Raw genomic sequence first — 57,671 nt, 5'->3', positions numbered from 1 at the left:
AATAAAAGTCCGTCCCTGCGCCGCATCTATCGCTTGCACGCACACATCCACCAGCTGCTTTAACGCTTGCTGTTGATTGGTCACGCTCCCAAGTTGTCTAGGCACACAAAATACCGCTTGGCGGGGATAATCGAAGGGACTGTCGAGAATGCTTTGCTGCGCATCAACGATACCCATTTCTCGGGCAAAATGAACAAGACTGCGGTTAACCTGCAAAGTTGCCGAGGTAAATATCCAGCTGGTTTCGGGCACAAATAACTGTTGGCACTCACGGGCAATATTGATTGGTGAAATTCGCAGCACCACAAAGCGACTACCAAATTCGATGCTGTAGGCCGCCAAATTATTATCACAGTTAAAAAACACACTGAGCTTATTATTCAGCTCAGCCAACTTAATGGCGATATCATCTAACAATTCACTGCGGCCAATATGGGCCATTAATAAATTCTGCAGCGCAATTAATTCCGCTAACAAATCCCATGACGCCGCCGCGAGCGCTTTATTGCCCAGCACTAAACGCCAATCGGATTCGCCGCAGGAATATAACTGATTATGCCAATCACTTAATTTAGCGAGGCAACGCTGGCAAAATTGGGCGAGTTGCCCCGTATCACTGAGTTCGGTCTGATAAATAGCGAGTAGCTTTTGAATGAAATCATCGATAGTACGACTCGAACATTGCTGGCCAAAATAGTTAACGCAAATATCGGGTAATAAATGCGCTTCATCGAAAATCACCACATCAGGATCGGGTAATAACTCGGCAAAGCCCGTGTCTTTCAGTACGCTATCGGCGAAAAATAAATGGTGGTTAACCACAATAATTTTGGCATCCATGGCACGGCTGCGCGCCTTGCGGGTAAAGCAGGCATCGTAAAAATCGCAGCGCTTACCAATACAGCTTTCCTTAGTGCTGACCACAAGTGGCAGCGCCGAAGAATTCTCAGGCACTGAGGTTAAACCGCCAATATCACCATCTTTACAGGTGCTCGCCCACTGATTGATTTTCAACAAATCATCCAACAAACGCGCATCGATATGCGTCGCCTCGCTCATTTGCTTATCGAGTCGCCACTGGCACAGATAATTATTGCGGCCCTTTAGTAGAGCCAGTTTAGGCTCAATCCCCAACATGGCGACCAGCGCGGGTAAGTCTTTAAAAAACAACTGCTCTTGCAAGTTTTTACTGCCCGTACTGACGATGACTTGCTTACCGCTCAATATCGCGGGGATCAAATACGCAAAGGTTTTACCTACACCCGTGCCTGCCTCAATCACCACATTACCCTTCACCGCTATCGCCTCACTCACTTCCTGTGCCATTTGCATTTGGCTTGTTCGCGCACTAAATCCTTGAATATATTTAGACAATACTCCATCGGGCAAAAATGCGCGTTGCACTTCGGACGCGAGTCGACTCACCGTAGCGGTGCCTTTTAAAGCAGAAGGCTTAGCGACGGTTTCTTTAGAGGAAACATGCTTTGATGTCGGTTGGCGGGAGCGAGTCAAAGGGAGAATCAATCCTTTATCAAGGTGTTAGGAACGTCAGTGAAAACAGTACTGCAAGTCCACACAATAAATTACTGAGCGAATGCATAGTGAAACTTTTAAGCACAAACAATGGTTAGTACCGCATGCCACTGCCGTAAACAATAGCGTTAAGCTTAACAGCTCGAAGCATTATGCTGATTTGAGATAAGACTACAAGTTAGCCGCGTAATTAACACCAATTTAAACGTCGGTATTTGCTAGCATCCGCCAAAGCATGTGCGCTAGCTATAACGGTTCGCAAACTTCTGTCGATTTCAGCCTGCCACTAACCATTTGAAATAAATAAGCTACCTCAGCAAAGCAAAACTCTATACCATTATATACGCTCGATAACAGGATGTTTCAGTGCCCAAGCATCAATACTAAAACGCAGGTAATCAGGATGAATGATGTCAAACGTTAGTCTTATCAATTTAAAAACAAGTGACACCACAACGCTACAACGTCTGCTCCAACTTTATTATTTTGATTCAACATCTTGGAGTAAAGAAGATATAGGCATTGATGGGTTATATGATGGCTCTACAGCCTCAGATCTTGAATCCTATGTTAACTCACAAGAGGCAAAAGCCTACCTCATTTGGGTAAATGAAGTATTGGTAGGCTTTGTTCTACTAGAATCGGTTGAAGATGAAAAAAGGCTTATCTGGGAACTGGCTGACCTCTTTATTCTTCCTAAATATCGCGGTGGTTGGATTGCGCTCGAAGTAGTCCGTCAAATATTTGAGCAGATTAGCACACCGATACTGGTCGCTACATTCAAAGAAAATGAACTGGCTTTGCGCTTTTTTAAAGCGGTATCAAAACGATTACAGCTTAATTCAGTACGTGAGTTAATCGAGGATGAAACTACTCCGTTTTATACTTTCATCATAAATGAACACATCTAACAATCCATGTTATTCAAGTTTTTCTAAGCCACCCATTGTTTGTAGTAGTACGGTTAATTTGGCCATCTAGTTAGAATTGACCTCAGCAATTTCTACGTTTTTTGACCTTCGCCATACTTATCGTAATGTGAACTAGACGATTGTGAGTAATAGATCTTCCGCGCTTTTGTCCAAAAGCGTGCTGCGTGTCTCCTTAAAACCTACAGTTTATGCTAATGCTAAAAAGGTAGGCCATGGTGATTCGCGAGACGACCGTCCGCCCCATGGACGGGGCGGTCGAGCATCCAAGGACGGACTAGCTGCGAGTCGGTGAGTGAACACCATGGCAAGCCTGTATTAATGAATATCAGCAAATGCTCACAACTCAAGTTACAGTTCCCCTGCACGACTTCCAACACATTTCCATCTACTTTCAACATCCACCCAACAAAAATGCTCAATAACTTTATTTAACGATAACCTTCTGCCTTTCACAAAAACGCATAAATATTCTCATTTAATTCAAATTAGCTGTTGCAAAGGCTCATAAAAGCGGTTAGTTTAAATCCACTTATACGGATAGACGTCCGTAACAACGAATTCAACGCTTCACTGTATTTCGAGCAGTTAAGCCAATAAAGTTAAATACCGAGAGAGTAAAATGAGCCCACTACTGAACGCTATCCAACACCATCACCACCATATGCGGTAGCCTTCGGACGCTCACTGCCGGAGGACTATATCCTTCTGGCGGACTGATTCAAGATGATCATAAACCCCTGGAAGGAATTCCGGGGGTTTTTGCATTTAGGCGTTAATTTCGGTTTTAATTTAAATAAAAAACTTTTAGATATTTAATAAATTATCAATACGTTAGCTAGATTTCTTAGCTAGGGCCCATTGAATGGCAGGGCGTATTAAACCGATTAAACAACACTTTTTGAATCTTTTAATTTTGATACTTTTGAGCGAGATAACACTATGACTGAATCGAACCGTTTACGCATCGCCATCCAAAAATCTGGCCGTCTTTCTACTGACTCTCAGCAACTGCTAAAAAGCTGTGGTGTTAAATTTTCCATTAATGAACAACGTCTTATCGCTCACGCTGACAATATGCCTATCGATTTACTGCGCGTTCGTGATGACGATATTCCAGGATTGGTGATGGACGGCGTGGTTGATATGGGGATCATCGGTGAAAACGTGCTCGAAGAGGAACAAATCGAGCGTCAAACCCTGAACAAACCCGCAGAGTGCCTAAAACTGCGTCAGTTAGATTTCGGATCATGTCGCCTCTCGTTAGCCGTACCAACAGAATTCAGTTACGCCGATGCCTCCTCGTTAGAAGGGTTACGCATCGCCACGTCTTACCCGAACCTGCTACGTCGTTTTATGCAACAAAAAGGCATAACTTATCGCGACTGTATGTTAAAAGGCTCGGTTGAAGTCGCCCCGCGTGCCGGCCTTGCCGATGGGATTTGTGATCTCGTGTCGACGGGCGCCACCTTAGAGGCCAACGGCTTATACGAAACCGAAGTGATTTACCGCTCTATGGCCTGCATCATTCAATCGACCCAAACCCAATCGCCGACTAAACAAGCACTCATCGACAAAATTCTGTCCCGCGTCAACGGCGTTATCCGCGCCCGTGAGAGCAAGTACATCCTGCTACACGCGCCAACCGAAACCTTAGATCAAATCGTCGCCCTGCTGCCCGGCGCTGAAAACCCAACCGTATTGCCATTAAATGATGATACTAACCGCGTTGCTATCCACGCCGTCAGTACCGAAGATTTGTTCTGGGATACCATGGAACAGCTGACCGCACTCGGTGCCAGCTCTATTCTGGTAATGCCAATCGAAAAAATGATGGGGTAATGTATGGAAATCCTAACTTGGTCAACCTTATCAACCACCGAGCAGAAAACGGCGCTGAAACGCTCGCCTTTAATTGGTGACAGCGGCTTAGAGCAAAGCGTTCGCGCCATTATCGATGCGGTGGCAACGCGGGGTGATGCCGCCATTGCCGAATTTAATCAAAAGTTTGATGGCTTCAATAGCGCGACCAGAGATTTAAATGGACAAGGAAGTGGCGAGCTGCGCATGGGTGAAGCCGAGATTGCTGCAGCAAGCGCACGGGTATCACCAGAGCTGAAAGCAGCGATCGCCAAAGCCATGGCGAATATAGATGTGTTTCACAGCGCCCAGCAATTTCGTCCGATTGATATGGAAACCGAGGCGGGAGTACGCTGCGAGCTACGTAGCGAACCGATTGAAAAAGTGGGTTTATATATCCCCGGTGGCAGCGCGCCATTAATTTCTACCGTGATGATGCTCGCCCTGCCCGCCAAGATCGCCGGCTGCGAACAAAGAGTATTGGTCAGCCCACCGCCGATCAACGATGCCATTATCTATGCCGCCAATGCCTGCGGGATCACTGAAATTTATCAAGTGGGTGGCGCGCAGGCCATTGCGGCACTGGCCTTTGGCACAGAAACGATTCCCACGGTCGATAAGATTTTTGGCCCAGGTAATCGCTACGTGACTGAAGCTAAACGCTTAGTGTCACAGGATGGCCGCTGCACTGTGTGTATCGATATGCCGGCTGGTCCTTCTGAGGTGTTGGTGATTGCCGATAGCGACGCCAATTGCGAATTTATCGCCGCCGATTTGCTTTCACAAGCTGAGCACGGCCCTGATTCACAAGTGATTTTAGTAACGGATTCGCAAGCTATCGCCGATGGCGTGAATGATGCACTAACAAGACAACTCGCTGCCCTGCCGCGTTGTGATATAGCTACAACGGCACTACTGAGCAGTCGCACTTTTGTTGTGGACGATATGCTGCAAGCCGCGCAGGTTTCTAATCAATATGGGCCTGAGCACTTGATCATTCAAACGCGCTTTCCCCGTGAGGTGCTGAAAAACATTCGCGCCGCGGGCTCGGTATTTTTAGGCGCTTATACACCTGAATCTGTTGGCGATTATGCCAGTGGCACCAACCACGTGCTGCCGACTTACGGTTACAGCCGCGCCGTGTCGAGCCTGTCATTAGCCGACTTTAGCCGCCGCTTTACCGTGCAGGAACTCAGTGCTAAGGGCTTAATCGGATTGGGGCAAGCGGTCATGACGTTAGCCAGTAACGAATTGCTCGATGCGCACAAAAATGCCGTCGCCATTCGCCTAGCTAGCCTAGAGAAATGACCCGCTTAACCTTAAGTAATTGAAAATAGAGCTGAGTGAAGAAAATGAGCCAAGTGAGCAGCATGGAAAAGACAACAGAACCCGTAGCATTAGCATCGACGTTAGCACCGGCGCCGCTAACGTTAGCTGAGCGCCTAGCGCGCCCTGAATTACTGGATTTAACGCCCTACCAGAGTGCCCGCAGACTGGGCGGTCGTGGTGATATTTGGATCAATGCCAACGAATCGCCCTTCAATAATGTCGATACGGCAGCGCTCGATTTATCAAAATTGAATCGTTACCCAGAATGCCAACCGCCGCAGCTTATCAGTGCCTACAGCAACTACAGCGGCGTGAGCACCAGCAAGATAGTTGCCAGCCGCGGCGCCGATGAAGCGATTGAACTGTTAATTCGCGCCTTTTGTATACCTGGCATCGACAGCATCGCCTGCTTTGGCCCGACGTACGGCATGTATGCCATCAGCGCGAACACCTTTAATGTGGACGTTAAAGCATTAAATCTCAGCGCGGAATATGGCTTGCCGTCAAGCTATGCCGAGGACGTTCGCGGCGCAAAACTGGTGTTTATCTGCAATCCCAATAATCCGACGGGCACAGTGATCGACAAAGCCATTATCGAGCAAGCAATCAAAGTCCTGCCCGACGCGCTTGTAGTCATCGACGAAGCCTATATTGAGTTTTGCCCCGAATACAGTGTGGCGGATTTACTGGAAAGCTATCCGAATCTAGTGGTACTGCGCACCCTATCAAAAGCCTTTGCACTCGCCGGCGCACGTTGTGGTTTTATGCTAGCAAACGAGGCCGTAGTCGAAATCATTATGCGCGTGATTGCGCCCTATCCTGTGCCGCTACCCGTGAGTGAAGTCGCCACACAGGCGCTATCAAGCGCTGGCGTTGCAAGAATGAAAGTGCAAGTTGCTGAATTAAATGAGCAAGGCGCCAGACTCACAGCGGCGATCAGCGCTTATTGTTCAAAATCGAATAGTTCAGAGTCCCGCGCCCGCGTGCTCAAACCTAACGGCAATTATGTGCTGGCTGAATTTGATGATGTCGCCAAGGTAGCTGCGTTACTGCAAGGCAGCGGTGTTGTCGCCCGCGCCTACAAAGACCCAAGGCTTGCTAAGGCCATCCGTTTTAGCTTTAGTTCAAAGGCGGATACCGATGTGTTAGTGAATTTATTTGAATCGCAACGCACTGAGCAGCCATCAGAAAATGAATGATAAGTCACTGATAATAAATCTCTGATCATAAAAAACTAATAAAAAGCGAATGCAACGCTGAAAGTTAAATCAGCTTAAGCATTAGCTAAACGAATTGAATTTGAAGGTAGAGCCATGAACCCACAATTTGTCCCGAATGTTGCACAAAAAATTCTGTTTATCGACCGCGATGGCACCTTAATTGAAGAACCCGTCACCGACAAACAGGTCGATAGTCTGGCTAAATTAGTGTTTGAGCCACAGGTGATCCCCGCTTTGCTACGTCTGCAAAAGGCAGGGTTTCGCTTAGTCATGGTCAGCAATCAAGACGGCCTTGGCACACCGTCTTTCCCGCAGGAAGATTTCGACGCGCCCCACAATATGATGATGCAAATCCTCAAAAGCCAAGGGGTGAACTTCGAAGATGTGGTGATTTGCCCGCACTTTAACGATGAAAATTGCAGCTGCCGTAAGCCTAAGCTTGGGCTAGTGAAAGACTATCTCACCCAAGGCTGTATCGATTTCACCCAATCAGCGGTGATTGGCGATCGCGAAACCGATGTGGAGCTGGGCAATGCCATGGGCATTAAAAGCCTGAAATATCAACGCGACACTTTAGGTTGGAACGCCATCGCCGATGCGCTGCTCAATAAAGGCCGCACAGCCACGGTCGTACGTACCACCAAAGAAACCGACATTCGTGTGACTGTTGATCTCGACAGCCCCGTTAAAGGCAAAATCGACACTGGCATTGGCTTTTTCGACCACATGCTCGATCAAATTGCCACCCACGGTAATTTTAGAATGGATGTGAAAGTCGATGGCGATCTGGAAATCGACGATCACCACAGCATCGAAGACACGGCACTGGCCATAGGTGATGCCCTGCGCCAAGCGCTTGGAGACAAACGCGGCATTGCCCGTTTTGGCTTTAGTCTGCCAATGGATGAAGCTAAGGGTGAGTGTCTGCTGGATATCTCTGGCCGCCCTTTTATCAAATTCTCGGCCGATTTTGAACGCGAGCATGTGGGCGAAATGGCCACTGAAATGGTGCCGCACTTCTTCCGATCCTTTGCCGATGGCCTGCGCTGTACGCTGCATGTGTCGACGCAGGGCGATAACGATCACCACAAGGTTGAAGCCATGTTTAAAGTGCTCGGCCGCGCGCTGCGCCAAGCGGTTAAAGTCGAAGGCGATATTCTGCCATCGAGCAAAGGCGTGCTTTAAGGCATCAGCATAAATCGTTTAAGAGGTTAGGATGCAACAAGACACTCTATTAACAGCTGGTCAGCAATTAACAGCTAGCCGACAATTAACAGCAAATGCATCACCAGATGCTGAAACCGTCATCATAGACACGGGCTGCGCCAATTTAAACTCAGTACGTTTCGCCTTCGAGCGTTTAGGCGCTAAGGTGTTGGTCACAGACGATAAAGCCAAAATCAAAGCGGCAAAACGTGTGGTGCTGCCGGGTGTGGGTACGGCGGGAGCCGCCATGGCGTCCTTACATGAAAAAGGCTTGGTCGAACTCATTCAAGGCCTGACTCAACCTGTGCTAGGTGTGTGCCTTGGCATGCAAATGTTGGCGGCAATTTCTAAGGAGCGCGGCGGAAAAGGTCAAGATTGCGAGTGCTTAGGCATAATCCCAATCGACATTTGCGAGCTGGATACGCAGTTACTCAAAGCTGAAAGCCTACCTTTGCCGCACATGGGCTGGAACCAACTTAAGCTTACGACAAACTCACAAGGAGCCAAAATCCCTAACGTTCACCCGCTGTTTACGGACATTGAAGATGGCAGTTATGTGTATTTCGTCCACAGTTACCGCGCGCCGTTGAGTGAATTTACCTTAGCCCAATGTTCCTATGGTGAAGGCTTTAGCGCCGCCATCGGCAAAGGCAACTTTATGGGCGTGCAGTTCCACCCCGAGAAAAGTGCCGCCGTGGGCGCGCAAATTCTGCGTAACTTTTTGCTGATGGACGAGTTACAGATGAACGAAGCTCTGATGAACGAAGCGCTGCAAAGCAACTCTGCTGATGGCCAATCTGGTGTAAAGAAGGCTGACCAATGAATAAATTACTCATTAAAAAAGTATTTATTAATAAATTACTTATAAACAAATCAATCAAGGATATGAGCTTATGATTATTCCTGCGATTGATTTAATTGATGGCAATGTCGTCCGCCTTTATCAAGGCGATTACGGCCAGCAGACCACCTTTGATTTAAGTCCTTTGGCGCAGCTGCAATCCTACGAGGCACAAGGCGCTAAGTGGTTGCATATCGTTGATTTAACAGGCGCGAAAGATCCCGCGAAACGCCAAACTCGCCTTATCAGTGAATTAGTGGCGGGACTAAACGCTAACATTCAAGTGGGCGGCGGTATTCGTACTGAAGAACAAGTCACTGAATTATTAGCTATCGGTGTAAAACGCGTGGTGATTGGCTCACTGGCGGTGAAAGAACCTGAGTTAGTTAAAGAGTGGTTTATCAAATACGGCAGCGAAGCGATTTGCCTCGCGCTCGATGTCAATATCAACCAGAGCGGTGAGAAAATGGTCGCCGTATCCGGTTGGCAAAGTGGCGGCGGTAAGAGTTTAGAATCCCTCGTAGAAACCTTTAGCGCGGTTGGCTTAAAGCATGCGCTAGTGACTGACATTAGCCGTGATGGCACCTTAACGGGCGCCAATACCGCGCTTTATCAAGAAATTGCAGCAAGCTTCCCCAACATCGCTTGGCAAGCCTCTGGCGGTATTGCGACTCTTGATGATGTGAGCGCCGTGCGTGACAGCGGCGCTGCGGGCATCATCATAGGTAAAGCCTTGCTTATCAATCAGTTTAACGTGGCGGAGGCAATCCAATGCTGGCCAAACGACTAGTCCCCTGTTTAGATGTAAAAGACGCTAAAGTAGTGAAAGGCGTGCAGTTCCGTAACCACGAAATTGTCGGCGATATCGTCCCGTTAGCCGCGCGTTATGCCGAAGAAGGCGCCGATGAGCTAGTATTTTATGACATTACCGCCAGCGCCCACGAACGTGTGGTCGATAAATCGTGGGTGAGCCGCGTGGCAGAGCAGATTGATATTCCCTTCTGCGTGGCAGGTGGCATTAAAACCATTAGCCAAGCCCGTGAATTATTAGCCTTTGGGGCGGATAAGATTTCGATTAACTCGCCCGCCTTAACTGATCCGAGTCTGATCTCGCGCCTGCAGGACGAGTTCGGCCGCCAGTGTATCGTGATTGGTATCGACTCCTTTTTCGATGCCACCAGCAACAGCTATAAGGTAAAGCAATTTACCGGCGATGAAGCGGCAACTAAGGATACGCAGTGGTTCACCCAAGACTGGGTTGAAGAAGTACAGAAACGAGGTTGTGGTGAAATCGTGCTCAATGTGATGAACCAAGATGGCGTGCGCGGCGGCTATGATATCAAGCAGTTAAGTCTTGTTCGTGCCATCTGTGACGTACCTTTAATTGCCTCTGGCGGTGCAGGGACTATGGTGCATTTTCGCGATGTATTTATTGAAGCTAAGGTCGATGCGGCGCTGGCGGCGAGCGTATTCCACAAGGCGATTATCAACATCGGTGAATTAAAAGCCTATTTAGCGGCCGAAGGGATCGCGATTAGACGCTAGAGCGGTTCTAGGTTCTAGGTTCTAGGTTCTAGGTTCTAGGTTCTAGGTTCTAGGTTCTAGGTTCTAGGTTCTAGGTTCTACAAACAGATTCAGAGTGAATACTATGTCAACGCAAACAAACACTAAGTCGGATTTTAGCCCTGTTCAAGTTAATGAGCTGGATTGGAACAAACAGGATGGGCTCATTCCTGCCGTTATCCAAAATCACTTATCGGGCAAGGTATTAATGCTCGGTTATATGGATAAGGCCGCGCTGGAAAAAACCTTAAGCACAGGTGATGTGACCTTTTTCAGCCGCTCAAAACAGCGTTTGTGGACTAAGGGTGAAACCTCAGGCAATACGCTAAAATTGGTGGCTATCGATAAAGACTGCGATAACGACAGCCTGTTAGTTCAAGTGATCCCCAACGGCCCAACCTGCCACAAAGGCACCGAAAGTTGCTGGTTAGATGACAATGCTCACCCATTTTTGAACAACCTCGCCAGCTTAATCACCTCGCGTAAAGGGCAAAGTGCCGATTCCAGCTACACGGCGTCTTTGTTTGCGCGCGGCACGAAACGTATCGCCCAAAAGGTCGGGGAAGAAGGTCTTGAAACCGCCCTTGCCGCTGCGACCCACGATAAAGAAGAGCTAGTTAACGAAGCCTCAGATCTTATCTATCACTTGCTGGTATTGCTTGAAGATCAAAACTTAAGCCTCAGTGACATCACAGCAAATTTGCTGGCAAGACATGAAAAGGCGCTAGAGAGCAAAGCATAATCTGCTTACTGTTCCTGATGTCTTACTATCGATTTTACCGCTAAAAATGCCGCCCGCTTAAATCAAGTCGGCGGCATTTTTTATCGCGCGATTCCCTCAAGTGCCATTGCCGCAATGTGATCAATGAATATCTTGCGCCTTAATCCTGTGACAAAAAATAATCAAAATACTGTTGTAATGGTTGACAAGTACAGTTCAGTTCCCTATGGTAACCTCCGTTGCCGTTAGGTTATTAAGGCAAAGCATCAAAACACTTATCCGTTTTTACTCAACACACGCTAAGGCAAGTTTTATGTGTTTCACACCCTTTTATACTCCCTATCTGTAGCCGCAATGGCATAGATAGGCACCTCGCCTGACCTTCCATTGTGGCCATATCCTTTCGGATCCGCTGAGCGCCACTGTCTCATTTGCTTAAATCATTTTGTGCTTGAATCATTTCATCATTGAATCGCATCAAAATCCTTTAAGACAGTTGCTTTAGGATCAAGTCTTTATCTCTTTTTCTTGCGACACGCTTTTGAGATTATGTTATGACACAGAATAAAATTTTCGGCAGTTTACTGCTTATCGCCGGCACCACAATCGGCGCGGGTATGCTGGCTTTGCCTATCGCATCGGCGGGACTTGGTTTTGGCACGTCCTCCGCCATTATGCTCATCCTGTGGGCGCTAATGGCCTACACGGCGTTGCTAATGGTAGAAATCCATCAATTCGCCCCCAGCGATGCCAGCCTTAATCACTTGGCGCAACGCTTATTAGGTCGTAAGGGCCAGTTGATCGCCAATAGCGCCTTGATGTTTTTACTTTACGCCCTTTGCGCCGCCTACATTGCTGGTGGCGGTGAGCAAGTGAACCAAAAGCTGAGCACTTGGCTAGGGCTAAGTTTGCCACCACAGGCTGGCGCCATCCTGTTTACCCTGCTGATTGGGGCGATTGTGGGCATGGGAACTCACTGTGTGGACCTTATCAATCGCGGTTTGTTTGCCCTTAAGCTATTGGCATTACTGCTTATGTTGGCCTTGTTACTGCCGCAGGTAGAAAGCCCACATTTGCTCGAACTCCCACTTAACCAAGGTTTGATTATCACGGCTATTCCGGTGATTTTTACCTCCTTTGGTTTTCACGGTTCGATTCCCTCAGTGGTGCGCTACTTGGGCGTTGAAGTCAAAGCCCTGCGAAGGATCATGTTGTTTGGCTCGGCTTTGCCATTAGTGATTTACCTTTTGTGGCAACTGGGCAGTCAAGGCGTATTGAACCAAAGTCAATTGCTCGAAAACCAGAGTTTATCGAGCTTTATCAATCAACTGGCAAGTGTACTGCACAGTGAATACTTAAGTAGCGCTATAAGTCTATTTGCCGATCTCGCCCTTGCGACCTCGTTTTTAGGGGTGAGTTTAGGTTTGTTCGATTTTATGGCCTCAAGCTTAAGGCAAGAAGATAATGCAACAGGTCGAAGTTTAACCGCGGCTATCACCTTTTTACCGCCCTTAGGTTTTGCCCTCTTCTACCCTCAAGGTTTTATCACAGCGCTGGGTTACGCGGCGATTGCGCTGGTGATCCTCGCCATCTTTTTACCTGTGGCCATGGTGTGGACACAACGCCAGACAAGGGACGCTGCCAATATGCAGACAGGTTACCGCGTTGCGGGCGGCAAGTTAGCCTTAATGCTCGCCACACTTTGCGGAATTGTGGTGATCGCCGCCCAGATATTTAGCTAGCCGCAATTCACTCACCAAGAGTGAGTTAACCAAAAGTTAGCTAGCTCGAATAAAAGATTAAGTACAAGAGCCTGTAAAACCTCAACTATTGACAGCAGGCGCTTGTCTATTCAATGATCCTTTCACATTAGTCAGCTAAGCCCTTGAGTGTTAAACTGCCTCAAGTGCTCGTGCGCGATATAAAAGTTCCGAAGTAACGAACAAAATAAAAGTGCCAATGAAATATACACATTCGTGTATTTTTGCACTGCTAAGGCACGAGTTTGATCAGGGCTCAGTCAATAAGGATAAATATCAAACCCAATGCCAATCCACAACAAGCCAAGCCGTGGCAATGCCTCTGATAGCAAGGCACCTCAACACGAGGCAACGCAGATATCCGCTGGCCCTCGCAGTGGTGCTTTAGGTTCTGGAACGGATACTCATGTTGCTGCACAAAATCGCCGTAAATTCCCCCTGAAAAAGACCTTATTGGCGACCAGCTTAACGGGCATCTTGGCGGGCGTGGCGTTAACTGTTTGGATTGTGAATACCCAGGCTGAACAACTCATCATACGGGCGGCAAATTTTGCCCTCACAGGTATGGACAGCGAACTGATTGACATTGAATTAGGGAAAAGTCAGTTAGAACATTGGCGAATTACTTCTGCCAATCTGAGGGTGCATGATAGCCATATCAAGCTTAATGATCTGAATATTCAGCTAAAACTTGACTGGCCACAGAGTTTTGCCGAACTTAAACAGTTCAGCCAAGCTTCTTACCTCACTCAAAAAATCACCCAAATATCCACAGGTGATATTGAGGTCGAGTTAGGGCAATCACTGTTTTTACCCAATCGAAATGCCATCGATGAACAAGGCCCCGCATTGGCCTTAGATATCAAATCATTACCACTCATCGATATCGGAAAAACCAGTCTTATTCTCAAAGCCCAGCATCTCAACACCCAAAATGATTTACCCGTCTATCGTTTGATGATGGACAAGTTGAGCCTCAGCGGCGCGGGGGAAATCAACAGCGAGTTTAGTCACGCAGGCGAAAGCATCGCCACACTTAAAGCCACACTCGAAACCAACAAATGGCAACTCATGAGTCAAATCCAACTCGCGCCGCTGCTTGCGAGCTTGCATCAAATCAGCCTGAGGCAAGCGCAGGACAGTGTACTGAGTCCGTTAACTGAGCTTGATAAAGAGTGGCAAGCGTTAGCAATTGATTTACAAGGCCAATTGGTATCCAACAGCAGTATTACATTAACCTCAGGCGAACTTATCAGTGAGCATCAATTAATCGATCCAAAGCTGACCTTTAATCAACTGGCTGCACTAGAGCTTGCGCCTAAACCCGAGCTTGCACCTAAGTCTGAGTTAGCATTTAAAATTGCCGGACATGTAGCTGAACTTGACCTAAAACTAGAGCCCTTTAGCTTAGCGCTGAGTCCAAATACAGAGCAGCAACAGCGATTGATGCAACTGCTCGATAAGTCGCTGGCTAAGCCTTCATCTCAGTCAGTATCTGAACCAGTATCTCAACCGATAGCTGAGCAAGTGCCTGATCCGCTAGCAAGTCAAATCGCTAAGCTACTATCGGGGCTCAAAAGTACAGATACACCAGTGGGAATCGCACTGACATTACCTGAAGCCCTGCACTATCCGCTGACTCAAATTCCGCAAGATGTGCACTTGGCTAATCCCCTTTCGATTAAACTTCCTCAAGTGAAGCTTAAAACCTTAGGCAGTAAGCTAGATACCCAAGTCGATTTGGCCAATGTTGAAATCACAAAATCAACCGAAGCACTGTCCTTCAAAACAGATTGGCGCCTTAGTACGAGGCAAACAGGCTCAATGCAATTATCTGAATTGTGGGCAAATCCGCCGCAGGACTATAGCTGGAATAATAGTCAGTTAACGACAGCAGGCACATTTAACTTAGTTCAGACGCCAAGTTCAACCGATTGGCAATTTATCACTGCCGCTACCAAATCGACTGAACTGACTCAATCAACAAAACAAAATACTGGCAACACGCTACAGTTCGCCGTGGGTGAGCTTAAGCGTATTAGCATGCAAAATAAAAATGCGGCTAAACATGCAGAGTTTAGCCTTGGTAGTATCGCGATAAATGCCCTCGCGCCGCTGAACATAAGCTCGCAAAAAAGCACTCATACTCAGAGTTCTGGTATTCAAAACGCTAGCATTCAGAAAGCCAGTCCAGCGCAAAGCTCAGTGCCCACATCTGATACCGCAAACAGGTTAACCCTTGCCATACCGCCTTTAACCTTAGCACTGGAGCAATTGTATTTTTCGCAGACCAAACAGACTTTAGTGACAGATGATGTCGTCACTGAGGCTAATGCGGATAAAAATGCTAGCACTAGCATCATAACGAAAACCGATATGAATGCGGGCCATTTCTCGATTGCATTACAAAAAGCCATGTCATTTGAGCTTAAACCCGATATCGAAGCGCTGTTCGACTCAATACTCGCTACCACTTGGCGTAATCAACTCGCATGGCAAGCAAGTCAGCTTAATATCGAAAAACAGCTCAGCAGCAAAGGCCGCAGCCGCAAAGAAACCGTACTTAAGCTGGACAAGTTAACGCTGGCACAAAGCTTAGATTGGAAAAATAATACGCTCTTTGGTGATGAGCATTGGCAAGTGGGCACTGTTGAGCTGCAAAGCCAACACAAGTTGAATCTTGCCACCGCGAACAATCCCTTAGTGTTAACGGGCCAATGGGTAGTCAACACTAGCATGACCGAGGCGCTAGCCTTGCTCAATCAAACCCAACCCTTACCATCTGAGCTTAATGTCACAGGTAATAACCAATTACAGGCGCAGTTTAATTTAACCCAACAGCGCGATCAGACCCAATTTGCCATGCAAATAACTCAATCGATGACAGAACTTGAAGGCTTTTATAAAGACATCATTTTTGAGGGGGGAAAACTGCAAGCGCAATGTGAGTTTACTTGGGGGCAATCTTATAAAAAAGAGTCTCATAACAAGTCACAGGATAAAGGCTATTTTAGCAGCCTCAGTAAGCTCAATTGCCCGCAGACGCTGATGACCTTTAACTTATTTGATCCAGGCTTCCCACTGACCGATATCGAAGTGGAAGCCGATATCGCCCTTGGCAAAGATGCCGAGAAATTGCCCGACAATTGGATACAACAACTCACAGGCTTAAGTGACACCGATGTTTCCATGACCGCCAAAGGCAAAGTGCTCAGCGGCCAGTTTCTGCTGCCAGAATTTAATCTTAAATTGCAGGATAAATCCCATGCCTATCTGTTACTGCAGGCCATGAGTCTAGAAGAGGTCCTGCGTATTCAACCGCAAATTGGCATCTATGCCGACGGCATATTCGATGGCGTGTTGCCCGTCGATTTAATCAACGGCAAAGTGTCGATCACTGGCGGGCAATTAGCCGCGCGCGCACCCGGCGGCCTCATCGCTATCTCGGGCAACCCCGCCGTTGAGCAGATGCGCCAATCCCAACCGTATCTAGACTTTGTCTTTTCGACGTTAGAACACTTACAATACAGCCAATTATCAAGCAGCTTTGATATGGACCAAGCCGGTGATGCTAAACTACTCGTCGAAGTAAAAGGCCGCGGTGAAGGGATTGAACGCCCTATCCACTTGAATTACTCCCACGAAGAGAACATGCTGCAATTATTTAGAAGTCTGCAAATTGGTAATGACTTGCAGGACAGAATCGAAAAATCAGTGAAGTAACAAGGAAACCTCAGTGAAGATAATTCAATTACAGCAAATTAGCATAGGTACCCGAAGCGCGCTTATCGCATTGGTAGCCCTAGCCTCATTGCAGGGCTGTACGCCCACAGTCAAAATAGAACCGCCAGATAAACCTATCGTTATCAATCTCAATGTGAAAATTGAACATGAGATACGGATCAAAGTAGATAAGGAATTAGACCAACTCCTGTCAGACGATAAGCTGTTCTAATTAAATAAGAATTGAGGAATCACCATGAAATCAATCCGACTAAAAACAAAGTTATTATTGCTATTAACCCTCAGCTTCTTAAGCCTAAGCGCCTTTGCTATGTCACTTCAAGAAGCTAAATCACAGGGCTATTTAGGCGAACAAGCCAACGGCTACTTAGGATTAGTGCAAGCCAATCCCGAAGCCAAAGCCGTGATGGACGACGTAAATAACAAACGTCGCGCCCACTACGAAACCATCGCCAAGAAGAACAAACTATCCCCAGCCGATGTTGCTAAACTCGCAGGCGAAAAAGCCATAGCCGCCACAGATAAAGGCAACTATGTGCAAGATGCCAAAGGCAAATGGATTAAAAAGTAGTCCGCTTTCTAAGGCTCTAGCGCGTAAAAGCAAAGCGAATAGAAATAAACAAAAACGCCTGCAATCGCAGGCGTTTTCATTGGTGGTCGATAAAGGGAATGATTTGCTGGCCAATACCTTTGAACGAGGATCTAGATTTTAGATTGTTTGATGGAGTTTGGTTAAGCACTGTCATTCCAGTGACTCGCAGCAAGTACATCCGTGTATGCTCGTCCGTGACATCCCTGTCACGGACGGTCACTTCCATGACTGTGCCTAATCTCATCGACCTATACTGGGTAACCAAATTTAACAATGGGTGCCTTATTAAATTCTCAACATCCAATTTGAACTGAAAACGCCACACGTTGACAGTCCCTCTTGAAGCGCATGTAATCTAAGTAACTAAATCAGTACGTAAAGCCTTAACATGTCTTTATGCTGGATGCTATTTTCAAAAATAGGTTCAGGATAGTTGAGTAGAAAATAGTCCTTTACCACTGACTCTACGCGAAAGCCGAAACGTTGATAATATGTCAGTTGATAGCCAAATGTACCTGTACCAAGCTCAACTCTTTTTATACCTTTCATCGGTAAATTTGCTAGAGTAAATTTCAATAATTCAGAGCCTATACCACAGCCTTGATGCTCTGGGTACACAGAAACATTGTAGATTTCAGCAAGAGTCGAATTCTGAGATTTAACGGCACAAACACCAAGTATTTGGCCTTTATCTGATGCAGTAAAACACCAAGAATCAGATAAATACGTTGCAATGTTAACTTCTGAAGGGTCTGCTTCGAGCAATAAGTCTATCGGAATTTCGCTACTTTTGACTTCGTTATATTCCATCTTTCCACCAAACAGATAACAGTTTATTACCCAGACTCCTCGTAAAAACCTAGCAAGAAATAGTTAGGTTTCGAACATTCCGAATAAATAATTTGAATAGGCCAGAAACTTAGCATCCATTCTGATGATTTTTCAATCACTTTATTATGTAAAAAAAGAGACTTTATATACGAGAAACTGGTTGGCACGGTATGTAAATTAACGGATACCCCAAAAATAGTATTATTAATACATTAACTTTGCCATGAACAACAAAGCGATATTCTTGCTCGATATTTTCCATTGAAAAAACTAAAATTTAAAACCATCATCAAATGCAAGCTCTCGCCATTTGAACCCCCAGACTACGCAAATGCTAAAAGGTGCGCCATGGTGATTGGCGAGACGACCGTCCGCCCCATGGACGGGGCGGTCGAGCATCCACGGATGGACTCGCTGCGAGTCGCCGAGTAAATGCCATGGCAAACCGATCTATGTGGATCAAGTGAGCTTATTATCAGTAAGGAATCAGTTCACTTTATGATGCTGGCAACCCATGGCGGAATATTGCGATCTGTGTTCTTTTTAGCCTTTGCCTAGTCACTCTCCTTCTGTTTGATAGAAAAAGCAGAGCTGAGTTTAGAGTAATAAGACTCACGAATTATCATTGGGTAGCATTAGATAGGAAGGTGTTGAAGATCCACGCGACTAACTTTTAGAAAAAAACTTTCTTAGCAGAAAAGAGTACGGATAGCGCACTAATGCTATGGAGATTTAAGCGAATTATCGGCTAATAATAGATATCAAAAACCAATAATGGCTATTGATCTACAACTACGCTATGCCGCAACCACGTGGCGCTGCGCACGTAGGGGGTGTAAGCGATTATGCATCACTTTGATGGTTTCAAACTGCACCATAGTTTTCGCACCCGACAAAACACATTCAGGTGACAATAACATCACTAGCGCCGACTGTAGGGTATTTTCAACCACGAGGGCGAGTACTCTTTGCTTTTGGCATTTTAGCTCAAAGACTTTACCTACATCGCTATAAACACAGACATCACTGGTATCAAAAAACCATGATTTAGGCATTTGCGGTGTCAGCATAAAATGGGCTGCGGTGGCATTGAGCGCAATTTGAACAATAGCGGCATCGGACAAAGACAGGGTTTTAGGCAATCTATCGAGTAAGTTCATATAGAATTTGGCGTGCGCAATATTAAATTCCATGCTTGATAAGGCATCTGGAATGAGTAATTTTGCTTTATAAGACGTCAGAAATTCTATCTCGGAACCTAACGATACGCCTAATACACCATACGAATCGTTATATTTCCATTGCCAATCTTTTTGCGGCATTAATAACATAACGGTGACCCAATATTTGAACACTGGGACATAATAGTAGATATTTTATCCAATATCAAAATAAAAATAATAAAATACAAATTATTTAACAGTTACTTAGTCGATCTATTGTAAGATCTTAACAGCGATCTAAGGATCGTTTTAGATCGCTGTTAAAGAATAAGATCTTATTTTAGATCGTTATATTAATCCTAAGATCATTATTTCAAGCGGTATGCATTCACTATTTCTTTAATTAACTTCGGACCTTGATAAATAAAACCTGAATAAATCTGAACCATAGTCGCGCCCGCATCAAATTTGGCTAAGGCATCTTCAGCGCTATTAATACCGCCCACACCTATGATCGGGATCTGCCCTTTCAAACAAATCGCCAATTGCTTAATCACTTTAGTAGACAGCTCAGTTAAGGGTTTGCCGCTTAAGCCGCCGCTTTCATTGGCGTTGGCAAGACCGCTAACACCATCACGCGTTAAAGTGGTATTGGTCGCAATTGCGCCATCAAATTTGTTTTTAATCAAAGCTTGCGCGATATTTTCAATTTCTTCTATGGTTAAATCTGGAGCAATTTTAAGCGCGATGGGCACGTATTTTTTATGCTTTTCGGCCAGCTCAAGTTGCTTGGTTTTAATTGCGCTCAATAATTCATCTAATAGATCGCCATATTGTAGCGATCGTAATCCTGGGGTATTGGGTGATGAAATATTCACCGCAATATAAGCCGCATGGAGATAAACTTTATCCATGCAGATCAAATAATCGTCTTTACCTTGTTCTACTGGCGTGTCTTTATTTTTGCCAATATTGACGCCAACCATAATATCGGTCTTTTTAGCGATCAAATTTTTGACCAGATTATCGACACCCTTATTATTAAACCCCATGCGATTAATGATGCCTTTGGCAGGCTTTAATCTAAATAGACGGGGTAAATCGTTACCAGGCTGTGGTCTTGGGGTAACTGTACCCACTTCAATATGACCAAATCCCATCGCATGAAAGGCATCAATCGATTCGCCGTCCTTGTCCATACCGGCAGCGAGTCCCACTGGGTTAGGAAAGGTCAACCCCATAAAGCTGACAGGAGCGGGGGCAATCGTTTGTCCATATAGACACGTTAACGGGCTATTGGCGGTCATTTTTAAACTGCCTATAGCAAGATGGTGAGCTCGCTCAGGATCCATCTGAAACATGACTTTCTGTGCGATTTTATAAAACATGTACTTTCCTCGACCTAAAAAAAGCCCCGGCGATCGCCAGGGCTTCTGATTGTTATAATAAGTTTACTTTTGGCCTTCGCAATGAAGGATCAGAAGGTTAAGTTCACGTAGGGCGACAGAGAACTTAGCAAACTCATGGATTTGCGACGTTTTAAAGTCAGCTAGCATATGGAACCATCTTTCCAATAAGCCTTGATTTATCTCAATCCACTGAGAAATCACACTTTCGGCATCACAGGTTGCACTGCAGGTTCTTAAGACCACTGAACTCAATGCACGTTGTTGCCAATCTAACTCTTCCCTAAAGGCGGCACGAGCCAGTGCTTGCCAATGGTTCGCTACAGGTTGAGCGCTGATCTGTTCTAAGAACCAGTGCAGCTCAACGCGGGCGCCGAGTTTGAAGTAAGTTTCAGCCACTAATGCCACTGTCTTATCTTCTGTTTGCGCAATTTGGGCAATGTCTAAGGCAGAGAACAAGGTGCTCATGTTAGCCACAATCGTTGCAACAGCTTGTGGTACGTTTTCTTTGACCAAAGCATTGATCTCAGATTGGATACCCTTCGCTTCTTCTTCGACCAGATATAAATGAACATTATCTTTAATTTGTTCAAATACCGGTTTGAAGAAGGCAACGGTTTGTTCGATGCTCCAAGAGCGGTTACGGTGACGTAGGAACCAGCGGCTAGCACGACGCATATTGCGGCGTAACTGATGCAGCATTTCACCTTGAACCACAGCCGGAACTATGCCGTTTAAGTCAGTGATCGATTTAGTTAATTCAGCTAAACCAAATACTTCGCGAGCCATAGTGTAACAAATTGCCGCGTCGGCAACTGAGGCACCAGTCTCATCTTGCATACGTTGAACAAAATTCAAGCCCATGTCGTTGACGAGTTCATTGGCGAGTGAGGTCGCAATGATTTCGCCACGCAGTGGATGGGTTGCCATTTTGTCGCTGTATTTTTCCTGAAGTTTTTTCGGGAAATACGCGATAAGCAGTTGGCTTAACAGCGTATCTTCAGTGATTTCTGGCGTCACTAATTGCTCTTTCAGCACCATTTTCGCATAAGCAACCAATACTGATAGCTCTGGGCGCGTTAATGCACGACCACTGGCTAAACGTTCAGCTAGCTCATCGTCAGACGGTAAGAACTCTAACGCTCTGTCTAACTTGCCTTCTTTTTCCAGGTACTGGATAAAGCGGATCTGCTCTTTTAACTGCTCAGCACCGCGCACTTGAGTCACAGAGATAGTACGAGTTTGATCTTTACAGTCTTGTAGTACGATTTGGCCGACTTCTTCAGTCATTTCTTCCAGTAAACGGTTACGCTGCTTAAGCGTCAGTTCACCTTCAGTCACCATAGCGTTCAGCAAAATCTTGATGTTCACTTCGTTGTCGGAACAGTCCACACCACCAACGTTATCCACGAAGTCAGTGTTGATGCGACCGCCATTAGACGCATATTCAATACGACCTAACTGAGTACAACCTAAGTTACCACCCTCGCCGACTATCTTAGCGCGCAGTTCGCCACCGTTGACACGTAGAGCATCGTTGGCACGATCGCCGACTTCAGCGTGGGTTTCACGTGAAGATTTCACATACGTACCGATACCGCCGTTCCAGATCAAATCCACTGGCATTTTCAGCAGTTCTTTCATCAGCTCAGTTGGGGTCATAGAGGTTTTCTCTGTGGCCAACATTTGCTTAATTTCTGCCGATAACGGAATGGATTTAGATGAACGGAGGAAAATACCGCCACCTTTAGAAATCAACTTGCTGTTGTAATCTTCCCAGCTTGAACGTGGCAGAGCGAATAAACGCGCTCGTTCATCATAACTTAATGCCGTATCCGGATTTGGATCGATAAAGATATGCATGTGGTTAAAGGCTGCAACCAGTTTAGTGTGCTTAGACAACAACATACCGTTACCGAATACGTCGCCCGCCATATCACCTATACCTAAACAGGTAAAGTCTGTGGTTTGACAATCAATACCGACTTCGCGGAAATGACGCTTAACCGATTCCCAGCCGCCTTTGGCCGTGATACCCATTTTCTTATGGTCATAACCGTTACTGCCACCCGATGCGAATGCATCACCGAGCCAGAAGCGGTATTCGAGGGAAATCGAGTTCGCGATATCAGAGAATGTCGCTGTGCCTTTATCGGCTGCTACCACTAAATAGGGGTCATCTTCATCGTGACGAACCACATCCAATGGATGGACGATTTCACCGTTCAAAATGTTATCGGTAATATCGAGCAAGGCACGGATAAAGATGCGGTAACATTCTTGACCTTCGGTGAAGAAAGCTTCACGGCCGCCTTCAGTTGGCAATTGTTTACAAACAAAGCCACCTTTAGCACCCACAGGCACAATCACAGTGTTTTTCACTTGCTGTGCTTTTACCAAACCCAATACTTCGGTACGGAAGTCTTCACGACGATCTGACCAACGCAGACCACCACGAGCCACTTTACCGTAACGTAAATGCACACCTTCAACCCGTGGCGAATAAACGAAGATTTCGAATTTCGGCAGTGGACGTGGCATTTCAGGGATCAGTGAAGGCATGAATTTAAACGAGATATAACTCTTAGATTCGCCTTTGGCATCCAGTTGGTAGAAGTTGGTACGCAGAGTGGCGTTAATCAAGTCTAAATAACGACGAATAATACGGTCATCATCCAAGCTAGACACTTCGTCTAAACGTAAATTGATCTGCTCCAAAAACTTACCCAGAGTACGGGTTTTCAGTTTAGGGTTAAATTTACGGATGAACATCTTCACCAACAAATCAGCGATTTGTGGGTAACGACCGAAGGTTTCTTCAATATATGACTGACTGAAAGTCGCATCGATTTGACGCATGTATTTCGCATACGCACGCAATACCGAGACTTCACGGCCGGTTAAACCAGATGCCAGAATAATGCGGTTGAAGCCGTCATCTTCTAACTTCTTTTGCCACACTTGTGACAGTGCAGTTTGGAATCTATCTTGACTATCAGCGATGTTATCTGTGTTGACGACTTTAACTGTCATCAAGAAGTCTAAGATCCAGAAGGTAGAACCGTCTGAAGTCGTGACTTCATATGGACGCTCGTTGATCACGCGCAGACCAAAGTTTTCGAGCATTGGCAACACGTCAGATAGATGAATAGGCTCATCTTTATGGAATAGCTTTAAACGCACTTTGTTGTCGTTCAGCGCCGCTTCCTGCGGTTGATAGAACAACATGCCGAGCTTGTGTTCATCATCCAGTGCTTCGAGCTGTTGCATGTCGACGACGGCAGAACTTGGCAATACGTCTTCTTTATAGCTTTGCTCGAACGCATTGAAATAACGCTTAGTCAGATGAGTGCCAGCTTCTTCGCCGAGTGCACTGTTAAGCGCAGTGCTTAACTTATCTTCCCACGAACGTGCCGCTTCTATTAAGTTGTTCTCTATGGCAGCCACATCTACATCCATATTATTGTTATCAACTTTGACTATGTAGTGAGTGCGGGCTAGCGTCGACTCGGAAAAATAAGTCGTAAACTCTACATCTTCTTTGCTGTTAAAGTGCTGGGCCAGAATACGTTGAGTATCTTGGCGGAGTTTAGTGTTGTAACGATCCTTAGAAACGTACACTAAACAGGATAAGAAACGGCCAAAGCCATCTTTGCGTACAAAGAGTTTCAGCTTGTCTCTGTCTTGCATTTCTAACACGCCATGGGCCATGTGCGATAAATCATCAACATTGGCTTGAATTAGCTCGTCACGAGGTAAATTCTCAAGGATGTTTAGCAGGGCTTTATAGTCGTGTGAACGTGGGGTCAAGCCTGAACGATCTAACACACGCTGCACTTTTTCATTCAGCAGTGGGATTTCACGTGGGCTGCGGTTATATAGGTTTGACGCATATAAACCGATAAATCTATCTTCGCCAATCACATTGCCTTTCTTATCGAAACGCTTAATACCGATATAATCGACATAAGCTGGACGATGTACACGGCTCTTAGCACTGCTCTTAGTGAGGATCAGTAAGCTGTGATCTAAGGCTTCTTTGCGGGCACTATCGGAGAAGCTAGATAACAACAAACCTTGCTCAGGTTGCGCTTTGGTGTGCTTGTTCATCAAACCTAAACTAGAGGCGATATTAGGCACTAACTCAACGTCACCTTCGACACGTTTCAAATCGTATTGACGGTAACCTAATAGCGTAAAGTGATGATTATTCAAGTAAGTCAGGAAGTTAATCGCTTCCTCTAACTCTTGCTTATCGCCCGGGAACGGACGTTTTGGCAATTCCTTGATCATCTCAGCCAACTTGGCAGACATGACTTCCCAGTCGTTAACTGATGAAGCAACATCGGCAAGCACAGACTGAATTTCGCGCTCTAATGCTTTGATATCGACCGTGCTGCTTTGACGGTCAATTTCAATCAAAAATACGGCGACATGCTCAGTGCTTTCAGGGCTCTTATTAAGATAAGTGACATTCGTCACACCACTTTCTGAACGCTCAATCGCCAGTGGAGTGTGCAACATCATGTGAGCAGTAATACCCATACGATTCAATGCCATACCAACTGAATCGACCAAGAATGGCATGTCAGGTTGGATAACTTCAATGATCGAGTGAGTAGATTGCCAGCCGTGTTTGGCTTGGCTAGGATTGAACACTCTCAGATGAGTGTTACCTTTTGGTGTTTTGTTCAGGGCGTTCCATAAACTGAGAACCGCACCGTATAAATCACTGTCATTACGCGCATTGAGATCGTCTTTCGACATGTGGGCATAAAGGCAGGTGGCGAACTGTTCAACTTGCTTGGCTTGTGAATTAGGGACTTTAGCGTGAATTAAACTGACTACATTTTCAAGTAGTACTGAAGGCATTGCATCTTTCAAGGCCATGTTGCTGTTTCCTTAAGCGTCTATGGCAGCGCTTTTTTCATTATTTGGATGCTTCGGCTTAACAATCGCAGATAAATTAATGTGATCTAGATCGTCGCGCGAAGTTTATTACTAAAACCGCTGTATTTCGAGGAAAATTTTAGTGGTACATCCTCTTGAAATCCAGTATTGGCGTAAACAAGGAATGACAAATGACCAAACAATCGATAAAGCAGACTAAGTATTCAAAAGTAAATGGGGAGCTTAGCTCCCCATTTGTAGACTCTACTTAGGCTGGCGCCAGAAAATGGCGGCCAATGCAGGTAGGATAATTATGGCACCGAGCATATTTACCACAAACATGAATGTTAACAATATTCCCATGTCCATTTGGAATTTAAGCGCCGAGAAGAACCAAGTACTGACACCAATCGCTAATGTCAGACCCGTAAAGATCACCGCACTACCCCGTTCGACCAACGCCTCATAGTAAGCCTGCTGTACTGGCATACCATTTGATAGCTTAGACGACATAGTCGAGAGGATATAAATACCATAGTCCACACCAATACCAACCCCCAGCGCGATGACAGGTAAGGTACTGACAGCTAAGCCAATATCGAGCTGAGTCATCAAAGCTTGTGCCAGTGTCGACACGACATATAAAGGAATAATGACCGCCACAGTGGCTTTAAAAGATTTAAAACTGATTAAGCAGAGTACAAACACGGCACCATAAACGTATATCATCATAGGTAACTGCGCCTCGGCCACCGCTTCGTTAGTCGCTGCCATTACCCCCACAGGACCCGACGCCAGTTTAAACTGCAACTTCTCGTTGTCCATTTTCGCGGCGACGGCTTTGACCTTAGCGACCACAGTTTCTATGGTTTCGGCCTTGTGATCTTTCATAAACAGATACACAGGCATGACAGAACAATCGCCATTTAATAAACCTGAAGTCGTGGGAATTTGGCCAATAGCCTGTACTAAGCTCGCCGTTGTACGCGGCAACACTTCCCATCTTGGATTACCTTCGTTGAAGCCTGCATTCACTTTTTTAGCGACAGACGCCAGACTCACAGTCGACTCCACCCCTGGGGTATTGCGTACTAACCACTCAAACTGATCAATTTGAGTGAGCACATCGTGGTAAGTACAGGCTTCAGGTGCTGCCTCAACAATCACAGTCATCACATCTGTGGTGATAGAGAAATGATCTGTGATGAAGAAGGTATCGAGGTTATAACGCGAATCTTGATGTAACGCAGGCGCGCCGCCCTGTAGATCACCAATCTTCATCTGATTGGCTTGTTGCAGACCCACAAAATACAACACCACAGTGGCAATAATGACTACCACAGCATATTTAGGCGTTGCAAAACGCGCCATGAAGCGCCAAATAGCCTCAGTTCGCACTTCTTCAGCCGTTGGTTCTGCATGTTTATTGACTTTGATTTCAGTAAAAGAAATCACCAAAGGCAATAGGATAAGGTTAGTGAAAATGATCACGCCCACACCGAGCGAGGCAGAAATCGCCAGCTCGCGAATAATCCCAATATCGATAAATAACAGGGTAATAAAACCAACAGTATCGGACAGTAATGCCACACCACCCGGCACTAATAAACTACGAAATGCCGACGCCGAAGCCGCTTTTGTCGTTTGCCCGTCGAGCACTCGACGCCGTACAGCGTTGATGATCTGCACCCCGTGGCTCACACCGATGGCGAAGACTAAAAACGGTACCAGAATCGACATAGGATCGAGACCGAAACCTATCACAGTCAATAAACCAAGCTGCCAGACCACAGCCGTTAAACTGCAGACCAGTGGCAGCATGGTCAAGGTGATGGATTTAGAAAAGAGGTAAACCATGATGGCAGTGACCAAAATCGCGATCACGAAGAACAGCAACACGCCCTTAGCGCCATCAGCCACATCCCCGGCCATTTTGGCGAAACCTATGATGTGAATTTTAACCTTATCGGTTTCGAACTTGCCCCTAAGCTCTTTTTCTAATTGTGCAGCAAAAGCAATGGTATCAAGCGGTTTACCCGTCTGTGGATCAAAATCCATTAATTGAGCCGACACCATAGCCGCACTGTAATCGTTAGCAATTAATCGGCCGACAATCCCTGCTTTTTCAATATTATCGCGAACCGTTTCTAACCCAGACACTGAAGTTGAAAAATCCGCTGGAATAACAGGCCCGCCAGCAAAACCATCCTCAACAACTTCAGTAAAACGAGTGGAAGGCGAAAAAATTGATTTCACCTGCGCACGGTCAACCCCTGGAATAAAAAACAGCTGATCATGCACGTTTTTTAAGGTATCAAAATAGTTAGCATTAAAAATATTACCGCTGGTATCCTCAACCGCCACCATGATGCTGTTGGCACCACCAAAATCTTTTTGGTGTTTCAGGTAGGTCTGCATATAACTGTGCTGCAGTGGAATATTTTTGATAAAAGCCGCATCCATTTTGAGTTGACTGGCCTGATAGCCAAAAAACAACGTCAAAAACACAAAAATGCCGACGACCCATGCGCGATTGCGAAACAAAAATGACTCAAATCCGTTGACCAGTTTTTCTAACATCTTCTCGGCCCTGTTATTTATTGTAGTTTTAAAATTTTATGGCTTAAGAATAAACAGCCCTTGGCTGCCGGATAACCACATATTCCCTTGATTATCCTTCGCAATAGACACTAAGTTTTCTCCTTGGCGACGAGTCACGATACTGCTAGTGTCATCCTCATTTAGCTTGATCACTATCCCCGCATTTCCCACTAAATATAGCGCGTCGTCAGAAACAACCATGGCACCGTTGATTGAGGATTGCACCGGCAGTTCAATTTGATTCCATTGGCTTAAACTCACATCAGCTTTGAATATATGACCGCGAAGGCCCATCACATACACAGCATTTTTCGTTTCTACGGCGTTAAACATAGAACCATCGTAATCAAAATTGGTACGCGTAAATGTTTTACCTTGATCGCCAGAAACAGCGACTAAGCCCAGCTCGCCAACCAATAATAAACGTCCATCGGTTAAGGTTAAAATACGATTAAAGTGCGGCAATAATGAAGCGCGCGCACTCAAATAGGCCGATTGATCGCTGCCTTTTAACTCCGCCAAATAAGCCACATCTTCTTCAGCTAAAAGCTCCTCATGGAACTCCTCGCGCCACTGGGCACCGCCATCATTGGTACGATAAAACAAACCGTAAGCACCAATGGCAATACCATTGTTTTCGTCTAAAAACACCACATCGAGGAATGGCTTTTCAATCTCGGGCGAATGCATCTGCTGCTGCCAAGTTTGACCGCCATCCTGAGTCTGTAAAATGGTTGCATCATGACCTACAGCCCAACCGCGTTTTTCATTGAGGAAAAAGACTTTGGTCAGCTGTGAACTCACGGGCGTTGCCACTTGATGCCAACTGCCGTCATACACCAGAGCATGACCACGTTCACCCACAGCCACTAAACCTGCGCCTACGTTGGCAATATCTAAAATCAAAGATGAAACAGCAAGAGGTTGAACTTGAGAAAAAATCGGATCAGAGGGCGTTGCAGATAACGTAGAAGGAAAAAAAGCGCCACCGAAACTTAATACAGCGACACACTGAAGGATGCGAAACGACATACAAACTTCCTTAAACTAATGAGGGGCGCTAAGCGCCCCTTTGTACGTGGCCTATTAACGGATACCTTCACGACGCAATGCATCGGGGGTAAAGTTAGCTTCAGTCAGTTTGGCATCGAAGTTATACATGCCACTTTGGTTGTCTAAGCCCATGGCGAGATAACGACGGGATTGCAAATCATGGAAGACTTCTAAAGTATCCCACTGTGCAGGTACTTCGTAGTAATTCAAGCCATGCGCAACGGCCACACGATACAACTGATCACGGTTGTCGTAGAGATCGGCGATTGACACTTGCCATGAATCTTCATCAAGGTACATATCGCGCACTTTATAAATGTGGCGCATACCATCTTTCAGCGTCGCCCTCACTTGCCATACGCGGTGTTTTTCCCAACGAACGTATTCAGGATTCACATGACCAGGTTTCAATATTTGGTCATATTTCAGCTTATCCGAATGCAGTTTGTAATCGTTGTACGGGATATAAATTTCTTTTTTGCCTACCAGTTCCCAGTTGTAACGCACTGGAGAGCCGTTAAACATATCGAAATCATCTGTCGTACGCAGACCATCTGACACTGTACCCGGTGTATCAAAAGCCACGTTCGGCGCTTTACGTACTCGACGTTGACCTGTGTTATAGGTCCAAGCTTGGCGGGGAAGCGCCTCTTGATCCATGGTTTCTTTAACCAATAAGGCTGTACCTGCTAAACGTGCAGGCTGAGTCACCACTTGCTTAAAGTAGAACAGCGTATTGCTGGCTTTAAGCTGATCTAAGGTAATTTCTGGACGAGAATATTCGAAGCGAATTTCCTCAGCCGTTTCGACTAAGCTATAGCTACCATCGGCTGTCGGTGCAGCTTGGCTACGGGAAGTTTCGATATCGATACCACGAAAACGCAAAATGTGGTTCCAAATTGCTTCTAAACCATTTGCAGGGATCGGGAATGGAATACCAATAGCCGCGCCAGAAATACCATTGCCCTGTGCAATCAGTTCAGCACGAGTCGCGTTAACTTTAGTCGCATCGTAAACGAACTGTGGTACAGAGGCGCTACGGCGAGTCTTATACACATTCATCTTGTAGGTATCAGGATAAAGTTCGAACAACTTCATCTGACCCGGCGTTAAAAAATCTTTATATTGCGCTTTGTTAGCATTGGTAATAGTAAATTCAATCTTATCCTCAGGGAAAGGATCTGGGTGATGCATCCCTTTGGTATAACCCGCCACAGGCTGAGTGATACCACCATCCCACGCAGGAATAGAACCATCAGCATTACCTGCTTTTTCAGCACCTAAAGGGGTAAGTTCATTGCCAAGTTTTGCCGCATCAGCTTCTGATATCTTAGCCATAGCGACTGGCGCTGCGAACGCCAGCATGACTGCACTCGCCAATATCGTCAGTTTCTTCATTGTTTGAGTCCTTTTAGATCGAATACTTGATATTGAATGAAACATAATCACGATCTGCCATCGCATTCGTCGTACCGACACCGCCAAAGAAATTGTTATAGGAGATATCTGCACCCCAACGGTTTTGATAGTCGAAGTTAACGCCTAGCGCGACAGACTTACGTCCTTCCGTGAACAGGAACATAGGATCAGGTGTAATACCATCAACGTCATGGGAGAAAATCACCCGTGGAGACATATTGACCCCAGCAAATATGTTGTTGAAATCCGCCTTTCCAACTAAACGGTATCCCCAAGCAAAGTCGGTTGGGAACGGGTTAGTTTCAGGACCGTTGTGCAAGGCTTGAATGATGCCGAGCATATCTGGGTTGCCGCCAGAACGTGACGTACCAGGACCATTGAGACGTAGCTCATCAAAACCTGGCATATCATGGATCCACACGCCACCCACTTCGGCCAACATAGTCAAGTTATCTAAACCTAACGTTGGACCAAATAAATGGGTGAAAGTCATCTGCGCCTGAGTGGTATCAAGACGGATAAAGCCATCCACGGTTTCACCCGGCTTAACATCTTTAATCTGTGAAATACCATCGAGATCTGGACGAAGACCAGCGTTAGCTAACTGCTGTGGCATACCGGCAAACAATAATTCTACGTCATCGATTTGCAGTGGTTCATCCTGACGATGGGCAATTTCAGCCGCGACAGAGGTATCACCAACCAAGGTATTGAAACTGAAACCATAAAGCTTGATATCTTCTGGATAAACGATTTGCGCCTTAGAGAAACTCTTCAAATTGAGCAGCAATTCACGATCAATGTTACCCGAGTTTTGACCTATGGTCGCCAGATCAGACAAAAGTGCACCCGTGCTAAAATCGGCGGCAGTACCACTGATAAGAGGACGACGGCTATGGTAATTCATGAAATAAAAACCAAATTCGGTTTCACCCAGTGAAGGCGCGTAATAGCCCAGCTTAATACCATATTGGCCATCATTGCTTGGCTCTGCCTCATCCTGCACTAGCGTCACTTTTGTTGGGTAGGCTAAGGCCATAGAAACCAATTGCTGTGTCGGAATAGATTGGCCGCTGGCAATCATGCCCGCTAAACGCTCGTATTCTTGCATCACAAAGTCTAAATTGATGTCAGGGTTAGCATTAAACCCAAGCTGAGCGTTTTGAGCGTAACCACCGAAACCCGCAAAATCGTTAGTCGCAAAAATAGAACCCGGCGTTGGTACCCAAATAGGTTGCCAATCATATTGATAGAATGCTTCTACCGTTAATGAATCCGTCAAACCAAGGGAAGCCCACACCATACCTTGAGGTCTGAACGCTTCTTTGAGTTCAGCACCTGGCGCATTAAGTATGTTCAAGTCAACGGCGTTGATTTCACTGATCCCATGGGCAATCAGTGTACTTTCACCCCATGACACCACTTGATTACCTACACGAATAGATAATGGATTAGCGCCATCGTTAAGATCAAAGTTGCCATACACAAACGCATCGAGTAAGCGAATATCTTTACATTGAACTTCTGAAGCACGGTTATCTTCGCAAGGGTCAAACTCTTTGCCCGTTATCGGATCATTAAAATCATAATTACCGTCATTGAGTTTGCGATCATAGAAATACATACCACGAGCGAATAAACCGTAGTTTTTGTATTTCAATGACAATTCATGCAAACCTTTAACGATTTCGGATGTGGTATCGCCTTGAGAATAAAGTAAATTACTTAAGTCATTGTTACTGGAATACGATCCGGGCTGGGCCCAAATCTCAGCAGAAGTATATTTAGTATTGCCAAATGCGCTGTAATTAGACCAATCGAATTGGGGTTGATTAACCTTACCAATTTGACCTTCCCAATCGCGCTCCCCTACACGCCAGCTCGCACCAGCAGTCCAAGTTGAGTCAAATGTGCCCTCAACCTCTCCCCAATTAAAAGATACTGCATTAACGCTTGGGATCATTAACAAACTCAATGCCGACGCCACCCCCAAAGCAAGCGCCGATTTGTTAAAACTATTTTTAACAATTTTCATTTTAGCTCTCCGTACCCTGCTGGATTCTTTGTTTTAGGAATTACAACCAACATCTTGTTAGCTCACAGGTAACATCATTGTTACAGCAATTAATCCCCTTGAGCAAGGCGCAGTTAGAGAAAATTTTCTAAAGAATTAAGCATGTAGGTACATTTGTACCGTTAACTAAAAAGGAGAGATTTAAATTAGCGAAAAGCGGAATAGGAATGAAACATAAAAACACATTAAAAAATCATATAATTCATTAACATATTTAAAAATAAAATATCACAAAGCGAGCTTAGTAATCAGCCGACCGTTTAAAGTAATTGCTCTAAGTAAAGATAAACAAATTAAGACTAAACTCGATTTAATGAAACAAATTGTCCCTTGTCATCTAAAACCAATTTGAAATAGCCTTGAATGCCATTTTCGGTTAAAAAACGCCTAAAATGACGGCCATTAATCCACAAAATCCGCCCTTGAGTTTCACGAACCTCGACTTTATCGGCAAGCCCTTGATAATAAGGTAAGAAATCTCGATAGCTGATCGATAGTTTGAAATACAGTTCCATAATATCAGGGCAGCACAGACTGCTGCCCTCCTCCTACAAACTGCTATTTTGCCAATGCTTTAGAGACTTTTTCGTACATATCCTTAGATAAGTCAGGCAAAGCCAAAAGTTGCCCTAAACAGGCTTTTATCAAGGTTTGGCGGCCTAAGTCGAATTTATGATACTGGATCAATGGCGTCACCATACGGGCCGCAACCTGCGGATTGAGCTTATTAAGGGTCATTAAGCATTCGGTTAAGAAAGCATAACCCTTACCGTCTCTACGGTGGAATTGATAAATATTACCGGCAGCAAAACTGCCCACTAAAGCACGCACTCGGTTTGGATTGCTCATACTAAAGCACTTGTGTTGCTGCAACTGACGCAAACACTCAATCACATCATCTGCATCACGGGTCGCTTGCAACATAAACCATTTATCCATCACTAATGGCGTATCCTGCCAACGTAGCTCAAATGTCGTCATCAGTTCATCACGACAAGGTAAATTCCCAACATTGGCTGCCGTCAACGCACCAAGAGAATCCGTCATATTACTGGCGTTATCGAACTGAGAAATCACTAACCCCTCGGCCTCATCCGACACCCGAGCTAACCAAGTTAAACACTGATTTTTAAGGGCTCTTGCCTGCGTACTCTCTACTGCGACTAAAGAACGATATAGCGCAATCAATTCATCTTCACTATGTGAAGCGAGCTCTATTAATACAAATTCACGTGCTAAAGCTAACGCATCTAGATCGACACTCTCTGTTTGCTCAATCAAAGCCGAAGCCGTAGGTATCGCTAATATTTCGGCGATCAATGCCGGATCAAGCTCAGTGTCTAACAACACACCTTTAAAACTATCGCGCACACGGGGATCGAGAGCCATAGCTTGTTGCTGTTGTAAACTCGCCACATTTTGCCAAATAGCTTGGCTCACTAAGGTCACAGAAGCTTCCCAACGCGCCACTTCGCTGCTAGCAAAACGCATCAAGTGAACGAGTTGATCCACATTGAATCGATATTGTAATTTGACGGGCGCGGAAAAGTTTTGCAGTAACGAAGCGACAGGTTTATGAGTGAGTCCATCAAAGCTAAACACTTGTTCAGTTTGAGTAAAATTGAGGATTTCATTCACTAAAGAATGGCCCTTCGCATCTAAGAGCTCTAAGCTAAACGGAATATGCAGCGGTGATGCACAGTTCGCTAGACTTTGTTTAAGGGTCAATTGATAAACGCCCGTTTGCGCATCAAAGCTGTCCATCGCAGTCACAATCGGCGTACCAGCTTGGCTATACCATAAACGGAACTGGGTTAAATCCACTCCGCTGGCATCTTCCATTGCCGCCACAAAATCATCACAGGTGACAGCTTGGCCGTCGTGGCGTTTAAAATACAATTTCATTCCCGCCTGAAACTTTTCTTCGCCGAGCAAAGTGTGCATCATGCGGATGACTTCAGCGCCCTTGTTATACACAGTCACAGTGTAGAAATTATTCATCTCAATGACAGATTCTGGACGAATAGGATGGGACATAGGGCCAGAATCTTCTGCAAATTGCTGATTCTTTATCACTTTAATTGCGTGAATTCGATTCACAGCACGAGAGCCTAAATCTGAGCTAAATTCTTGATCGCGAAAAACCGTTAAGCCTTCTTTCAAACTTAACTGGAACCAATCGCGGCACGTTACGCGGTTTCCTGTCCAATTATGGAAATACTCATGGCCTACAACCGATTCAATGCCGTGATAATCCTCGTCGGTGGCCGTTAAGGTATCTGCAAGCACATATTTAGTGTTAAAGATATTTAAGCCTTTGTTTTCCATCGCACCCATATTGAAAAAGTCGACGGCCACTATCATGTAAATATCTAAATCATACTCAAGATCAAAACGGCTCTCATCCCATGCCATGGATTTCTTAAGTGATGCCATCGCATGGTGTGCTTTATGTAAATTACCTTTATCAACGAACACTTGCAGGATCACTTTACGACGACTGCGAGTAATGAACTCATCTTGCAATAGATCAAAATCGCCTGCGACTAAGGCAAATAAATACGCTGGTTTTGGAAATGGATCTTGCCAGCAAACATAATGGCGTCCGCCATCTAACTCACCTTGATCAATCAAATTACCGTTACTCAGTAAAAACGGGAATGCGGCGCTATCGGCTTCGATACGAACTGTGTATTTAGCTAATACATCAGGGCGATCAAGGAAATAAGTGATACGTCGAAAGCCCTCTGCCTCGCATTGCGTGCAGTAGGCACCATCGGACATATAGAGCCCTTCAAGGCTCGAATTAGCTTCAGGATCGAGCTTAGTGATAATGTTCAGCTCAAACTCATCAAGCTCAGTTTCTAGAACTAATTGACCTGCACTAACATGGTAAGGCACAGCATCACCATTAACAGTCAGCGAAACAACGGTCAAATCTTCGCCATCCAACACTAAGGCTTGTGCATGTTTTGAAGTGCGTTTTATACGACTGATCGCCTGCACTTGGGTTTCATTGCCAGCCAAATTAAATGCTAAATCGATAGTCTCTATCGTAAAAAGTGGCGCTTGATAATCTTTTAAGTATTTTGCTTGAGCTTGTGTCATTTCGATCCCTTTAACGCTGATCTAAATAAGAAAAAACGCGCCATAAGCGCGTTTTGATATCGGATAAATCGACTCGACTAGCGCCTACTTAGCACTAGTTTTAGCCACTTTTTGCACATCAGCCATATCTAAGGTGATATAAGCGGTTTCGTCTAAAAATGCATCTGGCAATTCAGCGTCGTCTTTAATGTCTTCCATTGATTTAACCGGTGCTAAACCATTGGCGACTCGACGCTCGTTTGTTCTGTCGAGGACTTTTTTCTCATCGGCTTCACGGGAAGCAATACGCTCACTTTCAACCAGAGACACAGTTTTCTCTTTGTGATGCTTTTTAAAGTCGGCAATATCTTGATTGATATAGGCAAACTCTACGCTGTTTTTTATACGGTTAAGGTGCTTAGATTCAAGGCTAGTCACTAACTCAGGCGTAACATCATTAAGCGTACCATATTGCGCCATTGGCACTTTATCCCAAGGTAAAGCATTTTTCTCTTCAGCTTCACCGTACTCGCCCGGCTCCAACGCACTTGGGTAAGCAATGTTGGGGGTCACACCTTTAATCTGTGTACTACCACCATTAATACGGTAGAACTTTTGAATCGTATACTGCACATGGCCAATTGGCTTCTCATACATGTCGTAGATACGGCCTAGGCTCTTATGCTGCTGTACTGTGCCTTTCCCAAAACTCGACTCACCGACAATCAGTGCACGGTCATAATCTTGCAATGCGGCAGCAAAAATTTCAGAGGCTGAAGCACTGTAACGGTCAACCATCACAGTCAATGGTCCTGCATAACTGGTTTTACCGTCGTTATCACGATGCGCAGACACTCGTCCATCGGCATCACGAATTTGCACTACAGGGCCCATATCGATAAAGAGTCCCGTCAGCAGCACGGCTTCCGTTAATGCCCCCCCACCGTTACCTCTAAGGTCGATGACTATGCCTTCTACTTTGGCGTCGTTTAACTTCACTAGCTCTTTTTCAACGTCCTGCGACAAATTCATATAGAAACCAGGAATTTGGATCACACCGACTTTGCGATTTGCGTACTCGCCGTCTTTAGGTTCAATCACCTTAGAGGTTGCAGCTCTGTCTTCAAGACGAATTTTATCGCGTACTAAGGTAACGTCGAATGGCTTAGCATTGGAACCGCCTTTCTTCGGTAAAATTTGCAAAACAACTTTACTGCCCTTAGGACCTTTGATCAGGTCGACCACGTCGTCTAAACGCCAGCCGATCACATCAACAATTTCACCGCCTTCTTGACCGACACCGACAATCTTGTCTTCCGGCGACAGTTTTTCACTGCCCGCAGCAGGGCCGCCAGTAATTAAACTTTTAATGACAGTGTAATCGTCTTCGAGTTGCAGTTGAGCACCAATGCCTTCAAGGCTCAAGTTCATTTCCATTTGGAAACGTTCAGCATTGCGTGGTGAAAGGTAACTGGTATGTGGCTCAATGCTACGGGAGAAGGCATTCATCACGCCTTGGAACACATCTTCACTGTTAGTTTGAATCAACCGTTTAATAGCGTTGTTGTAACGCTTTTGGAGGATATCAACAATCTCAGGCCATTGCTTACCTGTGAGTTTAAGATTTAGTGCATCGTATTTAACACGTTGACGCCATAACTCATTAATTTCTGTCTGGTCTTTTGGCCATGCGGCCTCATCGCGGTCGTACTCATAGGCATCACCGGGCGCAGAAAAATCCATCTCTTTATCTAATAGAGATAAAGCATAGACAAAGCCTTCATAGCGGCGCTTTTGGACGATATCAAACATTTTATAGGCAGGCTCAAGTTCACCAGAACTGAGCATGTCATCGAATTGGGTTGCATAAGGTTTAAAACTATCGACATCCGCTTGGGTTAACACATTGCGGCGATAATCCAACTGCTGTAGATAACGATCAAAAATTTGCGCAGAAAAGGCGTCATCAAGATTGAATCTATGATAGTGCGAACGAGTGTATAAGTCCGTTACCCTTTTGCTCGCAACCTTATGTTGCGCTTCCTGCTTGAGAGTGGGTAACTCGCTGATTTGAATCGTGGGTGGTACGGCCCAAGCCGAGAATCCGACAAAAACAGTGGCGATCGAGGTAGCCAAAGTGAGTTTTCGCATCAACAAGTTACTCCGTTTTAATAAATGATTACAGCAGGATATGTTCTGCTCTAACTTTAATCGTTAGGCCACTATCAAGCTGAACATGAATATCTTCCTTGTTAATGTCAGTAATCACACCGGCTACGGGTGTCATACCTAATTTAACATTGACGCGTTGTTTTTTCGTTAAATCAGTCAATTGTGCTTGAACATAATTGACGACTGGCGCTGCAGCTTTTGGTGCAGGCTTAGCAGGACGCTCAGTTTTAGGACGCTGAGGAACGGCCACCTTTTTAGGTGCTTTCTTCGCCGCAGGCTTAGGTGCAAGTGCTGCACGTTTCGCTTTGGCCTTATCCTGACTCTCTTTCAACATGGCTTGAGCATGATCAATGTGCTCTTGCTCTAACTCGCCGCAAGGTTCGCCATCCAGGTTTACGCGTTGTGCGCCCGCTTTAACGCACTTCAAATAGCGCCAGCTGCTGGTGTAACGTCTTAAGGCAACTCTGAGCTGAGTTTTACTGACTTTAGAATCATCAGCCAACCTTTCAGCCAAATCTTGAAACAATCCGATTTTTAATGGCTTAGTTTCACCTTCAGCAATAAAGCACAAAGGAAATGTTTCATACAAATACGCCAAAATTGCATTGGTGTCGGTCAACTTTTCTGTTGATTCCATCATTACTTCCACAGTCAAAAAGGGACATCGATTCGAGGTGATATATATCAGCTTCTTACATGTCGTTTATCTTCGTTAAACTCAATATTGAGTCAACGTACAAATTAGCATCCTAGCCGCGTTTACTAAAGTTAAAAAATATACCTTAACAAATTTTGACAGCTCAAAACACTAAGCTTATTCATTGCATGCCAATCAAACCAGCTTAATGCGTGCAGGCGCATATTATAAGGCGCACGCCACCGATTGCGACTATGAATTATGCGTTATTGTACGCAAATTAATCAAATAGGCAGTTTTCAAAACTTTTAACCAGTAATTCCAGCCCCTTTTGGTCTTCTTCATCGAAACGATCGAAGATAGGACTGTCAATATCGAGCACAGCAACCACGTTACCTTGCGCACGAACTGGCACAACGATTTCAGAATTACTGGCAGAATCACAGGCAATATGACCATCAAATTGATGGACATCAGCCACTCGCTGAGTTTGATTAGTGAATGCTGCTGTACCACACACACCTTTTCCTAACGGAATGCGTGTACAAGCCACTTTACCTTGAAACGGACCTAATACTAGTTGTTCGCCACGCATGACGTAGAATCCTACCCAGTTCAGCTCAGTTAAATTATCATTGAGCAAGGCTGAAAAATTCGCCATCGCCGCAACAAGGTCGTCTTCCCCTTCCAACAAGGCCAAGGCTTGACGGTTAAGTGACTCATAAAATTTCGATTTCATTACATTTCCTAACAATTTTATTCTGCTGCTTCGGTCTTTTTTGCCGCTTTTTTCGCTGCAGGCGGATTCGTTGGCGTACTATTAACCTGAACGGCGCCTTTAAGCAAGTTCGTCAGCTCATCTTTATTGTTAGCAAAATAGAATGCGAGCTTTTCGCCCACACTTTCATCTATACCCAAATCAGCTTTTTGAATGAAGGGGATAAGGTTATCGGCGATATCGAGCATCTTATCGTAGGCATCAGCCTCCTTCTTAGATGTGAATGTCATCTTTTCAACCCCTTCTCTGACCACGACAAACTGTGTTATTACTGCCATGACTGCCCTCGCACTGTTTTTATATACAGTAACTAGAGTGACATAGATTGAACTTGTGATGCAAGTGTTCTGATTAATCTGATATTATTAGCGTACTTTCGTTGCCAAGATTATAAAGCGCTAGACGTGGCTTAACAGCTAACTAGCACGACACTTTGCACCGATCTCGCTGTTATTACTCCTATTAGGCTAATATATATTTTTATATGCATGAAAACGCAGCAGAAAATTCAGTAATCCTATGCCGCTCCTGCGATTTAGCAGTCCGCAAACGTGCCTTGCCTAGCGGCGTTAGAGCAATCTGTCCTCGTTGCAGCACTGCACTTTATGACACGCCATACTGCTCTGTGAATGGTATGTTAGCCCTATGTATTTCGGCATTAGTGTTTTATTTCCCTGCCAATTTTTTACCCGTACTCGAGATCCACTTTTTCGGTAGTATTCGTACTACTACGGTTTTCCAAGGGGCATTTGCAGTATTTGACCAAGGCTATTGGGTTGTAGGTGTCGCCGTACTTGCCGCAGCTGTGATAGGTCCAGGCTTATTACTGTTATCGATATTGACACAGATTTTAATTGTGAAATGGGGATTGAGTAGCCTTTTTTGGCGTAACTCATTGAAGCAGTTGTTAAAATTTCATGGCGTCTTATCGCAACTCACTATGCTGGAAATTTATGTGATCAGCTTCTTAGTTTCATCATTTCAGCTATCTGATTTTTCGGACATTTATTTTGGTATGGGCACATTTTGCTTCACTATGCTGTTTCTCGTGACCTTGTTTCTACAAAGAGAATACGACTTAGAACATATGTGGACGTTATTGGAAGGTCATAGCTGATATGAAACAACAAGGTAAAGATATCGGCCTATGTCTCTGTAAAGTGTGTCGCCAACTCAACAGCAGTGAACTCACGCACTGTCAGCGCTGTGAAACTGAGTTGCACGTCAGGGACTATTCCAGCCTGCAAAAAAGTTGGGCTTTGTTGATTACCGCTGCCATCTTGCTGGTGCCAGCCAACATTTACCCTATTACTATGCTGACCAATCAAGGGCAAGTGCGGCACGACACCATTTTTTCAGGCATTTTGCATTTAGTGCATTCAGATATGCTGCCTATTGCCATCATAGTGTTTACCGCCAGTATTTTAGTACCATGGATTAAAATCATCGGCTTATCCATTTATCTGTGTGCGATAAGCTTTGATATCCCGATTTCAAAAAAGAAATTGATGGTGGGTTTTCACATCATCGAATGGATTGGCCGCTGGTCAATGCTCGATTTATTTGTCATCTCAATCACAGTGGCATTAGTGAACATGGGACAATTACTCGACGCGAAACCCGCGCCTGCGGCTACCGCATTTGCCTTGGTGATTCTGTTAACTCAGTTAGCCGCAAAAGTTTTAGACACTCGTTTACTCTGGGATCGATTGGAACCTCAAGATGACACAAATTGAATCGCCGAAAGTTGTAAAGAAAAAACTCTTTTCGCCCATTTGGCTGCTTCCTATTGTCGCGTTGGCATTAGGTGCTTGGCTGGGCATTAAGAGCATTAAAGAATCGGGGGTTGAAATTCAAATTCACTTTCCGAGCGCCACTGGGATTGATGTGGGTAAAACCTTAGTCAAATACCAAGGTTTGACTGTCGGTAAAGTTAAAGACATTGGCATAGATGAAGATCTCAAAGGTGTGAACGTCAAGGTCATGATGGACTACCGCGCTAAGCCTTTCTTGAATAAAGAAACCCTCTTCTGGCTTGTCACACCTAAAGCAAGTATTACAGGTGTTGAAGGCTTAGATGCGCTGTTTTCGGGTAACTATATTGCTATCCAACCAGGGAAAGGTAATGCCTCGACCTTTTTTGAAGCAGAACGCCAACCGCCGCCGATGCAAATCGGCTCAGAAGGTGTGATGGTCGAATTGACCTCCGATAAACTCGGTTCGCTCGATGTTGGCTCGCCAATATTTTTCCGCCAAATCCCCGTGGGTAGCGTGGTCAGCTATCGTTTAGATGGCAATCAAAGAGTCATTATCAGCGCTTTCATTCAAGAGCAATATGCGCGGTTAGTGAAGAAAAATTCTCACTTTTGGAATGTTTCTGGCGTCAAAATTGATGCTTCACTAACTGGAGTTAAAGTCAGTTCAGAGAGTTTGGCATCCATTCTGGCTGGCGGCGTGAGTTTCAGCTCTGACGATAAAGCAGACATAGCTAAAAACGGTGACGTTTTTTCGCTTTATGATTCAGAAACCACTGCCCTTGGCGGCATAGAAATAAACCTAACCATGGCTGACGCTAACGGTATCGACAAAGGTACCCGCATCGTTTATCGCGGCATGAACATTGGCAGTATTTTAAGTAAACAACTCACGTCCAGTGGTGTTACAGCCGTGGCTAAGTTTGAACCTCAATACGGTTCACTGTTAACTAACGACGGGGTGTTTTGGCTTGAAGGTGCTGATATTTCCCTCTCAGGCATTAAGAATCCAGAACGCTTACTGACAGGTAGCGTGATCAACTTCCTGCCAGGCATCAACACCAAAAGCGCGGTACCAAGCAGCTTTGCCTTACAAGCCAAAGCGCCTGATTTACTGCAAACGAAGAAGCGTTTCTTGACCTTAACCTCAGCCGAAAACATGGGCATTTCAGCGGGCGCTCAAGTTCGCTTCAAGCAAATCCCCATTGGTTCCGTGCTTGCAGTTAAGTTAACCAAAGATTTATCGGCGGTGGAATACCAACTCGAGCTACAACCTGAGTTTGCCAGTCTAATACGCAGCAACAGCTATTTTGTGCCTGAGTCAGCATTAACGGTAAACGCATCGTTAGACGGTGTCTCAGTCAAAGCAAGGGATTTTACAACGCTCACTCAAGGTGCAGTTAGCTTGATCCAAGGTCACAGCGACACACCTTTAGCTGCTAACAGCGCTCTGACCCTCTTTAGCTCTGTGGATGCCGCGACAGCTTTTTATGATCGTCAGCAGCAAGTGCATTTAACGTTAATCAGTCAAGATGGCGCCGATGTCAGCCAAGGCTCACCGATTTATTATAAAAAAATGCAAATTGGCACAGTTGACTCAGTGAACTGGCAAAGCAAAACCGAAGACTTTGCTATCAAGCTCGCTATCGACAAACAGTTTCAACCCTTGCTGAAAAAGCCAAAAGTATTCTGGCGTAACAGCGCCGTGGATATCAGTGCCAGTCTTGCCGGTATTGATGTCGCCGTTGCCCCGCTACAAGGGGCATTAAAGGGCAGCATCAGTCTGGGACTGCTTGATAGCAATGACAAAGTGAGCAATACAATCCCGTTAAAACTCTATGAGAGCAAGCAGCTGGCATTAAGTCAGGCGCAGGCGATTCGCCTCATATTACCCGCCTCCAGTAAGCATACGGCCAAGGCCGCGATTCGCTATCAAGGTCATCAAGTGGGTGAAGTGTCGCAGGTAAAGCTCAATGCGGATCTTAATACACTCACAGCTAGCGCATATCTCTACGGGGAATATGCCGAACATTTCAGCCGCAGTGACTGTGAATATCATTTAGTGGATGCACAAATTTCTCTGGCGGGGATCAAAGCGCCAGAAACGCTGATCACAGGTCCTTACATAGGAGTCTTACCGGGTAAGAGCAGTCGAAAAGCGACCCAGTTTGTTGCCAACCTCGCCGCTAGCAGTTATGCCAACGTTGCCGAAGATGCGCTGAAATTCATTCTAGAAGATACTAGCCTAGGCTCAATGAAAGTCGGCACACCTATCTTCTTCCGAGGGATTAAAGTCGGTCAAATCGACAGTTATAGCCTATCGACACAGGGGAATAGTGTATTGATGCAGGCCCATATCGAGGCACAGTACAGTCACTTAGTGAATCAAAGCAGTCAGTTCTGGGATGCCTCAGGGATTAAAGTCGATGTCGGCCTCTTTTCAGGTGCCCAAATCGAAGCGGGCTCGCTGGAAACCTTACTCGCTGGCGGCATCAATGTGGCGACTAAGGACACGACTCAAGGGGATAATCGTTTAGCAGCAGGAACAGTATTAAGATTGCAACACAAAGCCGAAAACGAATGGCAGCAATGGGCACCAGCCCAGTAATTATTTTCATCAAAATACTTACACCAACGCACTAATATTAAAGCTCTTACAAATAAATCAGGCGCATAATGCGCCTGATTTATTTTTAGCTTCTCGCAATGTTATTGACACATTCTAGGTCGCGAGCCCACTTATCCATAAAACCAATAACAAACAGCAATCGCGACGCTGATCCCCGCAAAGTCCGCAGTTAAACCGCAAGCCAAGGCGTGGCGTCCATGGCGAATACCCACAGATCCAAAATACACGGCGAGTACGTAGAAGGTTGTTTCAGTGCTACCCTGAAAAATCGCCGCTAATCGGCCCGCAAAAGAATCGACGCCGTGATGATCCATTGTCTCGAGCATCATGGCTCTAGCACCTGAGCCGCTAAAAGGTTTCATCAGCGCGGTCGGCATAGCATCGACAAAACGCGTATCGAAACCCAATATCCGCACACCAGTGGCAATCAACTGCAACAGATAATCCAAGGCGCCGGATGCACGCAGTAAACCAATCGCTAATAACATAGCAAGCAAATAAGGGATCAACTGGATAGATTGAGCAAAACCCGCCTTCGCCCCTTCAATAAACTCATCATAAACCGCCACCTTGCGAATGCCCGCAACAATCACGAAGGTAAATACCAATAACAGCAAAATACCATTGCCCATTGCCGTCGACACAGTGCCAATGGCCTCAGCACTTAAGGTCATCAGATAAAAACCACTCGCCACTAACCCTGAGAGCATCAAGGCGCCATAACCGAGCACCACTGAGTTTAATAATGAAATCCGCTGCACTAACGCCACAACCAGCAAACCCGCCAATGTCGATGCAGAAGTGGCCAGTAAAATCGGTAAGAAAATATCTGCAGGCGCAGCGGCACCTTGCTGGGTACGATAAAGGAATACCGTCACAGGCACTAAGGTCACAGAGGAAGTATTGAGTACTAAAAATAAGATTTGCGCATTGGTCGCCACGGTTTTTAGCGGATTTAAACTCTGCAAATCATGCATCGCCTTTAAACCAAGTGGTGTGGCGGCATTATCTAACCCAAAGATATTCGCTGTTAAATTCATCGTGATACTGCCAAAGGCCGGATGCCCCTTGGGCACTTCAGGCATCAAACGGCGCAGTAATGGCTCAAACACAAAGGCAATAGCGCCGACAACGCCAGCCTTTTCTCCTACCTGCATCAATCCCATCCACAGGGAAAGCACGCCAATCAGCCCAAGGGAAATTTCAGCAGCAAGCTTAGCACTCGCAAATAATGCCGCGACCGAAGCCGATAGGACTTCTATGTGCCCATTGAACAGTTGCACTGCTATTGCAAGCAATGCTGTGATAAAAAAAGCCAACCACACGCGATTCAGCACGCTAATCCCCTTATTTTTATTTGTTTTTATTCTATTAGCTCATGGCTACTGAGTGCTAGCTTTATGGCGACTCATTCCAATATCGCTCAAATCGTCAAAGCATAAACATTAAATCACAATAGCAGCCTTGGCTGCTCGGGAGAAAAGCTCAGACCCAATAAGGGATTATGATATACTCGCGCCAGTTGATACACAGTCTATTTTCCTATGGTTCAATGAAATCAATGGTCCAATTAAATCAAAATTTTATCGATACAATCACCCAAGAACTCCCCGCCCATTTATCCATGGTCGAGTTTATTGCCGCCTGCGACAGGCCGCTTAGACGTTCAATTCGGGTCAATACCTTAAAAATCAGCAGTGACGACTTTAAGACCTTGATGCAACCTAAGGGCTGGACGTTCGATCCTATTCCTTGGTGTGAAGACGGATTTTGGATCAGTTACGACGAAGAAGAACAGCTCGGCAATGCCTTAGAGCACATTCAGGGCCTATTCTACATTCAAGAAGCCAGCTCTATGTTGCCGCCGACCGCACTTTTTACACCGAATGCACATTGGCAGTGCGTACTCGATCTCGCCTCCGCACCGGGTTCAAAAACCACGCAAATGGCTGCATTAATGCAAAACCGAGGCTTATTGGTGGCTAATGAGTATTCGGCGAGCCGCGTGAAAGTATTGCACGCCAATGTGCTGCGCATGGGGGCGAGCCACTGCGCCCTCACCCATTTCGATGGCCGTGTATTTGGCGAATACCTGTACGAAAGTTTTGATGCCGTGCTTATCGATGCGCCCTGTGGCGGTGAAGGCACAGTGCGTAAAGACGCCGATGCGCTAAAACACTGGAGCCTAGACGATGTGCTGGCGATTAGCGAAACCCAAAAAGCCTTAATCGAATCGGCGTTTCTCGCCCTGAAACCCGGTGGCAGTTTGGTCTACTCAACCTGCACCTTAAACCGCCTCGAAAACCAAGGCGTGTGCGAGTATTTAAAACAAGTCTACGGCGATGCGGTGCAATTTGAATCCTTAAGCGATTTATTTGATGGTGCAGATCGAGCTACAACGCCCGAAGGCTTCTTACATGTCTGGCCACAGATTTACGACAGTGAAGGTTTCTTTGTCGCTAAATTGACAAAAACCGCCTCAGTGCCGCGTTTACAACCAGAGCCTACACTACAGAAAAACTTTCCCTTCACGCCCGCATCAGCGAAACAAGCCCAAGGGATCAAAGACTATTTCCAGCAGGATTTAGGCATCAGCTTACCGGACGAACTCATCATGGTTCGCGATGATGAATTCTGGCTATTTCCGCATGAATTCAACGCTTTTATCGGCCGTATGCGCTTTCAGCGTATTGGAATTAAACTCGCCGATAACAGTAAACACGGCTTTAAAGTCCGCCATGAAGCGATTATTGCATTAGCAGGAAAACAACTCAGCCCAACCGCAAAAACGGTCGATGTGAGCGATGTTGAAGCGAAAGAGTATTTGATGGGGCGAGATATTGCCCTAAACACCGCAGTGAAAGCTCAAGGTGAAGTGATCGTCTGTTATGGCGGTGCACCATTAGGCATGGCGAAACATTTAGGCAATAAGTTAAAAAACAACCTACCCAGAGACTTAGTGAAAGATAAAGTGTTACTACTACCAGAACAGACGAAATCGTTATAATTTCGCTGTTTTTTAGCGATAAATAACCTAAAAAAGGGGGAAAGTGAGCGCGACTATAAGACAAAAGCTCGACTACACTGAGTCTATTGTAAAGCGCACTGCATGGCGCTTTCACCTGTAGCGCACGGCTCTTCAATGAGCCATTCCCCTAGGCCCAAACAGCTTTAATCGTTTTGGGCCTTTTTTTATGCCTGTACGCTAACAATCACGTAATCGCATAACGTGGGTCAAAGCACTTGCTGCTAACGGCCAACTAAACGCGCTGCATCTTTGAATAAATTAAAGAAGTTATTGCTGGTGTATTCAGCAAGATCTTCATAACGCTCACCTCTAAGCTCTGCCACAAACTCAGCCACATCGCGCACATAGGCTGGCTGATTTTCTTGTCCACGGTGTGGGATCGGCGCCAAATAGGGCGAGTCCGTTTCAACCAACAGGCGATCCTGAGGCACTTTGCGGATAACGGTTCGTAGATCACCCGCATTTTTAAAAGTGACTATGCCAGAAACCGAAATATAAAAGCCAAGATCAATCGCCGCTTTCGCCATCTCCCAGTTCTCGGTAAAGCAATGCAGCACGCCGCCAACGTTATCCGCGTTGCCCTGCTTAAGCATATTGATCGTATCTTCACGTGCATCACGGGTATGGACAATCAAAGGCTTATTCACTTCTACCGCAAGGGCAATCTGCTGCTCAAAACATTGCTGTTGCAACAGCTTAGTGTCGTCTGCATAAAAATAATCTAACCCCGTTTCACCAATCGCGACCACTTTAGGATCGGTGGCAAAGCGGCGGATTTGCTCAACATCGAGGCCTTCTTTAACGTCTAATGGATGCACACCCGATGACAAAAATACCTGTTCGAAGGCTGCAACTTTATCTCGCATCGATTCAAATCCTTGCTGGCGTACATTCACGCACAACATATAGTCCACGCCACGGGCTTTAGCATTAGCAAGAATCTGTTCTAAGGTTTGTTGATCAGGCGCCGCTTTGAGGCGATCGAGATGGCAGTGTGAATCAATAAGCACAAGGATTTCCAAGCAGAGTAACAAAGGACGACAAGGATACCCAGCCAAGAGATCGAGGTCAAATTCAACAGAAGTAAATAGCCAGTTTAAACAGTGAGCAAACGTTTAAACCAGAGCAATAATGCGGGCCAACTTACATAGTGCAGGTTAGATCGCCAGAAGCGAGTTCGCGGGACAGTAACTTTTCGATATGGTGTTTATGGCTATCTGGCTCAGAAATAATTTTAATGCCAATCCCCACAGGGCGGCCACCCGACGCTCCTAAGGGATTAATCCACACCACAACACCACGAAATTCATTAGTGAGAGTTGCGCCGGGTAAACGATACGCAATCGTCAGCGGTTGGCCAAGATAATGACTTTCACTGGTCGCAATAAATAATCCTGCCGGCTTAATAAAAGGCATATAGGCACGATATAACTGATGTAAGGTATCAAAATTAACGACGAGATCTACCATGGCATATTACTTATTTGTTATCTCTCTATATTCTAAGACATAACTTTGACACAGGGCCAGATAATTGACGCTCGGCATTGTGCTTAAGCTATGACACATTCCCATGATCTTAGCCGCCAAATTCCCGAGCTGCGCATGAACAAACGCATCTTGATGGCTATTTTTCAGTAAAACCTGTCGTATAAGTAGGTACAAAACCTTAAGAACATCAATTATTTGTTGTTCACTTATTATTAACAAACTAGCACACAGATGACCAGACGACAAACTTTGTGCCCAATCTTTGCGAAATTGTAGCAAAGATTGATACCGACTCTGTTGGCTACCCTCAGACCGCAAGCTCTCAGCCAACTTTAACGGCCCACCCACCACACTCAAACACCAAGTTACATCCTCTTGAATACCACATCGCTGGGCAAGCCAGTTTTTGATGACCTCTCGACTCGGAACGACAAAAGGAATGCGTTGACAACGACTGCTAACCGTCGCCATCAAACGTGCAGGCGTATCCGACTGCAAAATCAGTAAGGTGTCTTTACCAGGCTCCTCAAGGGTTTTAAGGAGTGCGTTCGCGGCAGCGGAGTTAAGACGCTCGCTGTGGTGGATAATCGCTACACGTCTGCCACTTTGCTGTGCGGTGGCTGTCAGACGCGTACACAGCTCACGAATTTGATCGACTTTAATTTGATTGCCATCGGCGGCGATATGATAAAAATCAGGATGATTGCCCGCATCATAGAGCTGACAAGACTTACAAAAACCGCACGCTCCCACAGGCGTTGGCTGCAAACACATAGCCGCGCGCGCCATAAACACACTCAGCAACTCACCGCCATAGGCTGAATCAATGCCCACGAGTTGTGCGTGAGGTATTTTTTGACGCGCTAATTGAGCTAAAAATGCCTGCCTTGGCCCTTCGAGCCAAGGTAATTGCTCAGCCGTAAATCCGGACTCGGCTACCATACCATCGCCTGAAGCACGGCTAAGATATCTTTGTGCACTTCGGCCATAGTTTGGCTCGCGTCTATAACCACAATACTGTCGTCTTCGCTGGCAAGTTTGAGATATGTAGCGCGTGCTCGCTCAAAGAAATCAATCGCTTGTTGCTCAATTCTATCAAGCTCACCACGTTTAGCGGCGCGGGTAAGCCCAAGCTTAGGATCTAAATCTAAGTACAAAGTAAGATCGGGTTTAAATCCCTTTAGTGTTGCAGTGCTCACCGCTTCCACTAACGACATTAACCCTCGTCCACCACCTTGATAAGCTAATGACGATAGATTGTGTCTATCACCCAATACCCATTGCCCTTGCGCAAGCGCGGGCTTTATGACATTGGCGACTAACTGAGCTCTGGCAGCATAAATGAGTAAACACTCGGCCTCATCACACAGGGGATCGTTCGCATCGGCAATCTTAACTAAATCACGGATACGTTCGGCCAACGGTGTACCGCCCGGTTCGCGGGTGCAAATCGGCGCTTTACCCGTATGTTTTTCAATAAAGTCGCGAATAAGGTTAATCGCACTCGACTTACCTGCGCCTTCTAAACCTTCAATAACGATAAATTTTGCAAAAACTGACATTGGATTTTCTTTCTCTGCATTTTTACTTTGGTGATTTTTCTGGCGTCGCTGGTTTTATCTTACGCTGATAGACGTCTACGGCGTGATTGTGTTCTTCAAGCGTGGTTGAAAACACATGGGTGCCATCGTTGCGCGATACAAAATAAAGGTAACTCACACTGGCGGGCTTAGACACGGCCATCAATGAGGCTTTACTCGGTGCAGCTATCGGCGTCGGCGGCAATCCAAAGATGCGATAAGTATTAAAAGGCGTCTCTTCGACTAAATCTTTGCGGGTGATATTGCCCTTATAGCGATCGCCCATACCGTAAATAACGGTCGGATCGGTTTGCAGACGCATACCTAGATTAAGACGATTAACAAATACACCGGCGATTTGCTCACGCTCATGGGCTTGGCCGGTTTCCTTTTCAACTATCGATGCCAAAATCAGCATTTCATAGGGCGATTTTAACGGCAAATTTGGCGCCCGTTCTGCCCACGCTTTGGCAAGCTCCTGCTCCATCATTTTATAGCTTTGAGTCAGCATGACTTTAGCATCCGCCTCGGCGGTATAATGATAAGTGTCGGGGAAGAATTTTCCCTCAGGCAAACCAGAATCATCGCCTTGTGTCATCAATACCGCAGCAAATGCTTCTGGTGACATTTGTAAATGCGGAGCACTGGTAAGCTGTTGTTCCCATTCCACAATAGTTTTACCTTCAACTAAGGTCAAACTGAAGGTTTTTACTTTCCCAGCGATCAAATCATTGAGTAAATCAGTAATCGTTTGTGAAGGTGATATTTCATAAAGTCCCGTGCGAATTTTGGCAAGCTCAGGACGGAACTTAAGTAGCCACTTGAGTTTCCACGTATCTTGAATAACGCCGTCATCGGCAAGTTGCTGCGCCAGTTGATTTACACTGGTGCCGCGTTCAACCTTCAACTCTTTAGGCTCGCTGAGACTCAGCGGCGTTTGACTGTATTCGACAACCGTTTGATAGCCCCAAAAGGCACCCAAACAGACTAAGGTTAGCAAGGTCAACAGGGTTGAACTGGCGATAATAATGATTTTTTTCATAGAGTGAGTGAAAGTGTCTGTCTAAATTGCGCGGTAATCGGAGCACGGGTGAACTTGAGCGAGTCTATCGCCAGTACATCCACAATCCCTAAAACGCTGTTAGTGATAAACGCTGAGTCAAATTCGATTAAACGCTCGGCGCCAACGGGCAAACATTCGATATTCATGTTCTGTTCAAGCAAGGCCAACATTATCTGTTCGCGCATCACACCCGCCACGCCACACAGGGCTAATGAAGGCGTGATAATGCGATTATCTTTGATAAAAAACACATTCGCCATCGAAGATTCAATCACATTCTCCTCGATATCTTTGACTAACCAGTCATCAAATCCCTGCGGTAAAGAGTGTGATTTAATCAAAACTTGTTCGAGTCGATTTAAATGCTTCATCCCTGCCAACAGAGGCTGCAAACCCAATCGTACCGACGAAGTTTTAAGGCTAATACCCTGTTGCTGCCACTGAGCATAATGGCCGGGGATAGTATGAACTGAGACGATTTCGGTAGGATTAACCATTTCTGGCGGTGTATAGCCACGGCCACCAGCACCACGGGAAACGATTAACTTAATGCAATGATGAGGATATTCAATGGCTAAGGTATTCAGTTGCTGTTGCAATGCTTCACTCATTTGCCATTGAAATCCAAGCCTTGCGGCGCCTGTGGTTAAACGGGCTTGGTGGGCTTCAAAAAACATAATCCCCTCAGCGTCCGTTCGCATCGTTGCAAACAGACCATCACCGTAGGCAAGCCCTCGATCGGAAGGGTCGACACTTGCCTGCGATGCGCCATTCACCCAGAACACGCGTATTAGTCCTGACTGATACGGCTAGCCACCGCTTCTTGCTGATCTTTGTACTTGGCACTCTTACGAGTGTTATAAGGACGTGCAACCGCATGATTTAAGCGTTCAAAGTTAAGCGCACCTATAGTCATGCGTGGACGCAAAGCTAAAGGTAACTTGCCGCTGTTATAAAACTCGAGCACAATTTTACCTTGCCAACCCGGATCGATACGGTGCGCCGTTACGTGTACCATCAGGCCTAAACGCGCTAGAGACGAACGGCCATCAAGCCAACCGACGATATCAGCAGGTAAAGTTACGCTCTCGTAAGTCACAGCCAAAGCCAATTCGCCAGGATGCAAGAAAAATGCTTCGCCATCGGGGATTTCGATAATCTCACTCATCACCCGATCGAGCGCCGCTTGCATCTCAGCACTTGGACCACTCAAGTCGATAAAAGGCGCGGTATGATCTTTAAAGACGCGAAACTGTCCACCTAAGCGCACATCAACACTGACGCCTGAAATAGCTTCTATGCCTGGGCGAGGTTCTATTACGATAGTGCCGTTATCAAGGGCCTGTTCAATTTCGATATCGGTTAAGCGCATCTTGCCTATTACTCCTTGAGTTTTTATGTCGTTATTTTGCCAGTAAATGTTGGATACGAGTCTTTAAAATATCGGTCGCAATACGATTTTTGCCGCCACGGGGAACGATAATATCGGCGTATTGTTTCGAGGGTTCGATAAACTGTAAGAACATAGGACGCACGGTTTTCTTGTACTGTGAAATCACAGACTCCATAGTACGGCCCCGCTCGGCCACATCACGAGTTAAGCGACGTAGGAAACAAATGTCCAGCGGCGTGTCCATAAACACACTCGCGTCCATCAGGGCACGTAACTTAGGATCGGTCAGCAATAAGATACCTTCTAAAATGATCACTTTTTTCGGTGTCATCTTTAAGGTTTCTGCAGTGCGTGTATGTTCTGTATAGCTATAACAAGGGATATCAACAGCTTCGCCAGACTTGAGCAACTGTAAATGCGTGCACAGCAGTTGATGGTCCAGCGCTTTTGGATGATCGTAATTCGTTAATACCCGTTCATCCATGGATAAATGACTCTGATCGCGATAGTACGCGTCTTCATTAATTACCCCAATTTGATCTGTGCCTAAATCGCGGCGCAATTCGTCAAAAATCGTTTTGGCAATTAAACTTTTGCCCGATGCTGACGCGCCAGCAATTGCAATAATGACACACTGCTGAGAATTCATACCCTTAAACCTTACTCGTCATCTGAAACACTAATAGAAACTGTTTTCTGGCTTTGTTTTAAAGCCAATTCTGCGCCCACTTTACGGGCAATTTCCCGATAAAGAGCTGCGACTTCACTGTCAGGATCGGCAACGACGGTCGGCGCACCATTATCCATGGCTTCACGGATATTGATGTGCAGCGGCAAAGCGCCTAACAGTGGAACTTGATAGCGTTCAGCAATTTTACTGCCGCCGTGTGTTCCAAATGGATGTTCTTTATGACCACACTCAGGACATAAATGGAAACTCATGTTCTCGACAATACCCAGCACAGGAATGTTCACTTTCTGGAACATATTGATGCCCTTCTTGGCATCGGCCAGCGCGATATCCTGCGGTGTAGTCACGATAACAGCGCCGCTCACAGGGACTTTTTGCGATAACGTGAGCTGAATATCCCCTGTGCCTGGTGGCATATCAACGACTAAATAATCCAGTTCTGGCCATTGGGTTTCATTCAGTAACTGGGCCAACGCGCCCGCAGCCATTGGGCCACGCCACACGGCAGCTTCATCACCACTGAGCATAAAACCAATCGACTGCGCGGCAATACCATGGGCACTGGCGGCTGTCATATGTTTGCCATCGGGGGAAAGCGGTCTGAAATTAGGAATACCTAACATCATAGGCACTGACGGGCCGTAAATATCCGCATCGAGAATACCCACCTGCGCACCTTCAGCCGCTAATGCCAAGGCTAAGTTCACCGCTGTGGTTGACTTACCCACGCCGCCCTTACCTGAGGCTACGGCAATCACTTGCTTCACATTGGCAATCGGCGCAATAGAAGATAACGCTGAGTAGGCTTTAGGTTGAAAATCGATTTCACACTCGACTTCATCAATAGCATCGAGCACCGCTAACTTATTCGTCAGCGCCATGACAGTGTCGCGATACTGAGTCATACAAGGGTATGGATAGACTAAGCCAAGCTGCAAACGCTTACCTTCCAATGCCAGCTTATTTACGCATCCTGCGCTCACTAACCCTTTCGCGAGATACGGGTCAACAAATGAATCGAGAATAGCCAGAACTGGCTCGAGAAGATCGTCATTCAGACGATAATCAGTTTGAGTTGAAGACAAAAGAATTACCCCCACCAATAAATTTGCCCAAGTGTACCAGATAATGCAGAAAACATTAGCGCAGATTTAGCTCAATTGGCTCAGGTTTTGATGAAAATCATCCTGTAATCGGTTAGTATCTCTACCAATATTTTTGGCCCACCACGATATTTGAGACAAGATGGCAACTTCACAACGTAAAATTCTCGTGACCAGCGCACTTCCCTATGCAAACGGACCGATACATTTAGGTCACATGCTGGAATACATACAGACAGATATCTGGTCGCGTTATCAAAAGCTTCGTGGACATGAGTGCCACTATATTTGTGCCGATGACGCCCATGGCACGCCAATCATGCTTAAAGCACAGCAATTAGGCATAGCGCCAGAAGACATGATTGCCCAAGTGAACAAAGAACATCAGCAGGATTTTGCCGATTTCAATATCGCCTTCGATAACTATCACAGCACCCACAGCGATGAAAACCGCGTACTGGCGAGTGATATTTATCTCAAGCTACGTGCGAATGGCTATATCAAGAGCAAGAGTATTTCTCAGCTGTTCGATCCTGAGAAATCCATGTTCTTGCCAGACCGCTTCGTAAAAGGCACTTGTCCTAAGTGTAAGTCACCGGATCAATACGGCGATAACTGTGATGCCTGCGGCGCGACTTACAGCCCAACTGAGCTCATCAATCCAAAATCAGCAGTATCGGGTGCGACACCAGTGATGAAAGACACTGAGCACTTTTTCTTCGACCTGCCCGCCTTCGAAGGCATGCTAAAAGAGTGGACTCGCTCTGGTGCCCTGCAAGTCGAAATGGCCAATAAACTCGACGAATGGTTCGAGCAAGGATTGCAGCAATGGGATATCACCCGTGATGCACCGTATTTTGGTTTCGAAATTCCCGATGCGCCAGGCAAGTATTTCTACGTTTGGCTCGATGCGCCTATCGGTTATATGGGTTCGTTCAAAAACCTCTGTGACAAACGCCCTGAGCTGAGCTTTGAGGAATTCTGGGGCAAAGATTCAACCGCCGAGGTTTATCACTTCATCGGTAAAGACATAGTCTACTTCCACAGTCTGTTTTGGCCAGCCATGTTACACGGCTCAGGTTACCGCCAGCCAAACAGCGTCTATGCCCACGGCTATGTGACGGTCAACGGCGCTAAGATGTCAAAATCCAAAGGCACTTTCATCAAGGCGCGAACTTATTTAGAGCATTTAGATCCTGAATATTTACGTTACTACTACGCCGCCAAACTCAGCAGCCGTATCGACGATTTAGATTTAAATCTCGAAGATTTCGCCCAGCGCGTGAATTCAGACTTAGTCGGTAAGCTAGTGAACTTAGCCTCACGCACCGCAGGTTTTATCACTAAACGTTTCGATGGCAAGCTAGCGAAAATTAACGACACCACCCTGACTGAAGCGTTTCTAGCCAAGCAAGAGGTGATTGCCGAATTTTACGAAGGCCGCGAATACGGCAAAGCAATGCGCGAAATCATGGCACTGGCGGATATTGCTAACGGTTTTGTAGCCGATGCTGCACCTTGGCAAATGGTGAAACACGATGATCAACAGGAAGCGGCCCATCAAGTGTGTTCAAATGCCTTGAATCTGTTCCGTATTCTCGTGACGTATCTCAAACCTGTATTGCCACGTTTAGCCCAAGATGTGGAAGCCTTTTTCCAACTACCGCTCACTTGGAATGCATTGAACCAAGATTTAGCGGGTCATGAAATCGCGCCATTCAAAGCCATGATGCAACGTGTTGAGCTGGATAAAGTCAATGCTATGGTTGCCGATTCCAAGGATAACCTGCAAGTCACGGCCGACGCACCAAAGACGGCTGCGCCTGAAAAGACGGTTGAATCATCTAATGTCAGCAGTGAGCCTCTGGTTAACGATCCTATTAGTGAAACCATCAACTTTGATGATTTTGCTAAAATAGACCTGCGTATCGCTCGTATCGTGAAAGCCGAGCATGTTGCTGACGCTGACAAGTTACTGAAGTTACAACTCGACATCGGTGGCGAAACGCGCCAAGTGTTTGCTGGGATCAAATCGGCCTATTCGCCAGAAGACCTTGAAGGCAAACTAACTGTGATGGTGGCTAACTTAGCACCACGTAAGATGCGTTTTGGCATGTCAGAAGGCATGGTTTTGGCCGCTGGCCCTGGTGGCAGCGACCTGTGGATTTTAGAACCCCATGAAGGCGCACAGCCTGGCATGCGGGTTAAGTAATCTGCGCTAGATAACGCTCGAAAAATCAATAAGGCCGCATTTTATGTGGCCTTATTTGTTGATATCGATTGTTTGAGCCGATTCGTGGCCGCAAGTGTCACTCAGTCTTTTAAAAGACTGAGTTTAAGCCATTTAATTTTAGCTGAGTGGTTTAAGAGACCGAGTTAAAACTCGTATTTCTATCGACAAGATATTCACGGCAATGTGACATTCATATCAGTAACAAGTCTAAAATCGACGCAGTGCTAAATGAATAATTCGAGGAGTTGTTATGGGAAATATCGTTGAGCAGTTGCTGTTTTCGGCCTCGATTACGGGTCCAATCTGTTTGATGTTGGCACTCGGTGTGATCCTAAAACGCACCCAAATCATCAATGAAAACTTTATTGATGTTGCATCAAAATTAGTCTTTAACGTGACGCTGCCAGCCTTGTTGTTCCTTAGCATTATTAGCTCCAATCACGATCTCGCCTCCAGTGCGCCCTTGATTGGCTATGGTTTAGTGGCCAATTTCCTGTTTTTTATACTCTCCACCTATGCAACTGGGCGGCTATTTCCCAAGCACAAAGACCAAGGTGTGATCATTCAAGGGGGATTTAGAGCCAATACCGCCATTATCGGCTTAGCTTACGTTTCCAACGCCTATGGGAGTTCTGGTGTTGCCTTAGCCGCGGTCTATGTTGCCTCGATGACGCTGCTGTATAACATTCAAGCGGTTATTTGCCTAAGCCCTAAAGGCGAAGAATCCAGCCAACATGCATTTGGCGTGATCATCAAGACCATCACCAAAAACCCGTTGATCATTGCCATTATGGTTGGCATCTTGTTCTACTTGCTCTCCATTCCGCTACCGAAAATGGTGCTCGATGCGGGACAATACTTCGCCAATATGACCCTGCCATTAGCGCTACTGTGTACCGGCGGTTCGCTCGATGTTGGTTCACTCAAACATGAAAAGCATACAACTTGGTTCTCGACCGCATTGAAACTGATCTTTGCCCCGCTTTTTATCACTATTGGGGCCTTGCTGTTGGGTTATCGAGGGATTGAGTTAGCACTGGTTTTTTTAATGAGTTCTGCACCCACCGCAGCCGCAAGCTATGTGATGGCGCGCGCCATGGGTGGCAATGCGCCCCTTGCAGCCAATATTATTGCGCTAACCACAGTCTGCTCGCTGATCACGTGCACCTTAGGCATCTTTGTATTGTCCACTTTGGAGCTGATCTAGCAGTAGCTACGAGCTGATTACACAAACGCTAGAGAAAGGGATTTGAGTGACTATAAGTAATAATAAACCACAATAAAAAAGAGAGCATTT

General features: G+C 45.8%; 46 protein-coding genes (1 of these 46 running past the window's edge). 19 read left to right on the top strand and 27 right to left on the bottom strand.

The window, feature by feature from the left end:
* A protein-coding gene (locus ACHA99_RS00525; RefSeq protein ID WP_393940311.1) for an ATP-dependent DNA helicase crosses the window boundary here: on the bottom strand, window positions 1-1,512 show its 5' portion. It extends 498 nt beyond the left edge of the window; only the first 1,512 of its 2,010 coding nucleotides appear in the window; the start codon lies at window positions 1,510-1,512; its stop codon lies off the left edge, out of view.
* Between the two features lie 431 nt (window positions 1,513-1,943).
* On the opposite strand from ACHA99_RS00525, the gene ACHA99_RS00520 reads away from it, so the two are divergent.
* Window positions 1,944-2,444: a GNAT family N-acetyltransferase gene (locus ACHA99_RS00520; RefSeq protein WP_263198487.1), complete on the top strand. Its 501-nt coding sequence runs from the start codon at window positions 1,944-1,946 to the stop codon at window positions 2,442-2,444.
* Window positions 2,445-2,662: 218 nt separating this feature from the next.
* On the opposite strand, the gene ACHA99_RS00515 is transcribed toward ACHA99_RS00520, so the two are convergent.
* Window positions 2,663-2,863, bottom strand: coding sequence for a hypothetical protein (locus tag ACHA99_RS00515; RefSeq protein WP_393940307.1), 201 nt, complete (start codon window positions 2,861-2,863; stop codon window positions 2,663-2,665).
* 541 nt (window positions 2,864-3,404) lie between these two features.
* On the opposite strand from ACHA99_RS00515, the gene hisG reads away from it, so the two are divergent.
* The 12 genes from hisG to ACHA99_RS00455 all read left to right on the top strand — a co-directional run bounded on the left by hisG (window position 3,405) and on the right by ACHA99_RS00455 (window position 17,277).
* Complete coding sequence (gene hisG / locus ACHA99_RS00510) at window positions 3,405-4,304, top strand: ATP phosphoribosyltransferase (RefSeq protein WP_105252639.1); 900 nt, start codon at window positions 3,405-3,407, stop codon at window positions 4,302-4,304.
* Between the two features lie 3 nt (window positions 4,305-4,307).
* Window positions 4,308-5,630, top strand: coding sequence for a histidinol dehydrogenase (gene hisD, locus ACHA99_RS00505; protein WP_393940304.1), 1,323 nt, complete (start codon window positions 4,308-4,310; stop codon window positions 5,628-5,630).
* A gap of 44 nt (window positions 5,631-5,674) precedes the next feature.
* On the top strand, window positions 5,675-6,850 hold the full coding sequence (gene hisC, locus ACHA99_RS00500) for a histidinol-phosphate transaminase (protein ID WP_306685303.1): 1,176 nt from the start codon (window positions 5,675-5,677) through the stop codon (window positions 6,848-6,850).
* A gap of 114 nt (window positions 6,851-6,964) precedes the next feature.
* Window positions 6,965-8,056 (top strand): bifunctional histidinol-phosphatase/imidazoleglycerol-phosphate dehydratase HisB, encoded by a 1,092-nt coding sequence (gene hisB, locus ACHA99_RS00495; RefSeq protein WP_306685302.1) that lies wholly within the window; start codon window positions 6,965-6,967, stop codon window positions 8,054-8,056.
* A 31-nt stretch (window positions 8,057-8,087) separates the two neighbouring features.
* A complete protein-coding gene (gene hisH / locus ACHA99_RS00490) occupies window positions 8,088-8,900 on the top strand; it encodes an imidazole glycerol phosphate synthase subunit HisH (RefSeq protein ID WP_393940301.1) in 813 nt (270 codons plus the stop codon).
* Between the two features lie 70 nt (window positions 8,901-8,970).
* Entirely contained in the window at window positions 8,971-9,708 is a 738-nt protein-coding gene (hisA, locus tag ACHA99_RS00485) for a 1-(5-phosphoribosyl)-5-[(5-phosphoribosylamino)methylideneamino]imidazole-4-carboxamide isomerase (RefSeq protein ID WP_393940297.1), read from the top strand.
* Complete coding sequence (gene hisF, locus ACHA99_RS00480; protein WP_393940295.1) at window positions 9,690-10,463, top strand: imidazole glycerol phosphate synthase subunit HisF; 774 nt, start codon at window positions 9,690-9,692, stop codon at window positions 10,461-10,463. Before hisA ends, hisF begins: the two co-directional genes overlap by 19 nt.
* Window positions 10,464-10,566: 103 nt before the next feature.
* Window positions 10,567-11,223, top strand: a complete 657-nt coding sequence (gene hisIE, locus ACHA99_RS00475; protein ID WP_393940293.1) for a bifunctional phosphoribosyl-AMP cyclohydrolase/phosphoribosyl-ATP diphosphatase HisIE — start codon at window positions 10,567-10,569, stop codon at window positions 11,221-11,223.
* 533 nt (window positions 11,224-11,756) lie between these two features.
* On the top strand, window positions 11,757-12,944 hold the full coding sequence (locus tag ACHA99_RS00470) for an aromatic amino acid transport family protein (RefSeq protein ID WP_393940291.1): 1,188 nt from the start codon (window positions 11,757-11,759) through the stop codon (window positions 12,942-12,944).
* A gap of 303 nt (window positions 12,945-13,247) precedes the next feature.
* A complete protein-coding gene (locus ACHA99_RS00465) occupies window positions 13,248-16,685 on the top strand; it encodes a YdbH domain-containing protein (protein ID WP_393940288.1) in 3,438 nt (1,145 codons plus the stop codon).
* 13 nt (window positions 16,686-16,698) lie between these two features.
* Window positions 16,699-16,917: a YnbE family lipoprotein gene (locus ACHA99_RS00460; protein ID WP_028759774.1), complete on the top strand. Its 219-nt coding sequence runs from the start codon at window positions 16,699-16,701 to the stop codon at window positions 16,915-16,917.
* A gap of 24 nt (window positions 16,918-16,941) precedes the next feature.
* Complete coding sequence (locus tag ACHA99_RS00455) at window positions 16,942-17,277, top strand: YdbL family protein (RefSeq protein ID WP_106650697.1); 336 nt, start codon at window positions 16,942-16,944, stop codon at window positions 17,275-17,277.
* Window positions 17,278-17,353: 76 nt separating this feature from the next.
* Here ACHA99_RS00455 and ACHA99_RS00450 read toward each other — a convergent pair whose 3' ends face one another.
* The 15 genes from ACHA99_RS00450 to ACHA99_RS00380 form a co-directional block, all read right to left on the bottom strand.
* Window positions 17,354-17,524: a hypothetical protein gene (locus ACHA99_RS00450; protein ID WP_263199595.1), complete on the bottom strand. Its 171-nt coding sequence runs from the start codon at window positions 17,522-17,524 to the stop codon at window positions 17,354-17,356.
* Window positions 17,525-17,661: 137 nt separating this feature from the next.
* Complete coding sequence (locus ACHA99_RS00445; RefSeq protein WP_263199596.1) at window positions 17,662-18,108, bottom strand: GNAT family N-acetyltransferase; 447 nt, start codon at window positions 18,106-18,108, stop codon at window positions 17,662-17,664.
* An 818-nt stretch (window positions 18,109-18,926) separates the two neighbouring features.
* Entirely contained in the window at window positions 18,927-19,460 is a 534-nt protein-coding gene (locus tag ACHA99_RS00440) for a cell division protein ZapC (RefSeq protein WP_105252649.1), read from the bottom strand.
* A gap of 200 nt (window positions 19,461-19,660) precedes the next feature.
* A complete protein-coding gene (gene pyrD / locus ACHA99_RS00435; protein ID WP_263207796.1) occupies window positions 19,661-20,680 on the bottom strand; it encodes a quinone-dependent dihydroorotate dehydrogenase in 1,020 nt (339 codons plus the stop codon).
* Window positions 20,681-20,743: 63 nt separating this feature from the next.
* Complete coding sequence (locus ACHA99_RS00430; protein WP_393940284.1) at window positions 20,744-25,588, bottom strand: NAD-glutamate dehydrogenase; 4,845 nt, start codon at window positions 25,586-25,588, stop codon at window positions 20,744-20,746.
* A gap of 264 nt (window positions 25,589-25,852) precedes the next feature.
* On the bottom strand, window positions 25,853-28,168 hold the full coding sequence (locus tag ACHA99_RS00425; protein ID WP_393940282.1) for an RND family transporter: 2,316 nt from the start codon (window positions 28,166-28,168) through the stop codon (window positions 25,853-25,855).
* 36 nt (window positions 28,169-28,204) lie between these two features.
* Window positions 28,205-29,221, bottom strand: coding sequence for a YCF48-related protein (locus ACHA99_RS00420; protein WP_263172001.1), 1,017 nt, complete (start codon window positions 29,219-29,221; stop codon window positions 28,205-28,207).
* A gap of 54 nt (window positions 29,222-29,275) precedes the next feature.
* On the bottom strand, window positions 29,276-30,640 hold the full coding sequence (locus tag ACHA99_RS00415) for a DUF1329 domain-containing protein (RefSeq protein ID WP_105252650.1): 1,365 nt from the start codon (window positions 30,638-30,640) through the stop codon (window positions 29,276-29,278).
* 13 nt (window positions 30,641-30,653) lie between these two features.
* A complete protein-coding gene (locus ACHA99_RS00410; protein ID WP_263172000.1) occupies window positions 30,654-32,696 on the bottom strand; it encodes a DUF1302 domain-containing protein in 2,043 nt (680 codons plus the stop codon).
* A 338-nt stretch (window positions 32,697-33,034) separates the two neighbouring features.
* On the bottom strand, window positions 33,035-33,250 hold the full coding sequence (locus ACHA99_RS00405) for a DUF2835 domain-containing protein (RefSeq protein WP_028759764.1): 216 nt from the start codon (window positions 33,248-33,250) through the stop codon (window positions 33,035-33,037).
* 43 nt (window positions 33,251-33,293) lie between these two features.
* Window positions 33,294-35,843: an aminopeptidase N gene (gene pepN / locus ACHA99_RS00400; RefSeq protein ID WP_393940279.1), complete on the bottom strand. Its 2,550-nt coding sequence runs from the start codon at window positions 35,841-35,843 to the stop codon at window positions 33,294-33,296.
* Between the two features lie 84 nt (window positions 35,844-35,927).
* Complete coding sequence (gene prc / locus ACHA99_RS00395) at window positions 35,928-37,973, bottom strand: carboxy terminal-processing peptidase (RefSeq protein ID WP_263207807.1); 2,046 nt, start codon at window positions 37,971-37,973, stop codon at window positions 35,928-35,930.
* A 28-nt stretch (window positions 37,974-38,001) separates the two neighbouring features.
* Window positions 38,002-38,631, bottom strand: coding sequence for an RNA chaperone ProQ (gene proQ / locus ACHA99_RS00390; protein ID WP_028759761.1), 630 nt, complete (start codon window positions 38,629-38,631; stop codon window positions 38,002-38,004).
* A 280-nt stretch (window positions 38,632-38,911) separates the two neighbouring features.
* Window positions 38,912-39,370: a GAF domain-containing protein gene (locus ACHA99_RS00385; protein WP_028759760.1), complete on the bottom strand. Its 459-nt coding sequence runs from the start codon at window positions 39,368-39,370 to the stop codon at window positions 38,912-38,914.
* Window positions 39,371-39,387: 17 nt separating this feature from the next.
* Window positions 39,388-39,687, bottom strand: coding sequence for a YebG family protein (locus ACHA99_RS00380; protein WP_105252655.1), 300 nt, complete (start codon window positions 39,685-39,687; stop codon window positions 39,388-39,390).
* 206 nt (window positions 39,688-39,893) lie between these two features.
* Here ACHA99_RS00380 and ACHA99_RS00375 point away from each other — a divergent pair, with 206 nt between their 5' ends.
* From ACHA99_RS00375 to ACHA99_RS00365, 3 genes are read left to right on the top strand one after another with little or no spacing between them, the layout of a single operon-like run.
* A complete protein-coding gene (locus tag ACHA99_RS00375; RefSeq protein WP_105252656.1) occupies window positions 39,894-40,526 on the top strand; it encodes a paraquat-inducible protein A in 633 nt (210 codons plus the stop codon).
* Window position 40,527: 1 nt separating this feature from the next.
* Entirely contained in the window at window positions 40,528-41,145 is a 618-nt protein-coding gene (locus ACHA99_RS00370; RefSeq protein ID WP_105252657.1) for a paraquat-inducible protein A, read from the top strand.
* A complete protein-coding gene (locus tag ACHA99_RS00365) occupies window positions 41,132-43,771 on the top strand; it encodes an MlaD family protein (protein ID WP_393940274.1) in 2,640 nt (879 codons plus the stop codon). Before ACHA99_RS00370 ends, ACHA99_RS00365 begins: the two co-directional genes overlap by 14 nt.
* A 131-nt stretch (window positions 43,772-43,902) precedes the next feature.
* On the opposite strand, the gene ACHA99_RS00360 is transcribed toward ACHA99_RS00365, so the two are convergent.
* Entirely contained in the window at window positions 43,903-45,129 is a 1,227-nt protein-coding gene (locus ACHA99_RS00360; RefSeq protein WP_393940272.1) for a nucleoside recognition domain-containing protein, read from the bottom strand.
* 224 nt (window positions 45,130-45,353) lie between these two features.
* On the opposite strand from ACHA99_RS00360, the gene rsmF reads away from it, so the two are divergent.
* Window positions 45,354-46,799, top strand: coding sequence for a 16S rRNA (cytosine(1407)-C(5))-methyltransferase RsmF (gene rsmF / locus ACHA99_RS00355; RefSeq protein WP_393940270.1), 1,446 nt, complete (start codon window positions 45,354-45,356; stop codon window positions 46,797-46,799).
* Between the two features lie 242 nt (window positions 46,800-47,041).
* Here the strand turns inward: rsmF and ACHA99_RS00350 are convergent, their stop codons facing one another.
* The 9 genes from ACHA99_RS00350 to apbC all read right to left on the bottom strand — a co-directional run bounded on the left by ACHA99_RS00350 (window position 47,042) and on the right by apbC (window position 54,123).
* Complete coding sequence (locus tag ACHA99_RS00350; protein ID WP_131523337.1) at window positions 47,042-47,830, bottom strand: TatD family hydrolase; 789 nt, start codon at window positions 47,828-47,830, stop codon at window positions 47,042-47,044.
* 133 nt (window positions 47,831-47,963) lie between these two features.
* Window positions 47,964-48,290, bottom strand: a complete 327-nt coding sequence (locus ACHA99_RS00345) for a PilZ domain-containing protein (RefSeq protein ID WP_028759752.1) — start codon at window positions 48,288-48,290, stop codon at window positions 47,964-47,966.
* A gap of 6 nt (window positions 48,291-48,296) precedes the next feature.
* Complete coding sequence (gene holB / locus ACHA99_RS00340; RefSeq protein ID WP_393940266.1) at window positions 48,297-49,253, bottom strand: DNA polymerase III subunit delta'; 957 nt, start codon at window positions 49,251-49,253, stop codon at window positions 48,297-48,299.
* Entirely contained in the window at window positions 49,247-49,873 is a 627-nt protein-coding gene (gene tmk / locus ACHA99_RS00335) for a dTMP kinase (protein WP_393940264.1), read from the bottom strand. The genes holB and tmk overlap by 7 nt, the downstream gene beginning before the upstream one ends.
* A 22-nt stretch (window positions 49,874-49,895) precedes the next feature.
* Window positions 49,896-50,933: an endolytic transglycosylase MltG gene (mltG, locus tag ACHA99_RS00330; protein ID WP_263162745.1), complete on the bottom strand. Its 1,038-nt coding sequence runs from the start codon at window positions 50,931-50,933 to the stop codon at window positions 49,896-49,898.
* Complete coding sequence (gene pabC / locus ACHA99_RS00325) at window positions 50,930-51,739, bottom strand: aminodeoxychorismate lyase (RefSeq protein ID WP_393940261.1); 810 nt, start codon at window positions 51,737-51,739, stop codon at window positions 50,930-50,932. Before pabC ends, mltG begins: the two co-directional genes overlap by 4 nt.
* A 5-nt stretch (window positions 51,740-51,744) precedes the next feature.
* Window positions 51,745-52,326, bottom strand: coding sequence for a dCTP deaminase (dcd, locus tag ACHA99_RS00320; protein WP_028759747.1), 582 nt, complete (start codon window positions 52,324-52,326; stop codon window positions 51,745-51,747).
* Between the two features lie 31 nt (window positions 52,327-52,357).
* The gene (gene udk / locus ACHA99_RS00315) at window positions 52,358-52,996 is read right to left on the bottom strand and encodes a uridine kinase (RefSeq protein ID WP_028759746.1); all 639 of its coding nucleotides are present in this window, start codon (window positions 52,994-52,996) and stop codon (window positions 52,358-52,360) included.
* Between the two features lie 11 nt (window positions 52,997-53,007).
* Entirely contained in the window at window positions 53,008-54,123 is a 1,116-nt protein-coding gene (apbC, locus tag ACHA99_RS00310) for an iron-sulfur cluster carrier protein ApbC (protein WP_219251599.1), read from the bottom strand.
* Between the two features lie 160 nt (window positions 54,124-54,283).
* Between apbC and metG the strand changes: the two genes are divergently transcribed.
* Together metG and ACHA99_RS00300 are read left to right on the top strand one after the other, a co-directional pair.
* Complete coding sequence (gene metG / locus ACHA99_RS00305; RefSeq protein WP_219251600.1) at window positions 54,284-56,353, top strand: methionine--tRNA ligase; 2,070 nt, start codon at window positions 54,284-54,286, stop codon at window positions 56,351-56,353.
* Window positions 56,354-56,624: 271 nt separating this feature from the next.
* Complete coding sequence (locus tag ACHA99_RS00300; protein WP_219251601.1) at window positions 56,625-57,581, top strand: AEC family transporter; 957 nt, start codon at window positions 56,625-56,627, stop codon at window positions 57,579-57,581.
* Window positions 57,582-57,671: the final 90 nt, after the last annotated feature.

Origin of the sequence: Shewanella sp. S23-S33 (assembly GCF_043359565.1) — a bacterium.
GTDB lineage: Bacteria > Pseudomonadota > Gammaproteobacteria > Enterobacterales > Shewanellaceae > Shewanella > Shewanella oncorhynchi.
Note: the sequence above shows the minus strand (reverse complement) of the source record. Positions and strands in the feature narration are given on the sequence as shown.

Coding starts and splice junctions, on each gene's coding strand:
- ACHA99_RS00375 (WP_105252656.1), top strand. CDS start 39,894: ATGCATGAAAACGCAGCAGAAAATTCAGTAATCCTATGCCGCTCCTGC.
- ACHA99_RS00345 (WP_028759752.1), bottom strand. CDS start 48,290: ATGGTAGATCTCGTCGTTAATTTTGATACCTTACATCAGTTATATCGT.
- ACHA99_RS00515 (WP_393940307.1), bottom strand. CDS start 2,863: ATGTTGAAAGTAGATGGAAATGTGTTGGAAGTCGTGCAGGGGAACTGT.
- ACHA99_RS00410 (WP_263172000.1), bottom strand. CDS start 32,696: ATGAAAATTGTTAAAAATAGTTTTAACAAATCGGCGCTTGCTTTGGGG.
- metG (WP_219251600.1), top strand. CDS start 54,284: ATGGCAACTTCACAACGTAAAATTCTCGTGACCAGCGCACTTCCCTAT.
- hisH (WP_393940301.1), top strand. CDS start 8,088: ATGCAACAAGACACTCTATTAACAGCTGGTCAGCAATTAACAGCTAGC.
- udk (WP_028759746.1), bottom strand. CDS start 52,996: ATGAATTCTCAGCAGTGTGTCATTATTGCAATTGCTGGCGCGTCAGCA.
- hisC (WP_306685303.1), top strand. CDS start 5,675: ATGAGCCAAGTGAGCAGCATGGAAAAGACAACAGAACCCGTAGCATTA.
- mltG (WP_263162745.1), bottom strand. CDS start 50,933: ATGAAAAAAATCATTATTATCGCCAGTTCAACCCTGTTGACCTTGCTA.
- ACHA99_RS00445 (WP_263199596.1), bottom strand. CDS start 18,108: ATGGAATATAACGAAGTCAAAAGTAGCGAAATTCCGATAGACTTATTG.
- hisA (WP_393940297.1), top strand. CDS start 8,971: ATGATTATTCCTGCGATTGATTTAATTGATGGCAATGTCGTCCGCCTT.
- dcd (WP_028759747.1), bottom strand. CDS start 52,326: ATGCGCTTAACCGATATCGAAATTGAACAGGCCCTTGATAACGGCACT.
- hisD (WP_393940304.1), top strand. CDS start 4,308: ATGGAAATCCTAACTTGGTCAACCTTATCAACCACCGAGCAGAAAACG.
- ACHA99_RS00520 (WP_263198487.1), top strand. CDS start 1,944: ATGTCAAACGTTAGTCTTATCAATTTAAAAACAAGTGACACCACAACG.
- ACHA99_RS00405 (WP_028759764.1), bottom strand. CDS start 33,250: ATGGAACTGTATTTCAAACTATCGATCAGCTATCGAGATTTCTTACCT.
- hisF (WP_393940295.1), top strand. CDS start 9,690: ATGCTGGCCAAACGACTAGTCCCCTGTTTAGATGTAAAAGACGCTAAA.
- ACHA99_RS00370 (WP_105252657.1), top strand. CDS start 40,528: ATGAAACAACAAGGTAAAGATATCGGCCTATGTCTCTGTAAAGTGTGT.
- ACHA99_RS00430 (WP_393940284.1), bottom strand. CDS start 25,588: ATGGCCTTGAAAGATGCAATGCCTTCAGTACTACTTGAAAATGTAGTC.
- pyrD (WP_263207796.1), bottom strand. CDS start 20,680: ATGTTTTATAAAATCGCACAGAAAGTCATGTTTCAGATGGATCCTGAG.
- ACHA99_RS00380 (WP_105252655.1), bottom strand. CDS start 39,687: ATGGCAGTAATAACACAGTTTGTCGTGGTCAGAGAAGGGGTTGAAAAG.
- rsmF (WP_393940270.1), top strand. CDS start 45,354: ATGGTCCAATTAAATCAAAATTTTATCGATACAATCACCCAAGAACTC.
- prc (WP_263207807.1), bottom strand. CDS start 37,973: ATGCGAAAACTCACTTTGGCTACCTCGATCGCCACTGTTTTTGTCGGA.
- ACHA99_RS00385 (WP_028759760.1), bottom strand. CDS start 39,370: ATGAAATCGAAATTTTATGAGTCACTTAACCGTCAAGCCTTGGCCTTG.
- ACHA99_RS00470 (WP_393940291.1), top strand. CDS start 11,757: ATGACACAGAATAAAATTTTCGGCAGTTTACTGCTTATCGCCGGCACC.
- hisB (WP_306685302.1), top strand. CDS start 6,965: ATGAACCCACAATTTGTCCCGAATGTTGCACAAAAAATTCTGTTTATC.
- ACHA99_RS00465 (WP_393940288.1), top strand. CDS start 13,248: ATGCCAATCCACAACAAGCCAAGCCGTGGCAATGCCTCTGATAGCAAG.
- ACHA99_RS00300 (WP_219251601.1), top strand. CDS start 56,625: ATGGGAAATATCGTTGAGCAGTTGCTGTTTTCGGCCTCGATTACGGGT.
- pepN (WP_393940279.1), bottom strand. CDS start 35,843: ATGACACAAGCTCAAGCAAAATACTTAAAAGATTATCAAGCGCCACTT.
- ACHA99_RS00440 (WP_105252649.1), bottom strand. CDS start 19,460: ATGTTATTAATGCCGCAAAAAGATTGGCAATGGAAATATAACGATTCG.
- proQ (WP_028759761.1), bottom strand. CDS start 38,631: ATGGAATCAACAGAAAAGTTGACCGACACCAATGCAATTTTGGCGTAT.
- ACHA99_RS00450 (WP_263199595.1), bottom strand. CDS start 17,524: ATGGAAGTGACCGTCCGTGACAGGGATGTCACGGACGAGCATACACGG.
- hisIE (WP_393940293.1), top strand. CDS start 10,567: ATGTCAACGCAAACAAACACTAAGTCGGATTTTAGCCCTGTTCAAGTT.
- holB (WP_393940266.1), bottom strand. CDS start 49,253: ATGGTAGCCGAGTCCGGATTTACGGCTGAGCAATTACCTTGGCTCGAA.
- ACHA99_RS00420 (WP_263172001.1), bottom strand. CDS start 29,221: ATGTCGTTTCGCATCCTTCAGTGTGTCGCTGTATTAAGTTTCGGTGGC.
- ACHA99_RS00415 (WP_105252650.1), bottom strand. CDS start 30,640: ATGAAGAAACTGACGATATTGGCGAGTGCAGTCATGCTGGCGTTCGCA.
- hisG (WP_105252639.1), top strand. CDS start 3,405: ATGACTGAATCGAACCGTTTACGCATCGCCATCCAAAAATCTGGCCGT.
- tmk (WP_393940264.1), bottom strand. CDS start 49,873: ATGTCAGTTTTTGCAAAATTTATCGTTATTGAAGGTTTAGAAGGCGCA.
- ACHA99_RS00365 (WP_393940274.1), top strand. CDS start 41,132: ATGACACAAATTGAATCGCCGAAAGTTGTAAAGAAAAAACTCTTTTCG.
- ACHA99_RS00455 (WP_106650697.1), top strand. CDS start 16,942: ATGAAATCAATCCGACTAAAAACAAAGTTATTATTGCTATTAACCCTC.
- ACHA99_RS00425 (WP_393940282.1), bottom strand. CDS start 28,168: ATGTTAGAAAAACTGGTCAACGGATTTGAGTCATTTTTGTTTCGCAAT.